This is a genomic window from Archangium violaceum Cb vi76 (assembly GCF_000733295.1).
GTDB lineage: Bacteria > Myxococcota > Myxococcia > Myxococcales > Myxococcaceae > Archangium > Archangium violaceum.
Genome location: NZ_JPMI01000329.1, coordinates 1 through 43,674, shown reverse-complemented (window position 1 = coordinate 43,674; position 43,674 = coordinate 1). Strand labels below are relative to the sequence as shown.

Sequence of the window (43,674 nt, the reverse complement as noted above, 5' to 3'; positions counted from 1 at the left end):
GCACGCTCGCTCTCCGTCTCCCAGGGCAAGGGGGGCGAGCTCGCCTCCGCCCGGGCCTCGGGGTTGATGGAGGCCATCGAGCTGCATCACGCCGAGCACATCACCCTGCCCCTCAAGCTCGCCACCTTCAACGAGCTGCGATTCACCCACCGGATGGTGGACGTCACGGCGCTGCCGGCCCTGTCCGTGAGCCGGTTCCACGGCCACTTCCGCACGCTGTGGATCGAGGGCCACGACCTCTTCGACCAGGGCTCCACCTGGGTGCCCTACGAGATGGTCCACATGGACTACACGCTCCCGCTCCCGTCGGGGAGCGGCTCGTTCCTGATGAGCTCCAGCGGCCTGGCCTCGGGCAACCACCCGCTCGAGGCCGTGAACCATGCGCTCTGCGAGCTCATCGAGCGCGATGCCACCACCCTCTTCCGCCTCTCCGGCGAGGAGGCCCGGCGCCGCCTCCGGGTCGACCCCTCCACCGTGGATGACCCGGGCTGCCAGTCCCTCCTGGAGCGCTATGCGCGCGCCGGCGTGGAGGTCGGCATCTGGGAGCTCACCTCGGACGTGGGAGTGGCGGCCTTCTCCTGCACCATCGTGGACTCGGATCCCGACCCCTACCGGCCCATCGGTCCCATGGGAGGAATGGGCTGCCACCCCTGCCGCGCCGTGGCGCTCTCGCGAGCGCTCACCGAGGCAGCGCAGAGCCGGCTCACCGTCATCACCGGCGCACGCGATGACGTCCGCCACATGGGGCCTCAGAGCGCCGAGGAGGAGCTCGAAGCCGCCCGGCGGATGCGGGACACGCTCGTGGCCGAGCCAAGGGCACACCGCTTCCAGGATGCGCCCGACTTCCAGGGGAGCACGCTGGAGGAGGATCATGCCTTCCTGCTGGGCCGCCTGCGCGCGGCGGGGCTCGGCAAGGCGGTGGTGGTGGACCTGACGCGGCCCCACTTCGGCATCCCGGTGGTCCGCGTCCTCGTCCCGGGCCTCGAGCCCCTCAACGACATTCCAGGCTACGTACCGGGCGCCCGAGCCCGCCGCCTCCTCTCGGAGAGAGCGCCATGAAGGTGATCATCTTCGCCGGCCCCACACTCAGCGGCGTGGACCACGAACGGGAGCTCGAGGCCCTCTACCTGCCGCCCGCGGCGCAGGGGGATCTGTACCGGGCGGCGCTGGACAAGCCGGTGGCCATCGGGCTCATCGACGGTTACTTCGAGCGCGTGCCCTCGGTATCCCACAAGGAAATCCTCTGGGCGATGACGCAGGGCGTGCACGTCTTCGGCGCGGCGAGCATGGGAGCGCTACGCGCCGCGGAACTGGCGGCCTTCGGCATGGAGGGCGTCGGAGACATCTACGAGGCCTTCGCGAGCGGAGCGCTGGAGGACGACGACGAGGTCGCGGTGGTGCATGCCGGGGCCGAGGAGGGCTACCGGCCGCTCTCCGAGGCGATGGTGAACATCCGCGCCACCCTCCAGGCGGCGGAGCGCGCCGGGGTGCTCGGCCAGGAGACGCGCCACACGCTGGAGCAGCTCGCCAAGGGGCTGTTCCATGCCGACCGGAGCTGGCCCGCGCTGCTCAAGAGGGGCCAGGAAGCAGGGCTCGACACGGCCGGGCTCGAGGCCTGCCGGCGCTTCGTGGCCGGGAGCCGGGTGGACCAGAAGCGGCTGGACGGGTTGCGCCTGCTCCACACCCTGCGCGCGAAGCTGGAGGCGGGCCTGCCACCGAAGCAGACCCTCTACCCCTTCTCCCACACGGACTCCTGGGAGCACATCCGCCGGAAGGCGGAGGCCCCGCGTCCTCCGCGGGCAGAGGGATAGCCCTCGCCCCGCCCCTCTTCAGTCCAGCTGGCCCTTGCCCTGCCGGAGCACCTCGATCTGGTCGTCGATCAACGACACCACCGTCGAGGGCTCCATCAGCCGCACCCCGCCATCGAGGATGAGCTCCAACCCGTGCCCCAGCGCGTCCTTGATGTCCTTGGCGTCGATGAGGGGCTCGCCCTCGGCGTCCGTGGCCGAGGTGGTGACGATGGGCCTCCCCAACGCCGCGGCCAGCGCCCGCGCCAGCTCCGCGTCCGGCACCCGGATGCCCACCTGCTTCTGCTTGGACATCATCACCTCGGGCACCAGCCGCGTGGCCTCGAGGATGAACGTGAACGCCCCGGGCGTCAGGCTCTTCATCGTCCGGTACGCGAAGTTGCTCACGTGCGCGTACTTCGCCACGTCCGACAGGTCCGGGCACAGGAAGGACAGCGGCTTCTTCCTGTCCCGTCCCTTCAGCTGGTACAGCTTCTCGATCCCCTTCTTCGAGCCCAGGTCACACCCCAGGCCGTAGTAGGTGTCCGTTGGATAGGCGATCACCCCGCCGCTGGAGAGGATCTCCACCGCACGCTGCACGTGCCTCGGCTGGGGGAACTCCGTGTTCACCTCGATGATGGGTGCTGATGCCATACAGCGCTCTCCTCAGGCCGGGCCTGGAGCCTCGTCGGAGCGGATCTCCCCGCTGCGCTCGAGCGCGCGCCGGGTGAGGATGGGCCCCACGAGCTGGTTCAACGTAATCATCGCCACGATGAGTACCTCCACCTGCGGGCCGAAGTCCGGAAAGGTGCGCGAGATGAGCGCCGCCAGTCCAAAGGACACGCCCGCCTGGGAGATGAGCCCCATCCACAGGTAACGCGACAGCCGCTCGTCACCCGGGGGCGCGAAGCGGCGGCAGGCGAACCACACGGCCACGGTCCGCAGGGCCACCATCAGCAGCGCGATGGGCCCCACCGTCACCAGCGCATCCAGCTTCAGCCCCGCGCCCGCCGCGGCGAAGAAGAGCGCGAACACCGGCAGCCCCGCCCGCTGGATGGCGTGGTGGATGCGTGCCCCCTCGCGCTCGTCCAGGTTGGCGATGAGCGCCCCGGCCGCCAGCATCATCAGCAGCGGCGACAGGTGCAGCCGCGTCCCCGCCTCGGCCGAGGCGAAGCTGATGGCCACCAGGAAGAGCGGCAGCTCCTTCTGCACCTGGCGCATGTAGACGAGCATCCCCACCGCCAGCAGCGCCCCCACCAGCACCGAGCCGAACAACTCCCACCCCACCCCGCCCACCAGCCCCGCCAGATCCAACCCTCCGCCGAAGCTGGCCCGGGCCACCCCCACCGCCAGCGCGAAGGCCACCATGACGAACAGATCGCCAATGATGACCAGCGCCATGAGGAACTCGGTGAAGGTGCCACGCGCGTGCGTCTCCTGCACGACGGCGATGGTGACGGTGGGCGAGAAGGACACCACCACCGAGGCCACCAGCGCGCTCACCGCCAGCGCCTGCGGCACCGTCATGGTGGCCAGGAAGGGAAGCCATCCCTTGAGGGCGAACATCGCCCCGACCGACACCACGAACGTCACCCCGCACACCACCGCGCACAACACCGCCACCTTCGTCCCCACCCGCCGCAGCAACCCCAGGTGCAGCTCCGTGCCCGCCACCAGCGCGATGAGGCTCAACGCCAGTCCCTTCACCAGCTCCAGCCCCTTCACCCCCGCTCCGGGGATGAAGCCCAGCGCGTACGGGCCCACCGCCACGCCCACCAGCAGGTACCCGGTGAGCCTCGGCAGCCCCAGGCCAATGGCCACCTTGCCGGCGAACAGCCCACACAACAGCAGCGCCCCGGCCGCCAGCGTCACCGACGTGCCCGTGTCCACGCGCCACATCTGCGCACGGGCGATGCCCGCCAGCAACAACACCAGCAGCAGCAACCTCATGCCAGCCCTGACCGTCATGTCGGGCTCCCCTTCACGGGCGCCTCGGGGGCCGGCGCCAGCACGTAGCGGAAGGCTCGGCTGCCGAGCAGCTCGTTGATCAGCGCCCCCGCCACCACCACGTCGAAGACACGCTGGGACAGCGGCCCCGGCACCAGCACCAGGTACTCCACCACCAGGCACAGCGCCAGCCCCCCCTGGGCGATGAGCGCGTAGCCCAGCCGCGGCGGCAGCGCCAACGTCCCCCCGGCGATGCGCTGCGCGAGCGCCCCCCCCAGCACCTTCCCCACGAAGCGCAGGCCCAGGTACCCCGGCAGCAACACCCACGCCATCAGGTCCCGCGCCTGCACGTGGGCGCCCACCAGGAAGATCAGCAACAGGTACGCGGGGCGCTCGAAGCGCCCGAGCCCACGTGCCGCCTGCTCCACGGCCCGGCCCCCCACCAGCACCAGGGTGGCCCCACAGGCCACTCCCGCCAGCAGCGCCGACACCCGGAGGTACGCCGCCGCCCCGGACACCAACGCCACCCCGCCCAACAGCACCGCCATCAACTCGCCCTGATCCTTGAGCCCATGCATGAGGAAGGCGAGCAGTCCGCCGCACGCCATGCCCAGCAGCAGCGCCAGCGCCACCAGCCCCAGGCCCTCCAGCGGGTGGCCCGCCGCGCCGAAGCTCAGCGCCAGCACCAGCACCCCCAGCCCCACCAGGTCATCCAGCATGGTGAGCAACGCCACGGACAGGCCGCTGCGCCGCTCCATGCGCCCGCTGCGGTAGCCCAGCACCGCGAAGTGGCCGGAGGACAGGCTCGCCGCCGCGCCCAGCAGCACCGCCGCGCCCAACGCGGCCCCGGGGGGCAGGCCCATGGTGAAGAGCAGCGGACCGGCCAGGGGCAAGGCCACCCACAAGAAGGCCGTCCCGGCATGAGCGAGCGCCGCCGCGTACACCTCCCGAGGAAGCAGCCGCAACAGCCGGGGCTCCAGGTTGAGGCCGATGATCACCCCCGCCACCCCGAGCCCCAGGGCCAGCACCGGCCGCAGGGCCGTCAGATCGCCCCAGGAGAGCACCCCCAGGGAGCCCGGCCCCATCACCGTCCCACAGGCGAGGAAGAGCAGTCCGCTGGCCGCCAGGTGCGCCACGGCCGGGAAACGGCCAGGGTCCAACACCGTCCGGCTCGAGGCCAGCAAGGAGAGCGCCGCGATGGCGAGGAAGACGAGCAGCGCCTGCACGAATACGGTGATTACACCGCCCGTGGCGCTTCGTCACTCCCGGCGATGCATGGGGGCGGCGATCACCGGCAGGGCCACCAGCCGTCCCATCGGGGGATCGTCCGCATCCATCTCCAGCTGGACGCGCTGGACGAGCCGCTCCACCTCCTCGGCCGACTGGGCCGGCAGGAGGCTCACCAGGACGAGCCGATCCTCGTCCGCCCCGAGCGCGAGGCTGCGCAGGCCGGCGAAGACGGGCACCTCGGCCGAGAGCGTGGCCGCGGCGCTTCGGGCCCGCACGACCAACGGCTCCGGGATACCGAAGTCCCGGAGCCGTCGGATGGCCCGTTCAGGTTGGTCCGCGTGGTCGAGGAACGCGAGGAAGAGGTACACGACCCGTGTCTATCCGGTCCGCGGCCCTTGCGTCACGTGCTACTCGGTGCGGCCTGGGCCCGGCTCGCCGGACGGGGGCGAGGCAGATGCCCCGGGCTCTTCCGCTGGGCTGGTGCCTTCCTGCTTCTCCATGGCCGCCCGGGCCGCCCGCTTGCCCTCCTCGATCAGCTTCTTCACCTTCTGGCCGCCCTTGCGGCCGATCTCCTCGTAGAAGTTCGGTCCCCGCGTGGCCTTCACCCGGTCTCCGCCCTTCTTGCCGATCTCCTCGTAGAACTTCGCCCCGCGCTCGGCCTTCACGGTCTCGCCGCCCTTGCGGCCGATCTCCTCGTAGAAGGAGCGGCCCCTCTCGGCCTTCACCGTCGCTCCCCCCTTGCGGCCGATCGTCTCGTAGAACTCCCGGCCCCTCTCGTTGCGCACGGTCTCTCCGCCCTTACGCCCCGCCTCGGCCACCGTCATGCTGCCCTTGTTGTCTTTGTCCTGCTGCATGTCGTCTCTCCTCCTACGTTCTCCCCTTCCCCGCCAGGGTGCCCCTTGCCCCAAAACTTGGGACGGAAGCGCCCCGATGCAAGCAAGCTCCGTACACCGCCAGCCGTTCGCAGTGGACAGGACCCAGGCAATCCCCAGGAATGACGCGGGGTTGGGGGCTCACGCTGTCCCGGCGGGCGTGACTACGGCCTGCCCGCCCGGACGCTTCAGTGTCAACAACACGCCAGTGCGTATTGCCGATTCCCGTTCGCTGTCACACCTTTCCCGCCAACCGAGAGTGGGAGGACGGCGTGAACGGCGGTGGCGGCGGAGAAATGGGTCTCAAGGGCTGGCTGAAGGTGCTGGCGCCGGTGCTGGCCTCCATCGGGGGGCTCACGATGCTGAGGCTGCTGGGCCCGGACTTCATCAACCAGAAGGACCTGACCGCCTTCCTGGCGCCCATGGGGAAGTGGGCGCCGGTGGCCTTCGTGTTCTTCCTGGCGGTGCGGCCGGTGACGCTGCTGCCCGGCCAGGTGTTCACCGCGGTGGGGGGGATGATCTTCGGGACCCTGGCGGCGACGATGTATTCACTGCTGGGCAGCTTCCTGGCGACGCTGCTCATCTTCGGGCTGTCGCGCTGGCTGGGGACGCGGTTGATGAAGCGCATGGCGGGCAGCCGCTACCCGGCGATTACCCGGGCGGCGAGGCGGCACGGCTTCAAGTTCGCGCTGCTGGCGTGCATCAACCCGCTGCTGCCCACGGACGTGATGATCGCGGCGGCGACGGCGGCCAAGGCGCGCTTCTGGCCGCTGGCGATGGGGGTGCTGCTGGGCACCATCCCGGGCACCTTCCTCACGGCGCAGTTCGGCAGTGGACTGGCGCAGGGACGCACGGTGATGACGGTGGTGTCCGGCGTGGGGATGGTGGTGTCGCTGGGGCTGGGCGCGCTGCTCGGCCGCCGCATCTTCCGGGAGATCAGCGAGGACCCCCCGGCCGACGAGCCGGAAGAGGCGGGGGCCGGGTCCCGGCTGCCCCGGAGCCCGCCCCTGAGGACGAAGGGCCGGTCGGGGATCCAGCCCGCGCTGTCGACCGTCCAGGAACTTCCACCCGCGGGCCCATGAGCGCGGCCCGAGGCCCCCCTCAGCTCCGGACCTCCGCGCCCTCGCGCTCCAGTGCGTCCAGGGCGGAGGTGAGCGCCTCCACCAGCGCCGCCTCATCGCCCGGGCCCTCGATCCGGGCCCCCTGGCGGGTGATGTAGAACGAGTCCACGGCGCGGTGGGCCTCGGTGGCCACCTTGGCGAGGGCAATCCCAGCGCCCGCGCGGGTGAGGGCCGAGGAGATGGCATACAGGAGGCCCACGCGGTCCGGAGCCACCACGTCCACCACGGTGAAGTCGCGGGAGGCGCGGTTGTCCACCGTGACCTTGGGAGGCACGGGAGGCAGGTGCCGTTGCAGGACGGAGCCGGAGCGGCGCCGGCGCAGCACGTCCTCGATGGTGGTCCCTCCCGAGAGGACGCGCAGGAGATCCGTCCGGGCCACGCGCCAGCGGGAGCGCTCGAGCAGCCGCCCATGCGGGGGCCGCACGTCGAAGACGTCCAGCGCGAGTCCGTCCGAGGTGGAGACGATGCGGGCCGAGAGGATGTCGATGCGATGGGCGGAGAGCACGCCGGCGAGCAGCGCGAGCAGACCGGGCCTGTCCTGGACGGCGAAGGACAGCTCGCTGTAGCCGGCGTCGGGGTGGTGGCGCAGGGCGGCGGCGAAGGGGCGCTTCCGGGCACACGCGAGCAGCCGCCCATGGAGCGTGGCGCGCGAGGGATCCGTCCCGAGGAAGTACCGCTCGGGGAGCACCTGTCCCAGCTCGCGCGCCCGGGGCTCGCCGAGGACACGGGCCCAGCGCGCGTGGAAACGCTCGCGCAGGTGCTCGGAAGAGCCCTCCCCGCCCGCGGCCGCCGAGCCCACGAGGTGGGCCCGGGCCTTGTCGTACAGCTCGCGCAGCAGCTGCGCCTTCCAGCCCGTCCACATGCGCGGCCCCACCGAGCAGATGTCCGCCCAGGTGAGGAGGTAGAGGCAGGTGAGCTTCTCCACGTCGCCCACCTTGCGGGCGAAGTCGGCGATGAGGGCGGGATCGCTCAGATCGCGGCGCTGGGCGGTGTGGCTCATCGCCAGGTGTTCCTTCACGAGGAACTCGGCCACCTCACGCTGGCGGGGCGTCAGGCCCAGCCGCTCGCCGAGGGCCACCATGAGCAGGCGGCCCTTCTCCGAGTGATCGCCCCCCATCCCCTTCCCCGCGTCGTGCAGGAGCATGCCGAGGTAGAGCGGGAGGGGATCCTTCAGGTCGCGCATCTCGCGGGAGAGCTGGGGCTCCTCCGTGACGAGCTCTCCGGCGCGCAGACACTGGAGGCGGCGCACGGCGAAGAGGGTGTGAACGTCGACGGTGTACACATGGTACAGGTCGTGCTGGTGGTGGGCGGTGACGCGGCCGAACTCGGGCACGACGGCGCCGAGCACGCCGGCATCGTGCAGGGCGAAGAGGAGCTCGCCGCGGGTGCCGGGCCGGGCGATGAGGGCCTTGAAGGCGGAGGTGACGGCGGGAGTGGCGCGGGCGGCCTCGAGCGCGGGCAGGGCCTGCACGGCCTGCTCGCGGGCCCACGAGTAGAGGGGCAGCCCGTGCTCCTCGGCGGTGCGGAAGAAGTCGAGGGTGGTCGCGGGCTCGCGGGAGAAGAGGCCCGGGTCCGACAGGGTGAGCTTGCCGCGGAACACCTTGAAGGCGCCGAGCCGTCGCTCGGGGAAGAGGGAGATCTTCCGGGCGGTGCTGAGCTCCTCGCAGCGGGCGATGAGGGCATCGGCGGCCTGGCGGAGGGCCCGGGCGGACAGGTAGTAGTCGCGCATGAAGGCCTCGACGGGCAGCACGGGGCCCTGCTGGTAGCCGAGGAAGCGCGCCACCTCCTCCTGGAGCTCGAAGGTGAGCCGGTCCTCCTTGCGTCCGCGCAGGAAGTGGAGCTGGTGGCGGATGCGCAGGAGGAAGTCACGAGCGGCCTTGAGCCGCGCCACCTGCGAGCCGGGGAGGATGGACTGCTGGAGCAGGCCGGTGAGGCCGCGCGTGCGGAAGCGGACGCGGGCGATCCACAAGGCGGTCTCCAGATCTCTCAGGCCTCCATTGCCCTGCTTGAGGTTGGGCTCGAGGAGGAAGACGGAGTCACCGAAGCGCTCGCGGCGGGCGCGCAGCTCCTGGACCTTGTCCTGGATGTAGGCGTCGGCGCGGTGGGTGAGGAGCTCCGGGAGGACGTCCTCGGAGAGGTGGCGGAAGACGTCGGTATCGCCCGTGACGAAGCGCGCGTCGAGCAACGCGGTGCGGATGGTGTGGTCGGAGTCGGCGGCGCGAGCGCACTCCTCGGGGCCGCGGGCGCTCCAGCCCACGGCGCGCTTGAGATCCCACAGGAGCGTGGGGAACGCACGGGCCAGGGGGGCGGTGGCCTCCTCGGAGACACCGGGGCCGCGCAGGAGGAGCAGATCCAGATCCGAATGGGGAGACAGCTCGCGGCGCCCGTAGGAGCCGAGCGCGACGAGTGCGAGGCCGGGAGGGGCGTGGTGCTCGGCGGAGAGCTCGGAGAAGAGCCCGTGGACGAGCCGGTCCGTGGCGGCGGAGAGGAGGCGGCAGGTGGAGAGACCGGCGGCCCCTCCACGGTGGAAGGCCTCGACGCGGGCATGGGCCTCGCGGAGGTATTCCCGGGCGCGAGCCAGCCGGTCCTCGGGACCCCCGGAGCGGAACTCCGGGAGCGAGCCGAGGGCCTCGCGATGCGTGGGCGCGGGGGGCGGCGGGATGGGCGGGACGCTCATGAGAAGAAGTTCTAGCGCTTCGGCCCACGAGACGTCCGGCCGCATCTCCGCCCCTGTGCGCTTTCCAGCCAAGGCGAGGCGGCCTCGATGATGTGACTGTCATCCACCGCGGAGGCTCGCGATTCCGGGCCCTTTCCTCCCGAAACCCATTGCGTCCAATCGAATTGCGCACAATACTTTTGACGGTTCGAACGTTGGAGGAGTCATGTCTGGAGAAGTCGCCGTGGCACGCCCCAGTGTCCTGAAGACCGTTGCACGCATCTGGCTGGGAGCTTCCTTGCTCCTCGCGGGCGCGGGCCACCTCACGTGGGCCCGTACCGAGTTCCTGGCCCAGGTCCCGAGGTGGGTGCCGCTCGACGCCGACTTCGTCGTCCTCGCTTCGGGCGTGGTCGAGCTCGTGCTCGGCGCGGCGCTCCTCTTCGCGCGCCGCTGGCGCACGCAGGTCGGGTGGGTGGTGGCCGCGTTCTTCGTCGCGGTCTTCCCGGGCAACATCTCTCAGTACACGAACGGCATCAGCGCGTTCGGTCTCGACACCGACAGGGCGCGGTTCATCCGGCTCTTCTTCCAGCCCGTCCTCGTCGCCTGTGCCCTCTGGTCGACCGGCGCGTGGGAGGCCTGGCGCGCGTCGAAACGCTCGCGGTGACGATGGCCGCCAGCACGAGCTTCAGCTCGCGGCGCTCATTCCAGACTCGAGCAGATCCGCCTCCCGTCCCCGGCGGGAAGGATAATCGTCCCCGAAGTCCCTCAGGTTGCCCAGCGCATCGTCCCAGCGCTGGTCGACCACCTGGCCAAAGAAGTTGGGGGTCTCCGTGCTCAGCGTGCCGTATTGGAAGTGCACGGACGCAATCACCGTCTGCATCTCCGCGGGCAGCTCCTCGAAGGAGACCCGCTCGCCGCCGTCCTCGGCGTTTCTGGAGGTGACCTCGGCGTTGTAGCGGGTGATGAGCGAGTCCACCGCCTGGTCCCGCACGGCCTGGTCCAGCTCCTCGACCTCCTCGGCCGTCAGCTGCAGCGGGTTCGCCTCCAGGAAGTCCACCGCCTCCTGCTGCTGCAGCCCGAGGTAGGGCGTCAGCCTCTCCTGGAGCGCCTCGGACAGGCCCAGCCGCTGCAGGTCCGCGAGGTCTCGCGCGCCCAGGTCCACGCCCGTGCCCACCGTCACGCCGCTCTGGCTGCCCTCGGGATCGGGGACATAGGCATCCTGGCGCGCCGCGCCTTCCTGCTCGGCGATGAAGTCCCAGTCGATGTCCGTGCCCGGCTCGGCGACCTCCGCGCCCGGCTCGGCGACCTCCTCGGCGGCAACGGTCTGCTGCACCTGGTGCAACTGCTGCGCCTGCCGCGCGTCCGCCGTCCTCAGGTTCAGGTTGGCTCGCACGGGGGCGTCATCCCAGCCATCCCGGAACGTGTGCCCGGCTCCCTGCGAGGTCCGCGTCTGCTGCGTGGCGGCGTCGGGCTGGCTCAGCTCGGACCGGACGTTCCGCGTGGCCTCATTCGAGGAGACGCGCGAGGACTGCTGGGTGCTGCGCTGGGACGAGGACGACGATGACGAACGCTCGATTCCGGCCATGACCAACCCTCTCTGTGTGCGACGGGGGGCGCACCCTGGGTAAATACCCTACCGGTGCGTCCCATTGCCTACAAGCCCCCCTGTCATGAATTCACCGGAAAGTCGTGTGCTCCACGCCTTGGGCGCTGGCTCGCTATCGGTCAGGCGCGATCGGCATCCTGGGTGCGGACAACCTGCTTCTCTCTCATCATCGCCAGCCAGCGGCGGCGCAAGACGACGGGGTGTTCGGGATAGCGCTCGTCGAGGAAGTCGACCGATGTCAGCTGGTCGGTGCGGAAGATTCGGAAGTCGGCGCGCAGCTCGCACCACGCCATGACGACACGCACCGTCGCGACATAGCCCACCATGAACGGCCAGATGACACGCTCGCTCGTCTGGCCGGTCTTGTCGACATAGCCGATCGCGAGCTTCAGCCCCTGCCGGCTCCACGCGCGGAGCTTCGCGACATCGACGCCGACGTCGCCGTGCACCTCTCGCGACGGCGGGGTTCCGACCGCGGGGTCGTCAATGAGCGGGCGCAGATCCTCGGGCACGATCGCCGCGATCTTGGCGAGGACGCCGAGGGCGGCGCGGGCGAGCTCGGAGTCGGCGTGCGCCATCACCCATTGGGCCCCCAGCGCGACCGCCTCGAGCTCGTCCGAGGTCAACATCAGCGGCGGCAGGTCGAAACCGCGATCGAGGATGTAGCCGATCCCCGCCTCGCCGCGGATCGGAACGCGCTGCGCGATCAGCGCGCCGATGTCACGGTAGATGGTGCGCTTGCTGGTCTCGAGTTCCGCCGCGATCGCGGCGGCGGTCAGCGGGGCCGACGCGCGGCGCAGCACCTGGATGAGCTCGAACAAGCGGTCGGCGCGTCGCATGGGGGTCCGTTCGTCAGCGGGGGCGGGGAAGCGCGCTCGCGACCTCGCCCGCGCCGTGAGGTGCCGTGCCCGATCCTACGACATCGCGACGATGATCGCCGCCGACATCAGGCTGCCCAGCGTGAACATCGGGCCGCTGATCAGGCTGTAGTAGAACGGCCGCGGGAAGTTGGGGTTGATGGCGATATTGACCGTCATGGGCACCAGATAGCCGATGCCGACGAGCGCCCCCAGGAGCAGCGCGTCGCCATAGGTCGTGATGCCGAGCGCGCGCAAGAGGAACGTGGTCGTCGCGATGTTGAGCGCGCTGCACACGACCGGCCCCACGATGAACCGCGGACCTGGCGTCTGCGCCGGCTGCTCGCCCTTTCCGAGCGAGGCCCTGTATTGCTTGGGAAACAGCACCATGTACCAGACGCCGCCCAGCCCAAAATGGGCGACGGTCGCCACCAGAACGGCCAGCCAGTTCATCTGTGAGAATGCCTCGGTCATCGGTCTGACTCCCTTGTCGATGTGGAAGAATCCGGGAGTGCCGATGTAGCGGAGGGCTGCTGCCACCGTGCTGTCAGCAGCGTTACGTGTGACGCACGCGACCACCCGGATCGACCCGGTACGCCGCGACCAGGTCCCGGGCGGCGTCCTCCCAGTGGGGGAACGAGAACACAAACCCCGCGTCGAGCAGCTTCGTGGGGACGACCCGGCGGCTCTTGAGCAGCAGTTCCGTATCGGTCCGCAGGATGAAGGCGCCCAGCTCCAGCATCGCCTTCGTCGCCGGCAGCCCGAACCTCCTGCCCCACGCCTCCCGGAGCGTCTTCATGAGCTCCCGCTGCGGAAGCGGGTGCGGCGAGGCCAGGTTGACCGGGCCCCTGAGGTCTTCGCGCTGGAGCAGGAACAGGATGGCATGCACGAAATCATCTTGATGGAGCCACGACACGTACTGCCGGCCCCCCGCCGCGGCGCCTCCGAGCCCCGCTCGCACGAGCTTCGACAGGACGTCGAACACCCCGCCCGCGTCCGGGCTCATCACCATCGCCGTGCGCAGCACCACCTTGCGTGTCTGGGGAGTCATCACCTCCTCCTGAGCGCGCTCCCATGCACGAGCGATCTCCACACTGCGCTTCCAGTACGCGGGCGCATCCGGCTCGTCACCGCCGAGCACGCCGCTGACCTCATCGTTCGCCGCATCGAAGCGATGCGCATAGAGGGTGGCCGTGCTCATCTGCAACCAGACGCGCGGCGGCGCCTTCGCTCGGGCGATCGCCTCGCCCACCACGCGCGTGGACTCGACTCGCGAGTCCATCATCTCGCGCAGGTTCTTCTCCGAATACCGGCAGTTGACGGTACGGCCCGCCAGGTTGATCACCCCGTCGCAGCCATCGACCTCGTCCGCCCACGCTCCGAGCGTCCGCCCATCCCAGGCGACCTGCTCGGGGCCCTCGGGGTGACGGCTCAGGATGACGACGCGATATCCGGCCTGACGCAAAGCCCGCGACAGGATGGCCCCGAGCTGGCCCGTGCCTCCAGCGATGACGATCTTCATGAACGGCTCCCTCCCTTCTGCACATTGATACCGGAATGCGTCTCGGCGGTTGCGGGGGAGTACTTCGAATTTCGAGCCTACCCAAGGGCAAGTCCCCTCCTGGTACGATCTGTGGCCTACAAGCCTTCCCGCCATGAATTCAGCGGCGGAGCCAGGGGGCATCCATTAGGGTGCGGCGACCATGACCCGTCTGCTGCCGACCCTGCTGCTGGCCCTGCTGCTCGCGCCCGTCGCGCGCGGGGCCGAGACCCTGACCATCTACTCCGGGCGCAATGAGCGTCTGGTAGCGCCGGTCTACAAGGCCTTCACGGAGAAGACAGGCATCCAGGTGAAGGTGCGCTACGGCGAGACGCCGCAGATCGCCGCCACGCTGCTGGAGGAAGGGGCGAAGTCTCCCGCGGACGTGTTCGTCGCCCAGGATGCGGGGGCGCTGGGAGCGGTGGCGCGCGCGGGGCTGCTGCAGCCGCTGCCGAAGGAGCTGCTGGAGAAGGTGGATGCGCGCTTCCGCTCGCCCGAGGGCATGTGGGTGGGCCTAAGCGGCCGGGCTCGCGTGGTGGCCTACAACACGAAGAAGGTGAAGCCTGAGGCACTGCCCACGAGTATCCAGGGATTCACGGACCCGGCGTGGAAGGGCCGCGTTGGCTGGGCGCCCACCAATGGCTCCTTCCAGGCGTTCGTGACGGCGCTGCGGCTGATGAAGGGGGATGCGGCGGCGAAGCAGTGGCTGGAGGGCATGAAGGCCAACGCGCCGCGCACCTACAAGAACAACGCGGCGATCATCGAGGCACTGGCGCGGGGCGAGATCGACGTGGGCTTCGTCAACCACTACTACCTGTACGCGGCGAAGAAGGACAAGGGCGAGGGGCTGCCGGTGGCGAACCACTTCCTGGCGCCTGGGGATGCGGGGACGCTGGTGAACGTGGCGGGCGTGGGGGTGCTGAAGAGCTCCAAGCGGGCGGAGGCGGCACGCAAGCTGGTGGCGTTCCTGCTGGAGCAGCAGGCGCAGCAGCACTTCGCGAAGGAGACGTACGAGTACCCGCTGGCGGCGGGGGTGGAGGCGGCCCCGGCGCTGCCGGCGTTGAGCAAGGTGGGCTCGCCGGAGCTGGATCTCTCGAAGCTGGAGGATCTGAAGGGAACGCTGAAGCTGCTGCAGGAGACGGGAGTCCTCTAATCCCCAGCGGCCACGGGTGGGTGGCCCCCGAGGACACACCATGTCACGCCGTGCCTCCAGGCCCCTGCTGGCCGCTGGGCTCGGGGTGGCGGCGCTCGCGCTGCTCCCCGCCGCCTATCTCGTCGTGCGCGCGACAGGCGCCACCGCGGAGGCGTGGGAGCTCCTCTTCCGGCCCCGCACGCTCGGGCTGCTGGGAAGCACGCTGGGCCTGGCGCTGGCGGTGACGGGATGCGCGACCGTGCTCTCGCTCCCGCTGGCCTGGCTGACCACGAGAACGGACCTGCCGGGACGGCGCATCTGGACGGCCCTCCTCTGCCTGCCGTTGGCGCTGCCGACGTTCGTCAGTGGCTACGTGCTGCTGGCGGCCTTCGGCACGGGCGGAGCGCTGGAAGAGCCCCTGGCCCGGCTCGGCGTGCCCGTGCCGCCGGTGTACGGCTTTCCGGGAGCGCTGCTGGCGCTGACGCTCTCCACCTATCCCTACCTCTTCCTCGCGCTCCGAGCAGGGCTGCTCGCGCAGGATCCAGCGCTGCTGGAGAGCGCGCGAAGCCTGGGGCTCACACCCGCGCGAGCCTTCTGGCGTGTCACGCTGCCGCTGCTGCGGCCGGCCTTCGCCTCCGGGGCGCTGCTGGTGGGGCTCTACGTGCTGTCGGACTTCGGCGCGGTGGCCCTGGTCCAGTACGACGCGTTCTCCCGCATCATCTATATGCAGTACGAAGGTGCATATGATCGCGCCTACGCCGCGCTGCTCGGGCTGGCGCTGGTGGCGGTGACGGTGATCGTCCTCGCGCTGGAGGGATGGGTGCGAGGACGCGCCAGCTACCACCGGAGCGCCAGGGGTACCTCTCGTGCGACGGCGCCGGTCCGCCTGGGGCGCTGGTGCATTCCGGCCCTGGCACTGTGCGGCGGGGTGGTCTCGCTCGGGGTGGGGCTGCCGGTGGTCATCCTCGTGTACTGGGCCGCGCGCGGAGTGGCCTCGGGCGAAACGGGCGTGTGGGGGCCGGCGGTGAACTCCGTGCTGGCCTCGGGGCTGGCCGCGGTGCTGTCGGTGGTGGCCGCGCTGCCGCTGGCGGTGTTGGGGGCGCGCTACCCGGGGCGGCTGCCCATGCTGCTGGAGCGCAGCGCCTACGTGGGCTACGCGCTGCCCCCCATCGTCCTGGCGCTGTCTCTCGTCTTCTTCGGCATCAACGCGGCGCCCTTCCTCTACGGCACGCTGGCCATGCTCCTCCTGGCCTACCTGGTGCGCTTCCTGCCGCAGGCGGTGGGCACGGTGCGCGCGGCGCTGCTCCAGCTCTCTCCGCGACAGGCGGAGGCCGCCGCCACGCTGGGACACTCACCGCCCTCCGTGCTCCGCCGCATCACCGCGCCGCTGATGGCACCAGGGCTGCTGGCCGGCGCGGCGCTCGTCTTCCTCACCGCCATGAAGGAGCTGCCGGCCACGCTGCTGCTGGCACCCATCGGCTTCGACACGCTCGCCACGCGCGTGTGGAGCGCCACGGCGGAGGGACAGTTCGCCCAGGCCGCGCCCGCCGCGCTGCTGCTGCTGGCCGTGTCCGCGCTGGGCGTGGGTCTGTTGCTCTCCCAGGAGGAGCGTGCGCGCTCGTCCCAGGTGTCGGGGTAGGAACGATGCCGCTGCTCTCGCTCGATCAACTCTCCCTCCGCTACACCCCTGGCGGCACCCCGGCGGTGGACGGCCTGAGCCTGGCGCTCGAGCCGGGCGAGACGCTGGCCCTGCTGGGCCCCTCCGGGTGTGGCAAGACGACGACGCTGCGGCTCGTCGCGGGCTTCGAGCGGCCGGACACGGGCTCCATCCAGCTCGAGGAGCGCGTCCTCGCCGGCCCGGGAACCTTCGTCCCGCCGGATCAACGGCGCATGGGCATGGTGTTCCAGGACTACGCCCTCTTCCCGCACCTGTCCGTGCTGGACAACATCACCTTCGGGCTCCAGGCCCTGCCGCGCCGCGAGCAGGTGGCCCGCGCCCGCGCCTTGTTGGAGCTGTTCGCGCTGGGGGGCCTCGAGGCACGAGCGCCACACGCGCTCTCTGGTGGCCAGCAGCAGCGCGTGGCGCTCGCCCGGGCCCTGGCGCCGGGGCCGCGCGTGCTGCTGCTGGACGAGCCCTTCTCCAGCCTGGACGCGGCGCTGCGTGCCTCCACCCGCCTGGAGGTGCGCCGGGTGCTCAAGACCCTGGACACCACGGTGCTGCTCGTCACCCATGACCAGGAAGAGGCCATGGCCTTCGCGGACCGGATGGCGGTGATGCGCGCGGGCAAGGTGGAGCAGCTCGGCACGCCCGAGTCCCTCTACCTCACGCCGCGCACGGCCTTCGTGGCCTCGTTCCTCGGAGGTACCAATCAGGTGCCTGGCAGCGCCTCTGGTACCGAGGCACGGACGGCGCTCGGCAACATCCCGTTGATGGCGCCCGCCCAGGGCCCGGTGCTCCTGTCCCTGCGGCCGGAGGCGCTGCGGCTGACGGCGGACACGAACGAGGTGGCACAGGCGGGCGCCGTGCTCGCGGAGGTGCTCACGCGGGAGTTCCAGGGCTACAGCGTGGTGTTCACCGTGCGGTGTGGAGACATGGAGCTGACGGTGCGCGGCACTCCGGAGGCGACATTCCGCCCAGGCGATAGAGCGCGGCTGGAAGTGGTGGGCAAGGCGGTGGTGTTGGAGGACGCGGCATCTGGGGTTGCCCACGAGTCGTGAGAGGCACCCGAGGTGAGCCGCGCCCCTCAATGCCCACCACAACGGCACCGTGTCTCCAACATTTGGCTTCAACGCACCGCAGCGCGTTGTGCACGCCCGCCGATCTCTGGGAAGCGCTCGTAGGCCCACTTAAGCGCGTCCAGATGGGCGGGGTTGTCCAGGTCGAGCGGAGCATCCGTGAGTTGCACAACCCACCCACCCGTCGCGGTACTCCGCGCTCGCGAGAGCAGGTCCGCGTCTCGGGCAGGATCAGGGAATCCGATGGCCCGTGAGGCAGCGGCAGACCAGTAGTTCAGCCACCCGAGGCGATGCGGAATCTCAGGCGCGCGGATGTATTCCGGGAACCTGAGAACAGGCAGCCCCCGTGGCGGGCTCCCCGGTTTGCGCACGGGATCGAGCGTCTGCCGCGAAATCTCGGCGCCCACGCTGAGCGGTGTCGCATCTCCCCAGAATGCGTGAGCAGCCTCCCCTATCTCCTTCAGCACATCCGCTGCCGGCGCGATGCCGACTGCGTCGAGCGGCAAGGCCGCATGGATTTCAAAGTGCGGCCCGCCTCCCGTGCAAAGACCATTTGGGCTTTCCAGCCCAAATAGCGTCATGGGACAGTTATCGTCATCGTTGCAAACGAACGGGAAGCCGCCGTCCGCCCTACTGGCCGCGACCCATTCATCGCGGCCAGGCAATGCAACGATGTCTCCCTTTTCAGAGAGCGTCCACCCCAACCTCAATCCTGGAAGCGCACGCTCCATTCCATGGACGATTGCGAGAGGCCGCGTATCACCACTTACGAGTGCGGGGGCCTTGACTATGATACTAAGCTTGTCTGAATGAACATCCATGTCAGCACCAGTTCATGAGGACGACTTTGAGGGTGCCGTCCGCGCGTTCCAGCGCGATTTGATGTGCTTTGCTGCGCACGCCAACGGCAAACTCATACCCACACGCTTCCGCCAGCCTCTTTTCGCGTTGTATTTCCGGCAGCTTCATTTGGATGAAGAAGTCTTGGGATCGCGAATCATGCTTGCCAAAGCCATCCGTTTTGACATCCCACAACGTCCGGGTGACCAATTGAAGCGCGTCGAAGTTCTTCCCATTCACGAGCACATCCCCGCCGGGGAAGCTGTTGTTCGGCATCTTGTCGGCGCATTCGTTGTGCAGACCATGACCGCCAAGGTGGTACGGCAATGGGATGGGCTTGCATCTCGGATCGTCTTCCTGCGTGGGGACCGACGCGAGCTGCTTCTGCGGCCCGGGAGCCCGGGCCGGTGCTTTCTCCGGGCGAGGCTGGGCCTCGAGCTCCACCATGAGTTGCCGCGAAGCCTCGGAGATCTCCCGCAGCCGCACCTCGTACTCCTGTTGAGCGTCGACCCACTCCGGGCGGCGGTCGATCTCCGCTGAGGCGGTGCTGGAGGGGTAGAGCAAGGCGAGGACCGCGAGCAACGGCCCCACCCGGGGGAGCGCTTCAGCGAACGTCCTGGCGCGTCCAGCCCGCACGAATCCCTCCGCTCCCCTCGACACCTCTGCGGCTTGCCCACTTGCCTTCGCGGCTCTGGAGAAGCGCTCAAAAGCCCGTTGCGCTGCGGTGAGCTTGCCATCTAACGCATCCCATTGGCGCGACTCCAGGTCACTGCGCGCCCGAGACAACAGCGCCCGGGCCTGCTCCATGTCCGCCATTCCAATCCGCGACGATTGTTCCACCGGCTCCATTGGCGCGGACACGAGCCGGATGCTTGGGCCCAAGGGAGGAGTCGAGGCGAAGGCGAGAGGCCGTGGCATCGACAGCGGGTCTGGCGCGCTCGCGCAGGCGGAGAGAAAAAGCAGCAGTACGAAGCAAACGCGCAGACGCATGGGCACGGCCTTTCAAGCAAGTGATAATGTGGCCTCCGTCTCACTCGGATGGAGAGGCGAGCACGGTCTGGTGTCCGTCGTACTCACCGGAGTGCTCCCGCGCTAGCACCAAACGCGCAAAAGGGCCGAAACGGGTGACCGGACAAGTTCCGCTCGTCCAGAGGGAGGCCAAGTCACCTCTCCTCTTCCCTCCTCGGGGCAGCGGAACCGGCCCATGCGCCAAAAAAGGGCCCTCTGCGCGTTTGGTGCTAGTGTTCAGACACAGTCTCTGTGACTAGCAGAAACCAAAGCGTGCTAGAGGTGCCTCCACCCCAGGAGGTGCGCCCTGTCGTCGGAGCCTCGCAACCGCTTCCTCGAGAAGATGCTCGATCGTCTGTACGCCTCGCTCGCGTCGGGCCCGAGCATCAACTGCCGTCCCCACAACAGCCGCCAGCGCGTGGACCTCACGCTGCTGAGCCGTCTGGATGGCACCCCGCCCCACTCCGTCCTCGCCGGGCTCCTCGGGGACAAGGCCACGGTGAAACTCTCCGTGCGCACCCAAAGCACCCCCAAGGACGTCCCCGACTCCCCATCCAAGCGCGAGGACGATGAGCGCCAGGCCCTGTTGCGCAAGCTGAACACCATCGCCGAGGACGCCCGCACCTTCGAGCAGGACACCGGCGCCCAGGTGCTCCACGTGGGCTTCCCCCTGCTCCACTTGCCCCCGAACACCAAGGACTCGCGAGGCTTCACCAGCACCAAGCGCGTCCTGGCGCCCATCGCCTTCATCCCCGTGCGTCTCACCCTCAAGAAGGGCCGCACACCGGGCCTCGAGCTCGAGTCCGCCGCCGATGGCGCGGATCGCGTCATGCCCAATACCGCCCTCATCGCCTGGGTCGAGCGGCAGACCGGCAAGCGCCTCGGAGAGCTGTTCGCCGACGAGTCGGGCCAGGATCCCTGGCGCGAGCTCAACGAGCTCTCCGCCGCCGTGGCCAGCGCTCTCGAGCTGCCCGCCCCCGCTCCCCTCTCCGCGGAGACGCCCCTCTCCCCCACCCCACGTTCCGAGGACGAGACCTCGGCGGGGACCACCATCCTTCCGTGCGCCGTGCTCGGCCTCTATCCCCTGTCCAACCAGAGCCTCGTGGATGACATGCGGGCCCTCGTGGACGGCGAGCCCGTGCAGGGCCCCATCGAGAGCTTTCTGCGCGTGGGGGTCTCCCTCGGCGCCCAGGGAACGCCCAGGAAGGACGCCACGGCCCAGGCCACCTGGCGCGCGGGCGAGGACCGGCTCGTCTCCCATGCCGACCCCTGCCAGTCGCGCGCGGTGCGGCTCGCGCGCAGCAGCCGGGGACTCGTCGTCCATGGGCCTCCCGGCACCGGCAAGTCGCAGACCATCGCCAACGCCATCGGAGACCACCTCGCGCGCGGCGAGCGTGTCCTGCTCGTCTGCGACAAGCGCACCGCGCTCGATGTGGTGAAGCACCGGCTGGAGCACCTGGGCCTCGGCTCCCTGTGCGCGGTGGTGCACGACGCGCAGAGGGATCAGCGCGAACTCTACCTCGGCATCCGCGAGCAGCTCGACAACCTCACCGAGTCCAAGGTCAACCCCGCCGCCAAGGCCGAGTTGTCCCGCGTGGACACCGAGATGCAGGCACTCCACGACGAGCTGTCCTCCGCCGAGCGCGCCCTCTCCGAGCGCCCCGCCGGAGGCACCGAGCCCTCCTTCCACGAGCTGGTGGGCCAGTGGTTCGGTCAGGAGGCCCCGGACTCACTGGCCCGCGCGACCGAGTCCCTCGGCTCCTTCCGGCTGGCCGACTCCCGCCCCCATGAGCGCGAGGTGCGCGAGGTGCTGGAGCGCGCCGGCAAGGAGGGCTACCCGGACAACCCCTGGCGCACCTCGCTCGGGGCCGGGCTGAAGGACTACCTGTCCACGCCGCTCGCCACGTACCGCGAGCGCATGGCGTCCGCCGTGGAGGCCACGCGCGAGGCGGATGCCCAGGCCTCGCCGGATGTCCCCGCCTTCTCTCCCTCGGGAGACGTGGCCGCCGAGGGCCGCGCGCGTGCCGAGCTCGCCGACAAGCTGGATCGTGTCCTGAGCGAGGCGCGTCCCGAGTGGCTGGCGCGCTGGGCCTCGTCCATGTCCGAGGCCGTGCAGGCGACGAAGACCCAGCTCGAGGGTCTGGCGCCACAGGTGCAGGTGTTGAACGAGGGCCCGCTGGACACGGAGCTGGCCCTGGTGCACCGCTCGGAGCCGCAGGGACTGAGTGCCCTGGGACAGTCCCTGGCGTTCCTGGCGTCGTGGCTGCTGGTGGCGCGCAAGTGGTACCGCTTCCTCTTCTTCTTCACCCGCCGGGCGAAGGCCGCCGAGGTGCTCCGGCGCTTCGGGCTCACCGTGGGGGCCGAGACCGCCGAGCGCGTCTCCCGCTTCCTCACGGGCGTGCGCGCACGGCTCCTGCTCACCGAGTTCCATCACTCGGTCCTCGCTCCTGGCCCCACCGGACCCCTCCCGGACGAGGCGCTCGCCCGCGGCCTGAGGGCCCATGCCGCGCTCTTCGAGGTGCTGTTGCAGCTGGAGCGGCCGGTGTTCGCCTCGTGCCGGCAGACCGTCCGGGACGCCTTGAAGGCCGATGACGCCGCACGGACGCGCCTGCTCGCGGGTCTGCGCCAGTCCTCCGCCCGGAGCGAGGCCGTGGTCCGGCTGGAGTCCCGGCTCGCCGAGGTGGGCCTCTTCTCCTCCGAGTGGCGCGTGGCCCGGAGCCGGGCCCTGCGCGCGGGCGAGCAGGTACAGCCGCTCGTCTCGTCCCTGGCGGCGCGGCTGTCCAGCGTGGAGGGCCTGCTGCGGATCCAGACCCTGGTGGAGGGATTGCCTCCGGCGCTCGGCATGGCGGCCGAGAAGCTGGCCCTGGCCGGAGCGGACGCGGAGAACGGCTGGCGCGCGGTGCGCAAGGCGGTGCTGGCCGCCGAGGTGTCCGCGCGTGTGCGGGAGAGCCCGGTCCTCCAGCACATCGACGCGGACCGGCTCCACGCGAGCCAGACGCGCTACCGGGCCCTGGAAGCGCGCAAGCGTGAGCTGGTGCGTGACGTCATCCTCCACCGCTGGACGGAGTGCCAGCGCGAGCGGCTGCTGGCGGCCACGGGAGGACGGCTCAACGGGCTGGGCGCGGAGCTGCGCCGCCGCCTGCTGCTGCGGGGCGAGCGAGCGCTGCGGGTGCGCCAGGTCATCGCCGCGGGCGCGAATGTCGAGGGAGGCGATCCCCTCTTCGACATGCGGCCGGTGTGGATGGCGAGCCCCCAGACGGTGGCGCAGATCTTCCCCCGCCGGGAGCTCTTCGACGTGGTCATCTTCGACGAGTCCTCGCAGTGCCGGTTGGAGGAGGCGCTGCCGGTGCTGACGCGGGCGAAGCGGGTGGTCATCGCGGGAGATCCCAAGCAGTTGCCGCCCACGCGCTTCTTCGAGTCCGCCGTGGTGCAGAGCCAGGAGGAGCTGGACGCCGAGGACGAGCAGGGTCTCTTCGAGGATCAGCAGTCCGAGGTGGAGGATCTGCTCGGCGCGGCGCTGAACCTGGAGATCGATCAGTGCTACCTGGACGTGCACTACCGCTCGCGGAACGCGGATCTCATCGGGTTCAGCAACGAGCATTTCTATGACTCGCGGCTGCAGGCCATTCCGGGGCATCCATCCAACCGGGTGGAGCACGCACCGCTGCGGCTCGTCCACGCCGGAGGCCTGTACGAGAAGCGGGTGAACGTGGTGGAGGCGCGGGCGGTGGGCGCGCTGGTGAAGGAGCTGCTCTCCCAGCCAGAGCCGCCGTCCATCGGCGTGGCGTGCTTCAACCTGACGCAGCGCGACGCCATCACCGAGGTGCTGGAGGAGCTGGCGGCGGCGGACGCGGACTTCGCGGCGAAGCTGGCGGCGGCCCGGGTGCGGCGCGGCGAGGGCTCGTTCGAGGGGCTCTTCGTGAAGAACCTGGAGAACGTCCAGGGAGACGAGCGGGATCACATCATCATCAGCACTACCTACGGCCCCGATGCGAAGGGGCGTTTCTACCGGCGCTTCGGGCCGCTGGGGAGCGCGGGCGGAGGACGGCGGTTGAACGTGCTGGTGACGCGGGCGCGGCAGCAGGTGCACCTGGTGACGTCCATCCCGCGCGAGGTGTACTCGGCGCTGCCTCCGGTGGAACAGGGCCGCAAGCCGAACGGGGGCTGGCTGCTCTTCGCCTACCTCCAGTACGCCGAGCGGCTCACGGCGCGGTACGCGAGCGATTCCGGACGGCCGGACGAGGCACGGGAGCGGCCAGAGCCGGTGGTGCACGAGCGCGAGACGGAAGCGGGCTCGGCCTTCGCGCGGGCCCTTGCGGGGGAGCTGGCGCGGGCGCACGGCGTGTCCTCGGACGTGCACTGGGGCAACGACGGCTTCTGCGTGGACGTGGCCCTGCACCATCCCCGCCGCGCCGGGGACGTCACGGTGGGCGTGCTGTGCGATGGCACGCGCTACCCGAAGGCGGCGGACCCGGTGGAGTGGGATCTGTTCCGCACGGCCATCCTGGAAGGCCAGGGCTGGAAGCTGGTGCGGCTGTGGACGCCGCACTTCTTCCGGGATCCCGAGAGCGCGCGGGAGAAGGTGCTCCAGGCCGCCAGCGAGCAGATCGCCCGCCAACCGCCCGTCCCGGACACGCAGGCCCGGGGCGAGACCCGCCGCATGCTCAATTGAGCGTGCTCAGCCCTTCTTGACGATCTGGATGTTGAAGTCCGGGGTGCCCATCGCACCCCAGAGGCGGAGCCACAGCGGCAGGTAGCTCTCGGTGCCGCGCGCGGTGGTGATGTCGCCCAGGTCGATGACCTGCTTCCAGCCGAACCACTCGGTGAGCAGGCGCTTCACCTGGCCCTTCGCCTCGGCGTCGTTGCCGGAGACGAACACGGCGTGCTCGCCGGGGATGCGCGAGGGGTCCACCATCACGTTGGCACTGATGGTGTTGAGCGTCTTGACCACCTTCAGCGCGGGGAATGCGCGCTGGATCTGCTCGCCGAGCGAGTCCGTGTTGGAGACGAACAGGGTCGGCGGCATGCCCTTGGAGAACTCGAGCGGGTTGGAGAGATCCAGGAGGCTCTTCCCCTCGAGGTTCTCCTTTCCGGCGGCGTTCAGTGCCTCGAGGGAGCCCGAGCCCGACGTGCAGTTGAAGAGGAGCTCCCCGAAGGCCGTGGCGTCCGCGAACGTGCCCTGCGAGGCCTTGGCGCCAGCCTTCTTCACCCAGGCCGCCGCCTTCTCGTTGGTGGCCGAGCGCGAGCCCATCTTCACCTCGTGCCCGAGCGCGACCAGCTTGCTCCCGATCGTCTCACCCACCATTCCAGTACCGAGAACCGCGATCTTCATGGCTGTTCCTCCGTGGGGCGCCCCCTGTGTTGGCGCCGGACATGCTCAAGGTAGCCGTCAACCGGATGCTGATCGAGCCCCCCGGGGTTGAACCATCGTCAACCCCAGGTTGATGATGAGGCCCATGGACCTGTTCGCCGGCATCCTCCCCTTCGTCCACGTGGCCCAGGAGCGCAGCTTCCGGCGGGCCGCCGAGCGGCTCGGTGTTTCCACGGCGGCGGTGAGCAAGGCCGTGCAGAAGCTGGAAGCGGACCTGGGAGTGAGGCTGCTGGAGCGCACCTCCCGGCAGGTGGCCCTCACCTCGGAGGGCGAGGCCTTCCTGGAGCGGGCCCGCGAGGCCGTGGCCCAGGTGCACGCGGCGCGTGAGCTCGTGGCGCAGGCACAGCGTGCGCCCCGCGGCCCTCTCACCGTGACGCTGCCCTACATCCTCGGCCCGCTCCTGCTGCCCCGGCTCGCCCGGCTCCAGGCCCGCCACCCGGGACTCACCCTGCACGTGCGCCTCGGAGATCGCCTCAGCCGCCTCGTCGACGAGCAGATAGACGTGGCGCTGCGCATCGGCGCGCTCGAGGACTCCAGCCTCGTGGGGCAGCTCCTGCTGCGCACGCGGTGGGTGACACTCGCCGCTCCCGCGTACCTCGCGCGCCACGGGATGCCGCGGCACCCGGACGCACTCGTGGACCACCAGTGTCTCAAATTCATCCTCCCGCGCGGCATGGCCCGGGAGTGGGTGTTCCGCCGCGAGCCCGGAGGCTCAGCGGAAACGGTGCGCACCGGTGGGACGATCGACGTGGACCATGGGCCCGCGCTGCTGGACCTCGCGGCCGCGGGAGCGGGCCTCTGCCAGGTGCTCGACTTCATGCTGGACGAGCGTGTCCGGGACGGACGGCTCGTCGAGGTGCTCGCGGACCACGCGGCCGAAGGCCCTCCCGTGCATGCGCTCTGCGTGCCCGGCCGGCAGTCGGTGCCCCGCGTGCGGGCACTCCTCCAACTCCTCGTCGAGGAGCTGAGGCCCCGCTAATCCACCTGCACCTTGGCCAGCTGACGGCGGCCGAGGAAGTCCTCCACGCCCAGGGCGATGGCCTGGGCCACGTCCTCCTGGTACTTGTCCGAGGCGAGGCGGCGCTCCTCCTCGGCGTTGGACAGGAAGGCCGTCTCCACGAGGATGGCCGGCATCCTCGTGCCCAGCAGCACGTAGAAGAGCGCCTCCTTCGTGCCCAGATCCTTCACACCCTTGTAGTGGCTGGACAGGTGGCTCACGAGGTTCTTCTGCACCCGCGTGGCCAGCCGCGTGGACTCCTCGGTGTTGGCCTTGGTGGCCAGGTCCGCGAGGATGAACTGCAGATCGCTGATGCCCTTCTCCGAGGAGGCGTTCTCACGCGCCGCCAGGCGGATGGAGTACCGGTCCGCCGACGTGTTGAGCGTATACGTCTCGATGCCGCGCAGCTTCGACGTGGGCGCCGCGTTGCAGTGGATGGAGATGAAGAGATCTCCCTTCATCTCGTTGGCCATGCGCGCGCGCTCCTCCAGCTTGAGGTAGCGATCCCCGTCGCGGGTGAGCATCACCTCCAGGCCCCGATCGCGCAGCTCGCGCGCCAGCTTCTGCGCGATGGCCAGCGTCACGTCCTTCTCCCGCGTCCCCTTGCGGCCGATAGCGCCCGTGTCATGGCCACCATGTCCCGCGTCGATCACCACCCGGCGCACCTTCAGCCCGAGCTGCTCCACCAGCGTCAGCTCGGCGTGGTGGGACGCCTTGGCCGCGGCCTTGAGCCGGGCCTGCGCCACATGCTCGTCCACCGGAGCGGTGACGGACTTGTTCGACGCGAGCACCTCGGTCTTCGTGGGTTCCACGGCGGGCTTCACCGGCTCCACCTTCACCGGCTCCACCACCGCCGGCTTCACGGCGGGTTCCTCGGTGGGCTTCACGGGCTGCTGCTCCGCCACCTTCACCGGCTCCGCCGCCACCGGCTTCGGCTCCGGGGCCGGCCCCGGCTGCGCCGCCTGCTGCGTGGAAGCGGGCTCCCGCGAGGTCCTGCCGATGGCATCGAGCAACGGCGACGTACCGGACCGCTCCCCCGCCGTCGCGGAGGCCACGGTCTGCTGCGCGGGCGCCGGCTGCGGCTCGGCCGGCTTGGACAGCTCGACGCGGATCACCGGGAGCGGCTCGGTGGCGGCCGGCTTGGACGGCTGGCTCGAGGCCACGGCGGGCGCCTTCTCGCGCACGGGCGCTGGCGTCCTGGGCGCGGGCGGCAGCGAGGCCAGCAACGCCTTCAACTCCTTGACGCGATCGCCCTTGGGGTTGGCCTTGATGCTGCCGGTGATGACGCGACGCGCGGCCTCGGGCTGATCCAACCGCTCGAAGTAAATGCGCGCGAGCGTCAACGCCGCGTCGTCCGCCAGCCGGTGCCTCGGGTGGGACTCCACCACGCGGGTGTAGTCGGCGATGGCCGCCTGCTGATCCTCGGGGACGAAGGAGATGCGGCTCAGCTCGTTGAGCAGCTCCGCGGCCGTGTAGAGCGCATCCGGGGCCCGAGAGCTCTTCGGATGGTGGCTGGCCACTGCCTCGAAGCGGGCCGCCACGTTGAGCCAGTTGTGGCGCAGCTTGCGCCGCGCGGCGTCATCCTTGAGGGCGTAGTAGGACCGGCGCGCCTCCTGGTAGGCGGTCTCGGCCGGATCCCGTTTCGCCTGGGTGGCGATTGGCAGCAGCAGGGCCAGGAGCAGGACGAGGCGCGGGAGCATGGTAGGTCCTCCAAGGACGGAGAGGGCTACAGGTGTGTGTCACGGCCCCCCTGCCCCCGCAAATTTTCGCCCCCTCAGCGGACCCACCCCAAAGTCCGTGCCAGCTCCTCGTCGATGACACGGGCCTCGCCGGGCAGCGAGGACAGCACCGCAGCCAGCACCTTGTCTCCGTTGCGCACCGGTGCCCGGCCGGAGCGCAGGCGCGCGCGCACCGCGTGCTTCTGGTCCTGCTTCCAGTAGCTGGCCGGGAAGAGCACCTCCCGGCGTGACTCCGGCAGCGGGCCGTCCGGGGTCAGCCACACCAGCATGCCCTTGCGCAGCGGCTCCAGCTCCGCGCGCAGCGTCCGCCGCAGCTCCCGCGCGAAGAGGCCCACGCCCACGAGCGCCCCGAGCCCCAGGCCCCAGGGCACCAGTCCGAGCGCCTCCGCTCGCGCACGCACGTACCTCGCCTCCCGGGGCTTGTCCGGCACCTGCGGATCCACCAGCAGCAGGACGCGAGCCCCCGGTCCCAGGCCCTCGGCGTACTCGGCATCCGTGCGCACCCCGCTGGCCGAGTACCGCACCTCGTCCACGGCGTAGAGCACCTCCAACGTGGCCTCGGCGCCTTCGCGCTCGCCCCGGGGTGGCAGCGTCAGCGCCGCCAACTGGCCTTCCAGCTCCTGGGCGCGTGACAGGAAGTCCAGCTCCTCCACCACGAAGCGGTCCAGGGCCCTCGCGCCCGCGCCAGGCACCGCCATCAACACCAGTCCCAGCATCCCTCCACGCACCAAGCGGGCGATGGCACCGGGCACCTTCGAGAGGGGAACACGTCGGGGAGCCTGGGGGATGGCGAGCCGCATGGCCCCATCCTACACCCGGCCTCCCGGCTCACCCCCAGGACAACACATACTCGCTGGAGAGCGGCCCCAGCACCCGGCTCCACACCCGGGGCTCGCGCATGCCCACCACCTCGAGCGCCGCCACCAGCGCGCCCTCCACATAGGCACGGGGAAGGAAGTCCCGCTCCAGCCGCACGAGGGCGCTGCCCGAATGCGACCAGACCACCACGCACTGGCCGCCATTCGCCGAGGCCGCCGCGTACGCCATGGGGAGGCTGTCCAACAGCTTCCTCGGCTCACCCGCGAGCAGCGTCTGCAATGGCCTGCCCGTGGCCGAGGCGAAGAAGTCCGTGGCGGCCCGGCGCCCCAGCGCCCGCATCGCCCCCGCGAAGTCTCCGTACCCGTTGCCCAGCAGCCGCGCCGCCGTCCACGACAACCGCAGGAAGTCGCTCGTCGGGTAGCACGTGAAGTCCGCGAACTTGCGCCTCCCGCACACCTCGACACAGTGCTCCACGGAGGCCTCGTCCCCCAGCGCCCACATCACCTCCAGCACGCTGCGGAAGAACATCCCGCGCACACAGTCGGCTGGTGTCGCCAGTCCCAGTCTCCTCTCCAGCTCCAGTTCGGCCCCGACCTCTCCCGGGGCGGCGCCGGTCTCACGCCTCATGTGCAACGCCCCTCCCGGGCAACCTCCCCCCATCACCGCCCTAATATCGAGCAGGCGGGCGTCTCTCGCACGCAACACCTGTCCCGGAGGTTTGGATCCGAAACAGATCGCGCCCGGCAGCACTCCCGGGTGCGCTCCAGGCAGGCACTCCCCCCGGAGCATCCGCAACAGGGCCACGGAGCCTTCACGCTGACGGTGTATGATTGTGGCCAGGCCGTCCGCGGGGCGCGGGCGTTGGGAACGCACCTTCGACATGTCGAGCACTTCCACCATCCAGGCGGGACAGTCAGCCGCGGAGTCCCCGAGGCCCCATGGACAGGGGCGTTGGAATCAGCGGCTGGGGGGGTGGATCCTCTCCCGGCTGGACGTCTTCCTGTCGAAGCCCCTGCGCCGGAGCGCTCCGGAGGATCTGATCCGCTGCCGCCTGCTGGTCTGCATCGCCCTGGGCTTGATGCTGCTCGATGGGATGGTGCTGCTCGCCCTGCCCGTCAGCCCCCAGCCCGTGATGCACGCCACGATCGGGCTCTTCTCCCTGTCCATGAACGCGGCCGCGCTGGTGCTGCTGCGGCGGCGCGCCACCCACGAGCTCTCCGCGCTGATCGTCTGCTCGACCATCGTCGCCGCGTTCGTGTTCACCTGCATCAACAGCACCCGGGCCTTCTCGGCCTCGCACGCCGCGAGCATGCTCCTGCCCGCGATGTCGGTGTACCTGGTGGGGGCGCGCCTGGGGTTCATCCTCACCGTACCCTTGGCCCTGTTCGTGGGCGTCATCCATCCCATCCACTTCCTCGCCCGTGCCTCCGAGCCCATCCACGAGGGCAACCTGTGGATCGTGGATATCAGCGCCGCCATCTGCATGATGAGCATCTGGGCGGTGAGCTGGCTGCACACGGCCGCGCGCAACCAGGCCCACGCGGCACGCGAGCAGGCGCTGCGCACCCTGCGCGAGAGCGAGCGCAAGCTGCAGAGCCTCATCGAGAACACCGATGACGAGGTGTCCTCGGTGGACGCCGAGGGGCGGCTCATCATCGCCAACTCGGCCATGCGGCGCGCCTTCCGCGAGCGCTACGGAATCGAGCCGGTGCCGGGTGAGCCCCTCCTCGCCCACGCCCCCCCGGAACACCAGCTGGGCTTGCAGCAGCTCCTCGAGAAGGCGTTCCGCGGGCAGCGCGTGAGGCTCGAGGACACCTATGTGAGCGAGGGCCGGACACGGGTCACCGACATCTCCTACAACCCCGTCTTCGGCGAGGATGGCCGGCCGCTGGGGGTGAACCTCTTCGGGCGGGACATGACCGAGCGCAAGGAGGCGGAGCTCAAGCTCAGCGAGATGCACCGCAGCCTGCTGGACGTCTCCCGCCACGCGGGCATGGCCGAGGTGGCCACCGGCCTGCTGCACAACGTGGGCAACACCCTCAACAGCGTCAACGTCTCGGCCAACCTCGTCACCGAGCGCCTGCGCAACCTGCGGGTGAGCGGACTGGTGCGCTCCGCGGAGCTGCTGCGCGAGCACTCCGCGGACCTGAGCACCTTCCTCGCCACGGATCCGCGCGGCCGGCAGCTCCCGGTCTACCTCAGCGCCCTGGCGGACCAGTTCACCGAGGAGCAGCAGGCGCTCCTGAACGAGCAGCGGACGCTCACCGAGGGGCTCGAGCACGTCAAATCCATCGTCAGCATGCAGCAGGAGCACGCGCGCTTCGCCGGCATGGTGGAGCTGATGTCGGTGACACGGCTCATCGACGACGCCCTGCGCCTGCAGTCCGTCTCCTTCTCCCGCCATGGGATTGAAGTGCACCGCGAGTACGCGGACGTGCCGCCCATCCTGCTGGACAGGCACAAGCTGCTGCAGATCATCCTCAACCTGCTGAGCAACGCGCGGCACGCGTTGAGGGACAGTGGCAGGCCGGACAAGCGCATCACCATCCGCGTGGAGCCCGCGCCCGACGACCGGCTGCGCATCCAGGTGTCCGACAACGGCATGGGCATCCCCGCGGAGAACCTGGCGCGCCTCTTCACGCAAGGCTTCACCACCAAGAAGAACGGCCACGGCTTCGGGCTACACATCAGCGCGCTGTCCGCCATCGAGATGGCCGGCAGCCTCTCCTGTGAGAGCGAGGGCGAGGGCAAGGGCGCCACCTTCACCGTCGAGCTGCCCATGCAGACGGAGGATCCCCGCCTCTGACGGAGGGGATCCCCGGTCCGGGTCCTACCTGGACTTCAGATCGCGCTCGCCCAGGTTGGTGGCGCCAATCCACCGCAGGCGGTTGAAGCCGTCGAGGTTCTTGTTGGCGACGATCTGGAAGCAGGTGGACGCGCCCTGGGCGGCGATCTCCACGGACCAGCCGAGGAACATCTGCCAGAGGCGGAACCACCACTCGCCGTAGGTCTTCACGACGTCGGCGCGGTTGGCCATCCAGTTGTCGTACCAGCGCGAGATGGTGAGCGAGTAGTGGATGCCCACGTTCTCCACGCTGTGGATCTCGAAGCCCGCCGTCTCCAGGTTGCTCACCACGAAGGAGAGCGGCATGGAGGCGTCAGCGCCCGGGAAGATGTACTTGTTCATGAAGAGGCCCCACACCAGGTCCTCGAAATGGAAGCCCAGGGTCCCCTTCTTGGCGCGCAGCCCGGCGATCTGCAGGTAGAAGAGCCCGTCGTCGGCGAGCATCCCGTACACCTGCTTCATGAAGTCCTGGAACTTGCGCACGCCCACGTGCTCGGCCATCTCCAGGCAGGAGATCTTGTCGTACGGGCCGGGGGGGATGTCGCGGTAGTCCAGCGTGAGGATGCGGGCGCGCTCGCTCACGCCCATGCGCTGGATCTGCTCCGTGCCGTACGCGGCGCCCTTCTGGGCGATGGTGATGCCCGTCGCGTCCACTCCATAGTCCCTGGCGGCCGTCGCCACCAGCGTGCCCCAGCCACAGCCGATGTCGAGGTAGCGCTCGCCCTTCTCCAGCTGCAGCTTGTCGCAGACCAGCTTCATCTTCTGATCCTGCGCCTGCTCCAACGTCTGGTTGGGCGAGGTGAAGAAGCCCGACGTGTAGATCATCCTCGGCCCGAGGAACCAGCCGAAGAAGTCGTTGCCCCGGTCGTAGTGCTCGCGGCCGATGCGGAGGTCCTGCTCCTGCGAGTGGATGAGCACCTCGGGCAGGAAGTTGGTGAGCAGGAACTTGAAGTGGTCCGCGACGAACTTGTAGTCGGCCACCGAGTGCCGATTACGGATGAAGGCGAGGAAGTCCCCCTCGATGTCGAGGCGCTCGTGGATGTAGTCCTCGATGAGGGTGGTCATCGGGACCTTGCCGGCGGCATAGCGTGCGGTGGCCGGACCCTTCGGGTTGAGACGGAACGAGGCTGGAGCGTCCATGCGATTTCTCCTGATGAGATGATGTGCCTGGCGGAAGAAGGGAGCCCCGCACGTGGGCCCTGCCCCCCCGCCTGGTTCCTGGGTGGCCGACCACAGTACGTGAGTACGCGTGGGCGCGTGTGAATTCCTTCACAGCCCGTGCCGGGTGCCATCGTGTAAGAGCGTCCGGCATTCAACGACGTCACGAGGGGGGAATAAATGCGGACATCATTCATCCTGATCGCCACCGCGGGTGCGCTCATCGCATGCAAGGGCGAGAGCACGGCCGGCGCGGGGGACTGCGCCACGTCTCCGGCTTCACAGGGGAGCCCGGCGGGGCTCACGTCCTTCGAGCAGGGCCTGGTGGGCCCGTTGCTCTCGGATGTGCGCGAGGGCGTGCAGCCGTACAACGAGCAGAGCATCGGCATCTGCAAGGGACAGGGCCGCGACTGCGAGGAGTTCCTCGGCGCCAGCGCGGAGGAGCTGCCGCCGGGCGAGTACATGATGCGCGCCGAGCTCAAGGTGCCGCGCGTGGGCGAGAAGGGCACCTGGCGGGTGAAGTTCGAGGCCCAGTGCACCACGACGCGCAAGACCGAGCGCGGCGAGACCACCAGCACGAGCACCACCAGCAAGGAGTACGACGTGCAGTACGCCGGCACCGAGCGCGGCTCGCGCCTGTCGCCGCTCTACACCATCCGCAGCCCGGATCCGAGCGGCGAGAAGCACTGCAACTACAAGGTCACCTCGCTACACCCGGACAAGCCCACCGAGTGGACGGGGAGCTGGTCGGTGCCGCAGGGCTGATCCCTCGGACGTGTGGGAATAGCGTGCAATAGTCGAAAGTCCGGGCACCCCGAGGGGTGCCCGAGAACGAGGACGATTCATGCACGCGTTTCAACCCACCCCGCCGTCCCGGCGGACCCTGAAGAAGTCGCTGTACGCGGTAGCGTTGCTGAGCCTGGGAGGCGCCGGCTGCGGCTGGTTCGATGATCCGGATCCGCAGCCGTCCAACATCGCCCCCATCATCACCCAGGTGCTCGCCACGCCGGCCTCCATCAACGAGGGCACGAACACCGGCCTCTCGGTGACCGCCAATGATCCGGATGGGGATGCGCTCACCTATACCTGGACTCAGACCCCGGAGACTCCGGCGGGGACCTTCAGCGGCGAGACGGGCTCGAGCCGCACCTGGACGGCGCCCGCCCTCGCCACCAACACGACCTTCACCCTGCAGGTGACGGTGGCGGATGGAAAGGGAGGCTCGGCCCAGGCCACGGTGGACGTGGCGGTGGCCAACGTGGCCACCGTCAACCGCGCGCCCACCGTGGACGAGGCCATCAGCGTCACCACCCCAGCCATCGCGGGTGACGTCACCCTCTCCATCGGCGCGACCGACGCGGATGGGGATGTGCTCACCTACGCCTGGAGCACCAGCGTGGCGGGCCAGGGCACCTTCACGGCCCCGACCGCCTCCGAGACGCAGTGGCTCTCGCCCGAGATCTCCACGGCCACGACCTACACCATCCAGGTCACCGTCTCCGATGGGACGGCCTCCGTGACGCGCACGCTGGACGTGCAGGTCGGCGTCCCCGAGTACACCCGGGACATCCAACCCATCTGGAACGCGCAGTGCACGAGCTGCCACAGCAGCAGCGGCCGTGGGGGCTTGAACCTGCTGGAGGGCAGCTCTCACGCCTCGCTCGTCAACACCGCGGGCACCGGCGGCTATCCCGCTGGCTGCGGCGGAACCACGCGCGTGGTTCCGAACGAGCCCGACAACTCCATGCTGGTGAAGAAGATCAGCGGCACCGCTTGCGGTGGCAGGATGCCGCAGGGCAACACGGCCTACTTCGACAACAACCCCGGCCAGCTCATCCGCATCCGCTCGTGGATCCTCGCGGGCGCTCTGAACAACTGACGGCGGTTACAACGGCCTCCACTTCCGGAGCGGGAGCACGCTACTGTCGCTCCCCTCCGGAGGGTAGAGAGGCATGCGGCGTTTCGAGTTCGTCGAGGGCTCTTCGCAGAAGTTCTGGGAGATCGAGCTCCAGGGCACGGAGTTCACGGTGCGCTGGGGCCGCATCGGCACCAACGGTCAGACCCAACAGAAGTCCTTCGCCAACACCGCGAAGGCCCAGGCCGAGCACGACAAGCTCATCGCCGAGAAGCAGAAGAAGGGCTACACGGAGGTGGGCGGCGATACCAACACCGTGGTGGCCTCCCCTGCCGCCGCTCCGGACGAGGCGCAGCAGAGCACTCCCGCGCCTGCCCGGAAGAAGGCCGCCGCGAAGACAGCCACCGCTTCCGCGCAAGCTCCCGCTCCCGCCTCGGAGGAGGCACCCGCTCCCGCCCCCGCTCCGGTGGCACCGGCGCCCGCCGACTCCCAGCAGCCCATCGCCTGGAGCGACTCGCTCGTGCGGCGGGTGCACCCGCGGCGTGGGGGACTCGCGGTTCCCGTCCGCGCCCTCGGCTCCGTGAAGAAGGCCTGGGCCTCGACCGTCGAGGCCTTCGCGAAGCACGCGGGCCAGGGCAAGCCCCAGGAAGGCGACTTCCCCGCACAGACGACAGCCGTCGCGGAGCGGATGGGGGGCGCCGAGCCGGCCATCGGAACTCCCGAGGAGGACGCCGTCCTCCTGGCCTTCGTGCAGCACCGGGCGAGCTACAACGACAAGACGCCCAACGTGGACCCCGCCGTGGATCTGCTGTTCTCCCTGGGAGGGCCCGCCCATGCGACGCGGGCCGTGCTCCTGTCGCTGGCGATGCACCTCGAAGGAGCGGCTCCAGCGTTCCAGGCGCGCCGGGGCCCGAGCACGGAGTGGTACAACTCCATGAGCAGAGGGGAGCTGTACGGCCTGCCCCGGCTGCGTGCCCTGCTCGCCACCCAGACCGATGACACGGGCTACACGGCCGCTCGCGACGCCGCCGCGGCCCTCCTGGACGACGCCACCCCCGAGCAACGTGCCGGCGCGGCCTTCCTCTTCCCCACGGAGAAGGCCTGGGTCCGCGCCGAGGCCGAGGCCTACAACCAACAGCCCGACAAGCAGGGTGATCTCTTCCTCTGCTCGATCTCGGACCGCGCCACCGTCGAGCTCGTGGCGCCCTCCATCCAGGGGCTGTACCTGCTCGGTGGCTACTACACCCGGGACTACCTGCCCTCGCTGATGGACGGCGTGGGCCTGGATACGCTCGTGCTCCTGCGGAACATGGCCACCCCGCAGTACTCCAACGCGGAGAGCCGTCGCGCCTGGGCGGAGCTCGTCTCCGTGCTCGACACCGACGAGGCGATGACGCTCCTGTTCGATCACCTCGACAAGGAGGTGACGCCCTTCGCGCTCGAGGCGGCGCTGCGTTGGCCCGGCCGCGCCCTGCGCTTGCTGGTGCCCCGGGCCGCCCAGCGAGGCAAGGAAGCGGAGGCCCAGCGCACGGTGCTCACCACCCTCGTGCGCCGCGCCCCCGAGGCCGTGAACACCGAGCTGCCCGGACTGTCCGAGGAGGCACGCAAGCTCGTCACCAGCCTCCAGGCGATGTCCGCCGGCCCCGATGTGCCCGAGGCGACTCCCGACCAACTGCCACCCGTGCTCGCCCGTCCTCCCTGGAAGATGGGCAAGCCCGCCACCCTCCCCGTCCTCGCGGATGTGACACCGCCCGCGATTCCCGATGCCCTGATGTGGCGCGAGGGAGAGCGCGAGGCGTGGTCCCAGGAGAAGAGCTGGGAATACGGTGAGCAGTACTCGAAATACACCCCGGCGCAGTGGGAGGGGATCGGCAAGACCCTGCCCCCGGGGAATGCGAAGCCCCGGGCGAGCTTCTTCGCGTACGCCCCCGAGGAGCTCGCCCTCCAGCACATCGTGTACTTCTTGCCCACCCAATGGGGAGACGAGGGCTGGCTGCCGGCCATCGCCGCACACCTCGGACTCGCGGCGCTCCCGTCCCTGCGCCTGGCCGTCAACGCGAAGGGAGGAGAGTCGTTCCGCCTGCTGTTGCCCTTCGGCGCCTCGGGGCTCGCTCCGCAGGTGTCCGAGGCCCTCGCGGGCTCGAAGAAGGCCCGTCCCCACGCCCGCGCCTGGCTGCTCCGCCACCCCGAGCACGCCACCACCGGGCTACTCCCCGTCGCGCTCGGCAAGCAAGGCAAGACCAAGGACGCCGCCTGCGCCGCGCTGCGTCTGCTGGCCAGCAACGGACACGAAGCCACCGTGCTCGACGTGGCCGGCCGCGTCTCGCCCCAGGCGCGCGAGGCGACCGCGCAGGTGCTCGCGTTCGATCCACTCCAGCTCTTCCCCCAGAAGCTGCCGAAGCCGCCCGACTTCTTCACCCCGGTGGGGCTGCCCCGGCCGCTGCTCGCTGATCGCTCGGCGAAGCTGCCCGTCGCGGCCGTGGAGGCGCTCGGGATGTGCCTGGCCATCTCCTCCCTCGACGAGCCCTATGCCGGACTGGCGCAGGTGAAGGCCGCGTGTGAGCCCGCGAGCCTGGCCCGCTTCGCCTGGGGCCTCTTCGAGGCGTGGATGGTGGCGGGGGCGCCGAGCAAGGAGGCCTGGGCCTTCCAGGCGCTCGGCCATCTGGGTGACGACGAGTGCGCGCGGAAGCTCGCGCCGCTCATCCGCGCCTGGCCCGGGGAGGCGGCCCACGCGCGCGCCGTGACGGGGTTGGACGTGCTGGCCACCCTTGGCACGGACGTCACCCTCATCTACCTCAACGGCATCGCCGAGAAGGTGAAGTTCAAGGGACTCCAGGAGAAGGCGCGGGAGAAGATCGAGCAGATCGCCGAGGCCCGGGGCCTCACGCGGGACGAGCTCGCCGATCGGCTCGTGCCGGACCTGGGGCTGGACGACAACGGCTCGCTGCCGCTGGACTTCGGCGAGCGCACCTTCACGGTGGGCTTCGACGAGCAGCTCAAGCCCTTCGTGAAGGACGCCACGGGGGCGCGCCTCAAGGACTTGCCCAAGCCCACGAAGAAGGACGATGCGGAGAAGTCCCAGGCCGCCGAGGAGCGGTGGAAGGCGCTCAAGAAGGACGCGAAGGCGGTCTCGGGCATGCAGGTGCTGCGCATGGAGCTGGCCATGTGCGCCCGGCGCCGGTGGAGCGCGGAGACATTCCGCCAGTTCTTCGTCGAGCACCCGCTGCTCATCCACGTGGTGCGCCGCCTGGTGTGGGGCAGCTACACGGCGGAGGGAAAGCTGGCCGCCACCTTCCGCGTCGCCGAGGACCGGACCTACGCGGACGTGAACGAGGACACGTGGACGCTCCCCGATGACGCGAGCGTGGGGATTCCGCACGCGCTGGAGCTGGATGCGCAGACGGCGGGGGCGTGGGGGCAGATCTTCGCGGACTACCAGTTGCTGCAGCCCTTCGCGCAGCTGGGCCGCCCCACGTACGCGCCGATGGCGGAGGAGCGCACGGGCACGGAGCTGGCGCGCGTGAAGGGGCTGAAGGTGCCCACCGGCAAGGTGCTGGGGCTCGAGACGCGCGGCTGGCGCCGGGGTCCTCCCCAGGACGCGGGCGTGGTGGGGTGGATGGAGAAGCACCTCGGCCCGGAGCAGATGATCGAGCTGGAGCTCGATCCCGGGCTCTACACGGGCATGCTCTCCGAGTCCCCCGAGCAGACGCTGGGCACCGTCACGGTGCGCAAGCCCAACACCTGGGGCAAGGAAGGCAGGTACCCGCTCGGGACGCTCGACCCCATCCTCTTCTCCGAGCTGGTGAGGGATCTCGAAGGGCTGCGGCCTTCTTGATTGAACCCGCCTTATTCACGATAGGGCACGCGGGGTGACCTCGGAAAGAGGGTGACGCGCCTGACCTTCCGAGTGGTAGAGGGGTGTTGTTCAGACATTCACCACCAAACGGCAGGAGGCGCGTCATGGGTGAAATCCTCACCGACTTCTCTCTGAAGTTCAACGGTTCGGTGAAGCTGGAGGCAAGAGCGGAGCGGTTGACGGGGGAAGCAGGGGCGGTGCTGCTCAGGGAGGTGGACGAGCGGCTGGGGCTGACGCGTTGGCTGGGGGAGACGCTGACGGACACGAGGGACGAGAGCCGAATCACCCACTCGTTGCGAGAGTTGGTGCGCACGCACCTGTTGCTGCTGGCGCAGAGGTGGAGAGACGTCGATGACGCGGACGCGCTGAGGAAGGACGCGGCGCTGAGACTGGCGGTGTCGGTCAGCAAGAGCACCGGGCCGCTGAAGCAGGAGGAAGGAAGGCCGGAGGGACTGGCCTCGCAGCCGACGTTGTCGCGGCTGACGGCCATGCTGGCCCAGGAGGGCAACCGCGAGGTGCTCCGAGATGCACTGGTATGGCTGACAGGCCGGAGGCTGAGGGCGTCGAGGCCTGGGGGGCGAGCGGCTGAAGCAGGTGACGGTGGACGTGGATGGGCTGGCGGTGGAGGTGCACGGGCACCAGGAGGGCAGCGCGTACAACGGGCACTATGGAGTGCGCATGTACCATCCAATTGTCGCCAGCATGGCGGAGACGGGGGACTTGCTGGATGTGAGGCTGCGCGAGGGCAACGTGCACAGCGCCAGCGGGGCGCTGGAGTTCATCTCCCAGTTGCTCGAGCGGGTGGAGAAGCAAGTGTGCGAGGTGGCGGCGGTGCGCATGGACGCGGGCTTCCCCGAGGAGAAACTGCTGAGCATGCTGGAGGAGCGAGGCACCCCCTACGTGGCGCGCGTGCGCAACACTGCACCCCTCAAGCAGGAGGCGGCCTTGTGGCGCTTCCTCCACTCGGGTGTCCCCCAGGGCCAGCCGGGCACCTTCCTGTACGAGTCGGAGTACCAGGCACAATGCTGGAGCCGTGCGCGGCGCGTGGTGCTGGTGGTGTCGCAGCGAGAGGACGAACTCTTCCCCCACGCCTTCTGGCTGGTGACGAGTTGGACGAAGGAGCAGATGCCCGCCGAGGCGTTGCTGACGCACTACCGCCAGCGCGGCACGGCCGAGGGCCACTTCGGAGAACTCATGGACGTGCTGGCGCCAGCGCTCTCCTCGGCTGCACGGCCCAAGTCCAACTACCAGGGCCAGCCGCCCGTGCGGCGCTCGGTTTCAATCGAGGCCTTCGCCAACAACGAGGTGCGCCTGCTGCTCAACGCGCTGGCCTACAACCTGGTGCACGCCGCGCACGTACTGCTGGAGCACAGGCCACGGGCGAAGGCTGGGGGCTGCGCCGTGTTCGCGAGCGGGTGCTCAAGGTGGCGGCGCGGGTACTGGTACACGCCAGGAGGGTGGTGCTGGTACTGGGCCAGGAGTCGGCCGCTCTCTGGCGCGAGCTGTGGAGCCAGCTCGGCTCGCTGAGTACGGCCCACCTCGCGTAACCTCGACGGCCATTGCCGCTCCTCCGTCGAGTCGTTCGCCGCACCCTTCCCAGCCTCTCCTGTTTGCTAACCCGCGGCCCCGGGAGGGCCGACGTCTGTTCTATGCCCGAAATCGCTCACAAGAGCCCCTGGCCACTGCTCTCATGCATGCCTTGGGCCACTGGTCATGAATATGGTGGGATTAGTACTACGAGGTCACTTAGGAAGTAACCTCGGAGGACCCGTGTTCACAAGTAGATGACACGGAGAGAAATGAGGCAGCTCAACCGGGAGCTGAGCGAGTACATGGAGTCGATGGTGGAGGGGATGGGGCGCAGCGAGAGGCGGCGAGCGCTGGAGCAGTACCTGACGGGGCTGCTGCTGGAGGGGGAGCGCAAGAGCATTGAGCCGATGGCGGCTCGGCTGGTGAAGGACGAGGCGCAGGTGGATGCCATGCGCCAGCGACTGCAGCAGTGCGTGTCGGCCTCCAATTGGAGCGACAGCGAGGTGCGGCGGCGCCTGGCCAGGAAGTTGGAGGCGGAGCTGCATGGAGTGGAAGCATTCGTGGTGGATGACACGGGCTTTCCCAAGAAGGGCGAGCACTCCGTGGGTGTCGCGCGGCAGTACTCCGGCACCTTGGGCCGCACGGACAACTGCCAGGTGGCGGTGAGCCTGCACCTGGCTGGAGACAAGGGCAGCGGGTGCATTGGGATGCGGCTGTATCTGCCCGAGGACTGGGCGCATGACGCCAAGAGGCGTGAGTGCCCAGGGAGGTGCGGTTTGAGCGCAAGTGGGAGATAGCGCTGGCGCGTAAGCCTCCGATCCAGCCCAGGTAGTGGAGATGCGCAAGGGGCCGCAGAGTGAGCGTCGCGATGACGACGAGCATAGCGACGACGAAGACGGAGCCGGCGTGGTTGGAAGCAGCGCGGCGGCCGAGGTGGACCCCGGAGGTAGCAGCGCAGGTGGTGCGAGCGTGGGAGGAGGAAGGAGGCACGCAGTCGGCCTTCATGCGCAAGCACGGGTTGCCGAGAGAGAGGCTGCGCTTCTGGACGAAGAGGCGAGAAGGGAAGGAGGGGGCGCGCAAGGCCATGTCCTTCGTGCCGGTGGAGGTGGCGCCGGCCGGGCGGAGCGAGGCGAGGCGGGGACATGGGGAGGCGGTGCAGGTAGAGGTGGACGGGGTGAGGGTGCGCGTGGAGGAGGGAGCCAGCCAGGAGTTGGTGGCGCGGGTGCTGCGGGCGGTGAAGGAGGTGCAGGGGTGCTGAAGCTACCGGAGGGGGTGAGAATCTGGGTGGCGACGGCGCCGTGCGACATGCGCAAGCAGGCCGACGGGCTGAGCGCGCTGGTGCAGGGCCACTTGGGGCAGCAGCCGAAATCGGGCCACCTGTTCGTCTTCTTCTCCAGGAGAAGGGACTTCGTGCGCATTCTGTTCTGGGACGCCAACGGGTACTGCACCGTGAGCAAGAGACTGGAAGCGGGGCGCTTCCGGGTGCCTTCGCCCGTGGAGGGACAGGCCGCGGTGCACCTGGACGTCCGGCAGCTTTTGGAGTTGCTGTCGCTGGTGGAGGCAAGCCACGCGGTACGGCGAGGAGAGGTGCACTGAGTCCGTGCTTGCGCGCCCGGCCTGACTTCGGGCATAGGCAAGGCGCGCATGACTTCCGCAGTCACCACTGAAGAAGACAGGGGCCAGGAGGAAGAAGCCGAGGTGCCCGCCTTCGAGGGGGAGGACTTGGAGGCGGTGCGCGCCTACGTGCTGCAACTGCTGGAGGAGGGCCGAGGCGAGCAGGCCATTGAGATGTTGTTGGGCCTGTTGGGCCAGCTGCGCGAGGAGCACAGCTCCACGCTGGTGCGACTCAAGCAGGCGCTGCGGCAGTTGTACGGGCGGCGCAATGAGAAGACTCCCGCCAGTCAGCTCCAACTGCTGCTGTCATTTCTCACCGGGCAGCAGTCCGTCGAGCCCGCGGCCGAGCCCACCACCGCCGACGGAGCACAGGCCGCCGCGGCGGCGGCCCCGCCAGCCGACGCGCTGAGGAAGACACCCAAGCGTCCGCCCGTGCGCGGCGCCCAGGCCCTGCCCGCGCACCTGGAGAGGCGCGAGGTACTGGTGCAACCCAAGGCCGAGGAGTGCCTGTGCCCGGAGTGCGGCGAGGAGAGGAAGTCCATTGGCGAGGAGGTGAGCCAGAGGTTGGAGTTGGAGCCAGCGCGCTTCTACATACGGGTGGAGAAACGCCCGAAGCTGGCATGCCAGCGCTGCAAGGAGGGAGTGGCCGCCGCGCCCGCCAGTGAGACGCCGCTGCCGGGGGCGCTGCCTGGCCCGGGGCTGCTGGCGCAGCTTTTGGTGGGCAAGTACCGCGACGGGCTGCCCCTGCACCGCCAGCAGGCCATTTTCGACAAACGCCACGGGGTGAGGCTGCCCGCCTCCACCCTGGGGGACTGGGTGGCGGGGGCCAGCGACTTGCTGGCGCCCGTGGTGGCGCTGCTCAAGCAGCGCACGCTGGCCGACGCCTTGCTGCACACCGATGACACCGGGGTGCGCGTGCTGGACAGGGACGACGCCCGCGGCGTCAAGCGCGGACACCTCTGGCCGTACGTGGGCCAGGGCGGCAACGTCTTCGTGGAGTACACCCCCGACTGGAGTGGCACGGGCCCCCAAGGGGTGCTGGCCGACTTCCGGGGCTACCTGGTGGTGGACGGCTACAAGGGCTACCAGGCCCTCTTCGGCCCCACCTCTCCTCGCATCGAGGTGGGCTGTTGGATGCACGCCCGGCGTGGCTTCGAGCGCGCCTATGTGGCCGGCGACGCTCGCGGCGGCACGGTGCTCACGCTCGTGCAGAAGCTGTACGCCGTGGAGCGGCAGGCTCAGCAGGAGGGGCTGTCCCCCGAGGCGCGCCTTGCCCTGCGCCTGGCGCACAGCCGCCCCGTCTACGAGGAACTCTTCGGCCTGCTGGAGCAGTGGGCTCCTCAGGTGCCTCCCAAGACGCCGCTGGGCAAGGCCATTGCCTACGCGCGCAACCGCTACGTCCCCCTGGGCCGCTTCCTCGAGGACGGACGACTCCCGGTGGACAACGGGGAGGTGGAGCGCCTCATCAAGCTCATTGTCCTCGGACGCAAGAACTGGCTCTTCCTGGGCAGCGACGCGGCCGGCCACCGGGCCGCCAACGTCTACTCCCTCGTGCTCAGTTGCTACCGCTTGGGCATGGACCCGTGGGCCTACTTCCGCGACGTGCTGCCCAAGCTCGGCGATACCCGCTTCCCCGCCTCCCGTCTCGCCGAGCTCCTCCCCGAGGCGTGGGCCCAGCAGCAGACTCAACAGCGATAGGCTTGTCGACGCGCCGTCCATCACGCGGCCACCCTGCCACGCTCCTCGGTGGCCTACACCCTGGGCTGGATCGGGTGCTTACGCTGGCGCAGCTGGACGAGGCATTGGAGTGGGGAGTGCGCCGGCACGTGGTGCTGTCGGACGCGGGGTACGGGGATGCACGGGAGTTTCGAGAGGCCGTCCGGGAAAGAGAGCTGCACTACCTGATGGGCGTGCAGGGCACTCACAAAGTATGGCCACCTGGAGTTCAGCCTCGACAACCGCCGAAGGTAGCGGGCCGCAAGGGGCGTCCTCGCACGCGTTACACGGCGCAGGGCGTGGAGCCCTGGAGCATTGAGAGTCTGGCGCGTGAGCTACCCGAGGAGGACTGGCACTCCGTCCACTGGCCTGAGGGGAGTCGTGGCCAGCAGGCCTCGCGCTTCGCCGCCGTGCGAGTGCGCTCAGCGGCCAGGCATGTCCATGGTGTGGCACCGGGCCAGGAAGAGTGGCTGCTGGTGGAGTGGCCCAAGGTATCCGCTCGGCGGAGCGGTGCAGCGTGGAGACGGAGATGTGGTAGGGGGCGCGCCGCTTGATTCGATCGGGAGGAGCGGCGCTCAGGTCGTCGCGGGCGAGGCAGAGGGAGCCTGCGCGGCGGCGTCGCGCGACGCCTTCCACATGGGCGGCAGCAGTTCCTCGAGCCGACGCTGCGGCCAGCCCCCAGCGAGCTTCTCCAGCACGTCGGTCAGGTACGCCTGCGGGTCCACGCCCGCCAGCACGCAGGTGGCCACCAGCGTGTACACGCACGCGGCGCGCTCGGCGCCCGCGTCACTGCCGGCGAACAGGTAGTTCTTCCTGCCGACGGCAATCTCCCGCAGCCGCAA

General features: G+C 69.7%; 35 protein-coding genes and 3 pseudogenes. 20 read left to right on the top strand and 18 right to left on the bottom strand.

Annotation, left to right across the window (positions count from 1 at the left end):
- Both Q664_RS44195 and Q664_RS44190 read left to right on the top strand, forming a co-directional pair.
- Positions 1–1,059, top strand: a 1,059-nt coding sequence (locus tag Q664_RS44195) for a YcaO-like family protein (protein WP_043410974.1), incomplete at its 5' end; no start/stop codon positions are given.
- Entirely contained in the window at positions 1,056–1,811 is a 756-nt protein-coding gene (locus Q664_RS44190; protein WP_043410972.1) for a TfuA-like protein, read from the top strand. The genes Q664_RS44195 and Q664_RS44190, both read left to right, overlap by 4 nt.
- 18 nt (positions 1,812–1,829) lie before the next feature.
- On the opposite strand, the gene Q664_RS44185 is transcribed toward Q664_RS44190, so the two are convergent.
- Genes Q664_RS44185 through Q664_RS44165 form a run of 5 tightly spaced genes read right to left on the bottom strand, consistent with a single transcriptional unit; the run spans position 1,830 to position 5,818 of the window.
- A complete protein-coding gene (locus Q664_RS44185; protein ID WP_043410970.1) occupies positions 1,830–2,441 on the bottom strand; it encodes an L-threonylcarbamoyladenylate synthase in 612 nt (203 codons plus the stop codon).
- Between the two features lie 12 nt (positions 2,442–2,453).
- Positions 2,454–3,755: a cation:proton antiporter gene (locus Q664_RS44180; RefSeq protein ID WP_043410968.1), complete on the bottom strand. Its 1,302-nt coding sequence runs from the start codon at positions 3,753–3,755 to the stop codon at positions 2,454–2,456.
- Entirely contained in the window at positions 3,752–4,960 is a 1,209-nt protein-coding gene (locus tag Q664_RS44175; RefSeq protein WP_043410965.1) for a cation:proton antiporter, read from the bottom strand. The genes Q664_RS44180 and Q664_RS44175 overlap by 4 nt, the downstream gene beginning before the upstream one ends.
- A 33-nt stretch (positions 4,961–4,993) precedes the next feature.
- Positions 4,994–5,332 (bottom strand): hypothetical protein, encoded by a 339-nt coding sequence (locus tag Q664_RS44170; protein ID WP_043410963.1) that lies wholly within the window; start codon positions 5,330–5,332, stop codon positions 4,994–4,996.
- A 39-nt stretch (positions 5,333–5,371) separates the two neighbouring features.
- The gene (locus tag Q664_RS44165; protein ID WP_043410960.1) at positions 5,372–5,818 is read right to left on the bottom strand and encodes a general stress protein; all 447 of its coding nucleotides are present in this window, start codon (positions 5,816–5,818) and stop codon (positions 5,372–5,374) included.
- A 290-nt stretch (positions 5,819–6,108) separates the two neighbouring features.
- Here Q664_RS44165 and Q664_RS44160 point away from each other — a divergent pair, with 290 nt between their 5' ends.
- Positions 6,109–6,918, top strand: a complete 810-nt coding sequence (locus Q664_RS44160; RefSeq protein ID WP_326938791.1) for a TVP38/TMEM64 family protein — start codon at positions 6,109–6,111, stop codon at positions 6,916–6,918.
- 19 nt (positions 6,919–6,937) lie between these two features.
- Here the strand turns inward: Q664_RS44160 and glnD are convergent, their stop codons facing one another.
- On the bottom strand, positions 6,938–9,634 hold the full coding sequence (gene glnD, locus Q664_RS44155) for a [protein-PII] uridylyltransferase (protein ID WP_052519456.1): 2,697 nt from the start codon (positions 9,632–9,634) through the stop codon (positions 6,938–6,940).
- Between the two features lie 205 nt (positions 9,635–9,839).
- Here glnD and Q664_RS44150 point away from each other — a divergent pair, with 205 nt between their 5' ends.
- The gene (locus tag Q664_RS44150) at positions 9,840–10,277 is read left to right on the top strand and encodes a DoxX family protein (RefSeq protein WP_043410956.1); all 438 of its coding nucleotides are present in this window, start codon (positions 9,840–9,842) and stop codon (positions 10,275–10,277) included.
- A gap of 21 nt (positions 10,278–10,298) precedes the next feature.
- Here the strand turns inward: Q664_RS44150 and Q664_RS44145 are convergent, their stop codons facing one another.
- The 4 genes from Q664_RS44145 to Q664_RS44130 all read right to left on the bottom strand — a co-directional run bounded on the left by Q664_RS44145 (position 10,299) and on the right by Q664_RS44130 (position 13,598).
- Positions 10,299–11,198, bottom strand: a complete 900-nt coding sequence (locus tag Q664_RS44145) for a pesticin C-terminus-like muramidase (protein ID WP_043410953.1) — start codon at positions 11,196–11,198, stop codon at positions 10,299–10,301.
- 140 nt (positions 11,199–11,338) lie between these two features.
- Complete coding sequence (locus Q664_RS44140) at positions 11,339–12,058, bottom strand: helix-turn-helix transcriptional regulator (protein ID WP_043410950.1); 720 nt, start codon at positions 12,056–12,058, stop codon at positions 11,339–11,341.
- 75 nt (positions 12,059–12,133) lie between these two features.
- Positions 12,134–12,550 (bottom strand): DUF1761 domain-containing protein, encoded by a 417-nt coding sequence (locus Q664_RS44135; RefSeq protein WP_043410947.1) that lies wholly within the window; start codon positions 12,548–12,550, stop codon positions 12,134–12,136.
- A gap of 82 nt (positions 12,551–12,632) precedes the next feature.
- Positions 12,633–13,598, bottom strand: a complete 966-nt coding sequence (locus Q664_RS44130; RefSeq protein ID WP_043410945.1) for a TIGR01777 family oxidoreductase — start codon at positions 13,596–13,598, stop codon at positions 12,633–12,635.
- 181 nt (positions 13,599–13,779) lie between these two features.
- On the opposite strand from Q664_RS44130, the gene Q664_RS44125 reads away from it, so the two are divergent.
- From Q664_RS44125 to Q664_RS44115, 3 genes are read left to right on the top strand one after another with little or no spacing between them, the layout of a single operon-like run.
- Positions 13,780–14,769 carry an iron ABC transporter substrate-binding protein gene (locus Q664_RS44125; protein WP_043410943.1) on the top strand — a complete coding sequence of 330 codons (990 nt, stop codon included), beginning with the start codon at positions 13,780–13,782 and terminating at the stop codon, positions 14,767–14,769.
- 40 nt (positions 14,770–14,809) lie between these two features.
- Positions 14,810–16,387, top strand: coding sequence for an ABC transporter permease (locus tag Q664_RS44120; protein WP_043410941.1), 1,578 nt, complete (start codon positions 14,810–14,812; stop codon positions 16,385–16,387).
- Positions 16,388–16,392: 5 nt separating this feature from the next.
- Positions 16,393–17,466, top strand: coding sequence for an ABC transporter ATP-binding protein (locus Q664_RS44115; protein ID WP_043410938.1), 1,074 nt, complete (start codon positions 16,393–16,395; stop codon positions 17,464–17,466).
- Between the two features lie 68 nt (positions 17,467–17,534).
- On the opposite strand, the gene Q664_RS55755 is transcribed toward Q664_RS44115, so the two are convergent.
- Complete coding sequence (locus Q664_RS55755) at positions 17,535–18,305, bottom strand: DUF5953 family protein (RefSeq protein ID WP_075207681.1); 771 nt, start codon at positions 18,303–18,305, stop codon at positions 17,535–17,537.
- A 1-nt stretch (position 18,306) separates the two neighbouring features.
- Positions 18,307–19,140 (bottom strand): DUF6310 domain-containing protein, encoded by an 834-nt coding sequence (locus Q664_RS57040; protein WP_052519455.1) that lies wholly within the window; start codon positions 19,138–19,140, stop codon positions 18,307–18,309.
- Between the two features lie 535 nt (positions 19,141–19,675).
- On the opposite strand from Q664_RS57040, the gene Q664_RS44105 reads away from it, so the two are divergent.
- Positions 19,676–24,004, top strand: coding sequence for an AAA domain-containing protein (locus tag Q664_RS44105; RefSeq protein ID WP_235217114.1), 4,329 nt, complete (start codon positions 19,676–19,678; stop codon positions 24,002–24,004).
- A gap of 6 nt (positions 24,005–24,010) precedes the next feature.
- On the opposite strand, the gene Q664_RS44100 is transcribed toward Q664_RS44105, so the two are convergent.
- Positions 24,011–24,664, bottom strand: coding sequence for an NADPH-dependent F420 reductase (locus Q664_RS44100; protein WP_043410935.1), 654 nt, complete (start codon positions 24,662–24,664; stop codon positions 24,011–24,013).
- 124 nt (positions 24,665–24,788) lie between these two features.
- Here Q664_RS44100 and Q664_RS44095 point away from each other — a divergent pair, with 124 nt between their 5' ends.
- On the top strand, positions 24,789–25,682 hold the full coding sequence (locus tag Q664_RS44095) for a LysR family transcriptional regulator (protein ID WP_043410933.1): 894 nt from the start codon (positions 24,789–24,791) through the stop codon (positions 25,680–25,682).
- Here the strand turns inward: Q664_RS44095 and Q664_RS44090 are convergent.
- From Q664_RS44090 to Q664_RS44080, 3 genes are all read right to left on the bottom strand, one after another.
- Positions 25,679–27,400, bottom strand: a complete 1,722-nt coding sequence (locus Q664_RS44090) for an N-acetylmuramoyl-L-alanine amidase (RefSeq protein WP_043410930.1) — start codon at positions 27,398–27,400, stop codon at positions 25,679–25,681. The genes Q664_RS44095 and Q664_RS44090 overlap by 4 nt on opposite strands.
- 74 nt (positions 27,401–27,474) lie before the next feature.
- Positions 27,475–28,239 (bottom strand): hypothetical protein, encoded by a 765-nt coding sequence (locus Q664_RS44085; RefSeq protein WP_043410927.1) that lies wholly within the window; start codon positions 28,237–28,239, stop codon positions 27,475–27,477.
- Between the two features lie 28 nt (positions 28,240–28,267).
- Positions 28,268–28,885 carry a TIGR02265 family protein gene (locus Q664_RS44080; RefSeq protein ID WP_052519453.1) on the bottom strand — a complete coding sequence of 206 codons (618 nt, stop codon included), beginning with the start codon at positions 28,883–28,885 and terminating at the stop codon, positions 28,268–28,270.
- Positions 28,886–29,138: 253 nt separating this feature from the next.
- On the opposite strand from Q664_RS44080, the gene Q664_RS53555 reads away from it, so the two are divergent.
- Positions 29,139–31,064, top strand: coding sequence for an ATP-binding protein (locus Q664_RS53555; RefSeq protein ID WP_052519452.1), 1,926 nt, complete (start codon positions 29,139–29,141; stop codon positions 31,062–31,064).
- A 24-nt stretch (positions 31,065–31,088) separates the two neighbouring features.
- Here the strand turns inward: Q664_RS53555 and Q664_RS44070 are convergent, their stop codons facing one another.
- Complete coding sequence (locus tag Q664_RS44070) at positions 31,089–32,243, bottom strand: class I SAM-dependent methyltransferase (protein ID WP_084610876.1); 1,155 nt, start codon at positions 32,241–32,243, stop codon at positions 31,089–31,091.
- Positions 32,244–32,441: 198 nt separating this feature from the next.
- Between Q664_RS44070 and Q664_RS44065 the strand changes: the two genes are divergently transcribed.
- The 10 genes and pseudogenes from Q664_RS44065 to Q664_RS63155 all read left to right on the top strand — a co-directional run.
- Positions 32,442–33,026, top strand: a complete 585-nt coding sequence (locus Q664_RS44065; RefSeq protein ID WP_043410925.1) for a hypothetical protein — start codon at positions 32,442–32,444, stop codon at positions 33,024–33,026.
- 79 nt (positions 33,027–33,105) lie between these two features.
- Positions 33,106–34,140 (top strand): Ig-like domain-containing protein, encoded by a 1,035-nt coding sequence (locus Q664_RS44060; RefSeq protein ID WP_052519451.1) that lies wholly within the window; start codon positions 33,106–33,108, stop codon positions 34,138–34,140.
- A gap of 73 nt (positions 34,141–34,213) precedes the next feature.
- On the top strand, positions 34,214–37,951 hold the full coding sequence (locus Q664_RS44055; protein ID WP_043410921.1) for a WGR and DUF4132 domain-containing protein: 3,738 nt from the start codon (positions 34,214–34,216) through the stop codon (positions 37,949–37,951).
- A gap of 125 nt (positions 37,952–38,076) precedes the next feature.
- A pseudogene (locus Q664_RS63090) lies at positions 38,077–38,475 on the top strand (transposase); the annotation flags it as partial.
- A 91-nt stretch (positions 38,476–38,566) separates the two neighbouring features.
- Positions 38,567–39,499 (top strand): transposase, encoded by a 933-nt coding sequence (locus tag Q664_RS53550; RefSeq protein ID WP_052519450.1) that lies wholly within the window; start codon positions 38,567–38,569, stop codon positions 39,497–39,499.
- Positions 39,500–39,756: 257 nt separating this feature from the next.
- Positions 39,757–40,304: pseudogene (locus tag Q664_RS44045) on the top strand (IS701 family transposase); the annotation flags it as partial.
- Positions 40,305–40,370: 66 nt separating this feature from the next.
- The gene (gene tnpA, locus Q664_RS62450) at positions 40,371–40,760 is read left to right on the top strand and encodes an IS66 family insertion sequence element accessory protein TnpA (protein WP_043410977.1); all 390 of its coding nucleotides are present in this window, start codon (positions 40,371–40,373) and stop codon (positions 40,758–40,760) included.
- Positions 40,754–41,098: an IS66 family insertion sequence element accessory protein TnpB gene (gene tnpB / locus Q664_RS44035; RefSeq protein ID WP_043410919.1), complete on the top strand. Its 345-nt coding sequence runs from the start codon at positions 40,754–40,756 to the stop codon at positions 41,096–41,098. The genes tnpA and tnpB overlap by 7 nt, the downstream gene beginning before the upstream one ends.
- Positions 41,099–41,146: 48 nt before the next feature.
- A complete protein-coding gene (gene tnpC, locus Q664_RS44030) occupies positions 41,147–42,814 on the top strand; it encodes an IS66 family transposase (protein WP_043410917.1) in 1,668 nt (555 codons plus the stop codon).
- Between the two features lie 77 nt (positions 42,815–42,891).
- Positions 42,892–43,323 (top strand): annotated as a pseudogene (locus Q664_RS63155) (transposase); the annotation flags it as partial.
- Positions 43,324–43,407: 84 nt separating this feature from the next.
- Here the strand turns inward: Q664_RS63155 and Q664_RS44025 are convergent.
- Positions 43,408–43,674 (bottom strand): transposase domain-containing protein (locus tag Q664_RS44025; protein WP_043410915.1); only part of this gene is annotated, 267 nt, incomplete at its 5' end.

Bases quoted from the DNA above. Each gene is read 5' to 3' on its own strand.
- Q664_RS44190 (WP_043410972.1), top strand. From the start codon at position 1,056: ATGAAGGTGATCATCTTCGCCGGCCCCACACTCAGCGGCGTGGACCAC.
- Q664_RS44185 (WP_043410970.1), bottom strand. From the start codon at position 2,441: ATGGCATCAGCACCCATCATCGAGGTGAACACGGAGTTCCCCCAGCCG.
- Q664_RS44180 (WP_043410968.1), bottom strand. From the start codon at position 3,755: ATGACGGTCAGGGCTGGCATGAGGTTGCTGCTGCTGGTGTTGTTGCTG.
- Q664_RS44165 (WP_043410960.1), bottom strand. From the start codon at position 5,818: ATGCAGCAGGACAAAGACAACAAGGGCAGCATGACGGTGGCCGAGGCG.
- glnD (WP_052519456.1), bottom strand. From the start codon at position 9,634: ATGAGCGTCCCGCCCATCCCGCCGCCCCCCGCGCCCACGCATCGCGAG.
- Q664_RS44150 (WP_043410956.1), top strand. From the start codon at position 9,840: ATGTCTGGAGAAGTCGCCGTGGCACGCCCCAGTGTCCTGAAGACCGTT.
- Q664_RS44145 (WP_043410953.1), bottom strand. From the start codon at position 11,198: ATGGCCGGAATCGAGCGTTCGTCATCGTCGTCCTCGTCCCAGCGCAGC.
- Q664_RS44140 (WP_043410950.1), bottom strand. From the start codon at position 12,058: ATGCGACGCGCCGACCGCTTGTTCGAGCTCATCCAGGTGCTGCGCCGC.
- Q664_RS44135 (WP_043410947.1), bottom strand. From the start codon at position 12,550: ATGACCGAGGCATTCTCACAGATGAACTGGCTGGCCGTTCTGGTGGCG.
- Q664_RS44130 (WP_043410945.1), bottom strand. From the start codon at position 13,598: ATGAAGATCGTCATCGCTGGAGGCACGGGCCAGCTCGGGGCCATCCTG.
- Q664_RS44125 (WP_043410943.1), top strand. From the start codon at position 13,780: ATGACCCGTCTGCTGCCGACCCTGCTGCTGGCCCTGCTGCTCGCGCCC.
- Q664_RS44120 (WP_043410941.1), top strand. From the start codon at position 14,810: ATGTCACGCCGTGCCTCCAGGCCCCTGCTGGCCGCTGGGCTCGGGGTG.
- Q664_RS44115 (WP_043410938.1), top strand. From the start codon at position 16,393: ATGCCGCTGCTCTCGCTCGATCAACTCTCCCTCCGCTACACCCCTGGC.
- Q664_RS55755 (WP_075207681.1), bottom strand. From the start codon at position 18,305: ATGGATGTTCATTCAGACAAGCTTAGTATCATAGTCAAGGCCCCCGCA.
- Q664_RS57040 (WP_052519455.1), bottom strand. From the start codon at position 19,140: ATGGCGGACATGGAGCAGGCCCGGGCGCTGTTGTCTCGGGCGCGCAGT.
- Q664_RS44105 (WP_235217114.1), top strand. From the start codon at position 19,676: ATGCTCGATCGTCTGTACGCCTCGCTCGCGTCGGGCCCGAGCATCAAC.
- Q664_RS44100 (WP_043410935.1), bottom strand. From the start codon at position 24,664: ATGAAGATCGCGGTTCTCGGTACTGGAATGGTGGGTGAGACGATCGGG.
- Q664_RS44095 (WP_043410933.1), top strand. From the start codon at position 24,789: ATGGACCTGTTCGCCGGCATCCTCCCCTTCGTCCACGTGGCCCAGGAG.
- Q664_RS44090 (WP_043410930.1), bottom strand. From the start codon at position 27,400: ATGCTCCCGCGCCTCGTCCTGCTCCTGGCCCTGCTGCTGCCAATCGCC.
- Q664_RS44085 (WP_043410927.1), bottom strand. From the start codon at position 28,239: ATGCGGCTCGCCATCCCCCAGGCTCCCCGACGTGTTCCCCTCTCGAAG.
- Q664_RS44080 (WP_052519453.1), bottom strand. From the start codon at position 28,885: ATGAGGCGTGAGACCGGCGCCGCCCCGGGAGAGGTCGGGGCCGAACTG.
- Q664_RS53555 (WP_052519452.1), top strand. From the start codon at position 29,139: ATGTCGAGCACTTCCACCATCCAGGCGGGACAGTCAGCCGCGGAGTCC.
- Q664_RS44070 (WP_084610876.1), bottom strand. From the start codon at position 32,243: ATGGACGCTCCAGCCTCGTTCCGTCTCAACCCGAAGGGTCCGGCCACC.
- Q664_RS44065 (WP_043410925.1), top strand. From the start codon at position 32,442: ATGCGGACATCATTCATCCTGATCGCCACCGCGGGTGCGCTCATCGCA.
- Q664_RS44060 (WP_052519451.1), top strand. From the start codon at position 33,106: ATGCACGCGTTTCAACCCACCCCGCCGTCCCGGCGGACCCTGAAGAAG.
- Q664_RS44055 (WP_043410921.1), top strand. From the start codon at position 34,214: ATGCGGCGTTTCGAGTTCGTCGAGGGCTCTTCGCAGAAGTTCTGGGAG.
- tnpA (WP_043410977.1), top strand. From the start codon at position 40,371: ATGACGACGAGCATAGCGACGACGAAGACGGAGCCGGCGTGGTTGGAA.
- tnpC (WP_043410917.1), top strand. From the start codon at position 41,147: ATGACTTCCGCAGTCACCACTGAAGAAGACAGGGGCCAGGAGGAAGAA.